The 54,105-nt window shown below is 60.8% G+C and carries 58 protein-coding genes and 4 tRNA genes (1 of these 62 running past the window's edge); 33 read left to right on the forward strand and 29 right to left on the reverse strand.

All coding sequences use genetic code 11. The features are described from left to right. The 3 genes from ATO7_RS15850 to ATO7_RS15860 all read right to left on the reverse strand — a co-directional run. Positions 1–88, reverse strand: partial view of a phosphoadenylyl-sulfate reductase gene (locus ATO7_RS15850; protein WP_083563391.1) — the beginning only. 680 nt of this gene lie to the left of the window's left edge; the window shows 88 of its 768 coding nt (coding positions 1–88); it begins with the start codon at positions 86–88; its stop codon lies beyond the left edge, outside the window. A gap of 142 nt (positions 89–230) precedes the next feature. Next, on the reverse strand, positions 231–866 hold the full coding sequence (gene pyrE / locus ATO7_RS15855) for an orotate phosphoribosyltransferase (protein ID WP_083563392.1): 636 nt from the start codon (positions 864–866) through the stop codon (positions 231–233). Between the two features lie 59 nt (positions 867–925). Then, positions 926–2,269 (reverse strand): cryptochrome/photolyase family protein, encoded by a 1,344-nt coding sequence (locus tag ATO7_RS15860; RefSeq protein WP_083563393.1) that lies wholly within the window; start codon positions 2,267–2,269, stop codon positions 926–928. 59 nt (positions 2,270–2,328) lie between these two features. Here ATO7_RS15860 and ATO7_RS15865 point away from each other — a divergent pair, with 59 nt between their 5' ends. Both ATO7_RS15865 and ATO7_RS15870 read left to right on the forward strand, forming a co-directional pair. Then, positions 2,329–3,108 (forward strand): exodeoxyribonuclease III, encoded by a 780-nt coding sequence (locus ATO7_RS15865; RefSeq protein WP_083563394.1) that lies wholly within the window; start codon positions 2,329–2,331, stop codon positions 3,106–3,108. Continuing rightward, positions 3,098–4,435, forward strand: a complete 1,338-nt coding sequence (locus ATO7_RS15870; protein ID WP_083563395.1) for an AmpG family muropeptide MFS transporter — start codon at positions 3,098–3,100, stop codon at positions 4,433–4,435. Before ATO7_RS15865 ends, ATO7_RS15870 begins: the two co-directional genes overlap by 11 nt. Before the next feature lies 1 nt (position 4,436). Here ATO7_RS15870 and ATO7_RS15875 read toward each other — a convergent pair whose 3' ends face one another. From ATO7_RS15875 to thiS, 6 genes are all read right to left on the reverse strand, one after another. Beyond that, positions 4,437–4,763 carry a DUF6763 family protein gene (locus ATO7_RS15875; protein WP_240499504.1) on the reverse strand — a complete coding sequence of 109 codons (327 nt, stop codon included), beginning with the start codon at positions 4,761–4,763 and terminating at the stop codon, positions 4,437–4,439. A gap of 326 nt (positions 4,764–5,089) precedes the next feature. Beyond that, positions 5,090–6,124, reverse strand: coding sequence for an NADP(H)-dependent aldo-keto reductase (locus tag ATO7_RS15880; RefSeq protein ID WP_083563397.1), 1,035 nt, complete (start codon positions 6,122–6,124; stop codon positions 5,090–5,092). Continuing rightward, positions 6,121–7,014 carry a phosphoribulokinase gene (locus ATO7_RS15885; RefSeq protein WP_083563398.1) on the reverse strand — a complete coding sequence of 298 codons (894 nt, stop codon included), beginning with the start codon at positions 7,012–7,014 and terminating at the stop codon, positions 6,121–6,123. Before ATO7_RS15885 ends, ATO7_RS15880 begins: the two co-directional genes overlap by 4 nt. Position 7,015: 1 nt before the next feature. Next, on the reverse strand, positions 7,016–7,708 hold the full coding sequence (gene trmB / locus ATO7_RS15890; RefSeq protein WP_083563399.1) for a tRNA (guanosine(46)-N7)-methyltransferase TrmB: 693 nt from the start codon (positions 7,706–7,708) through the stop codon (positions 7,016–7,018). Further along, positions 7,708–8,490, reverse strand: a complete 783-nt coding sequence (locus tag ATO7_RS15895; protein WP_083563400.1) for a thiazole synthase — start codon at positions 8,488–8,490, stop codon at positions 7,708–7,710. Before ATO7_RS15895 ends, trmB begins: the two co-directional genes overlap by 1 nt. 26 nt (positions 8,491–8,516) lie before the next feature. Beyond that, on the reverse strand, positions 8,517–8,729 hold the full coding sequence (thiS, locus tag ATO7_RS15900) for a sulfur carrier protein ThiS (RefSeq protein ID WP_083563401.1): 213 nt from the start codon (positions 8,727–8,729) through the stop codon (positions 8,517–8,519). Between the two features lie 149 nt (positions 8,730–8,878). Here thiS and ATO7_RS15905 point away from each other — a divergent pair. From ATO7_RS15905 to ATO7_RS15940, 8 genes are all read left to right on the forward strand, one after another. Beyond that, positions 8,879–8,952 (forward strand) — tRNA-Gly (locus tag ATO7_RS15905). A 201-nt stretch (positions 8,953–9,153) separates the two neighbouring features. Then, positions 9,154–11,571 (forward strand): AsmA family protein, encoded by a 2,418-nt coding sequence (locus ATO7_RS15910; protein WP_083563402.1) that lies wholly within the window; start codon positions 9,154–9,156, stop codon positions 11,569–11,571. Positions 11,572–11,590: 19 nt separating this feature from the next. Then, entirely contained in the window at positions 11,591–12,091 is a 501-nt protein-coding gene (locus ATO7_RS15915; protein ID WP_146680403.1) for an SRPBCC family protein, read from the forward strand. Then, the gene (gene mutY, locus ATO7_RS15920; protein ID WP_083563404.1) at positions 12,081–13,094 is read left to right on the forward strand and encodes an A/G-specific adenine glycosylase; all 1,014 of its coding nucleotides are present in this window, start codon (positions 12,081–12,083) and stop codon (positions 13,092–13,094) included. The genes ATO7_RS15915 and mutY overlap by 11 nt, the downstream gene beginning before the upstream one ends. Further along, positions 13,091–13,363: an oxidative damage protection protein gene (locus ATO7_RS15925; RefSeq protein WP_083563405.1), complete on the forward strand. Its 273-nt coding sequence runs from the start codon at positions 13,091–13,093 to the stop codon at positions 13,361–13,363. Before mutY ends, ATO7_RS15925 begins: the two co-directional genes overlap by 4 nt. A 109-nt stretch (positions 13,364–13,472) precedes the next feature. Then, positions 13,473–13,548, forward strand: a tRNA-Phe gene (locus tag ATO7_RS15930). 81 nt (positions 13,549–13,629) lie between these two features. Then, positions 13,630–13,926 carry a DUF3817 domain-containing protein gene (locus ATO7_RS15935; RefSeq protein WP_083563453.1) on the forward strand — a complete coding sequence of 99 codons (297 nt, stop codon included), beginning with the start codon at positions 13,630–13,632 and terminating at the stop codon, positions 13,924–13,926. Positions 13,927–13,967: 41 nt separating this feature from the next. After that, the gene (locus ATO7_RS15940) at positions 13,968–14,396 is read left to right on the forward strand and encodes a hypothetical protein (protein WP_146680404.1); all 429 of its coding nucleotides are present in this window, start codon (positions 13,968–13,970) and stop codon (positions 14,394–14,396) included. Between the two features lie 12 nt (positions 14,397–14,408). Here the strand turns inward: ATO7_RS15940 and ATO7_RS15945 are convergent, their stop codons facing one another. The 3 genes from ATO7_RS15945 to purU all read right to left on the reverse strand — a co-directional run bounded on the left by ATO7_RS15945 (position 14,409) and on the right by purU (position 17,601). Further along, the gene (locus ATO7_RS15945) at positions 14,409–14,654 is read right to left on the reverse strand and encodes a hypothetical protein (RefSeq protein ID WP_083563407.1); all 246 of its coding nucleotides are present in this window, start codon (positions 14,652–14,654) and stop codon (positions 14,409–14,411) included. 135 nt (positions 14,655–14,789) lie between these two features. Beyond that, a complete protein-coding gene (locus ATO7_RS15950) occupies positions 14,790–16,595 on the reverse strand; it encodes a hypothetical protein (RefSeq protein WP_083563408.1) in 1,806 nt (601 codons plus the stop codon). A gap of 148 nt (positions 16,596–16,743) precedes the next feature. Continuing rightward, entirely contained in the window at positions 16,744–17,601 is an 858-nt protein-coding gene (purU, locus tag ATO7_RS15955) for a formyltetrahydrofolate deformylase (RefSeq protein WP_083563409.1), read from the reverse strand. Between the two features lie 184 nt (positions 17,602–17,785). Here purU and ATO7_RS15960 point away from each other — a divergent pair, with 184 nt between their 5' ends. The 6 genes from ATO7_RS15960 (at position 17,786) to ATO7_RS15985 (ending at position 24,437) form a co-directional block, all read left to right on the forward strand. Next, entirely contained in the window at positions 17,786–18,358 is a 573-nt protein-coding gene (locus tag ATO7_RS15960) for a bactofilin family protein (protein ID WP_158523242.1), read from the forward strand. 132 nt (positions 18,359–18,490) lie between these two features. Next, entirely contained in the window at positions 18,491–19,051 is a 561-nt protein-coding gene (locus ATO7_RS15965; protein WP_083563411.1) for a hypothetical protein, read from the forward strand. A gap of 116 nt (positions 19,052–19,167) precedes the next feature. Then, positions 19,168–20,178, forward strand: a complete 1,011-nt coding sequence (locus tag ATO7_RS15970; RefSeq protein WP_206044960.1) for an efflux RND transporter periplasmic adaptor subunit — start codon at positions 19,168–19,170, stop codon at positions 20,176–20,178. Next, on the forward strand, positions 20,175–23,291 hold the full coding sequence (locus ATO7_RS15975; protein WP_083563413.1) for an efflux RND transporter permease subunit: 3,117 nt from the start codon (positions 20,175–20,177) through the stop codon (positions 23,289–23,291). Before ATO7_RS15970 ends, ATO7_RS15975 begins: the two co-directional genes overlap by 4 nt. Positions 23,292–23,391: 100 nt before the next feature. Beyond that, positions 23,392–23,820 carry a ProQ/FINO family protein gene (locus ATO7_RS15980; RefSeq protein WP_083563414.1) on the forward strand — a complete coding sequence of 143 codons (429 nt, stop codon included), beginning with the start codon at positions 23,392–23,394 and terminating at the stop codon, positions 23,818–23,820. Then, a complete protein-coding gene (locus tag ATO7_RS15985; protein ID WP_083563415.1) occupies positions 23,820–24,437 on the forward strand; it encodes a carbonic anhydrase in 618 nt (205 codons plus the stop codon). Before ATO7_RS15980 ends, ATO7_RS15985 begins: the two co-directional genes overlap by 1 nt. A gap of 7 nt (positions 24,438–24,444) precedes the next feature. Here the strand turns inward: ATO7_RS15985 and ATO7_RS15990 are convergent, their stop codons facing one another. Then, positions 24,445–26,073 (reverse strand): phytoene desaturase family protein, encoded by a 1,629-nt coding sequence (locus ATO7_RS15990; protein ID WP_083563416.1) that lies wholly within the window; start codon positions 26,071–26,073, stop codon positions 24,445–24,447. A gap of 156 nt (positions 26,074–26,229) precedes the next feature. On the opposite strand from ATO7_RS15990, the gene ATO7_RS15995 reads away from it, so the two are divergent. Then, the gene (locus tag ATO7_RS15995) at positions 26,230–27,237 is read left to right on the forward strand and encodes a 3-oxoacyl-ACP synthase III family protein (protein ID WP_083563417.1); all 1,008 of its coding nucleotides are present in this window, start codon (positions 26,230–26,232) and stop codon (positions 27,235–27,237) included. 69 nt (positions 27,238–27,306) lie between these two features. Here ATO7_RS15995 and ATO7_RS16000 read toward each other — a convergent pair whose 3' ends face one another. Beyond that, positions 27,307–29,061: an acyl-CoA dehydrogenase C-terminal domain-containing protein gene (locus tag ATO7_RS16000; protein WP_083563418.1), complete on the reverse strand. Its 1,755-nt coding sequence runs from the start codon at positions 29,059–29,061 to the stop codon at positions 27,307–27,309. Positions 29,062–29,190: 129 nt separating this feature from the next. Here ATO7_RS16000 and ATO7_RS16005 point away from each other — a divergent pair, with 129 nt between their 5' ends. After that, positions 29,191–29,451: a hypothetical protein gene (locus ATO7_RS16005; protein ID WP_083563419.1), complete on the forward strand. Its 261-nt coding sequence runs from the start codon at positions 29,191–29,193 to the stop codon at positions 29,449–29,451. A 51-nt stretch (positions 29,452–29,502) separates the two neighbouring features. On the opposite strand, the gene ATO7_RS16010 is transcribed toward ATO7_RS16005, so the two are convergent. Further along, positions 29,503–31,548: a protein-disulfide reductase DsbD family protein gene (locus ATO7_RS16010; RefSeq protein ID WP_158523244.1), complete on the reverse strand. Its 2,046-nt coding sequence runs from the start codon at positions 31,546–31,548 to the stop codon at positions 29,503–29,505. A 143-nt stretch (positions 31,549–31,691) separates the two neighbouring features. Between ATO7_RS16010 and ATO7_RS16015 the strand changes: the two genes are divergently transcribed. From ATO7_RS16015 to truD, 4 genes are all read left to right on the forward strand, one after another. Further along, positions 31,692–32,480 (forward strand): M48 family metallopeptidase, encoded by a 789-nt coding sequence (locus ATO7_RS16015; protein ID WP_240499505.1) that lies wholly within the window; start codon positions 31,692–31,694, stop codon positions 32,478–32,480. A gap of 99 nt (positions 32,481–32,579) precedes the next feature. Beyond that, positions 32,580–32,655: transfer RNA gene (locus ATO7_RS16020), tRNA-Ala, on the forward strand. Positions 32,656–32,682: 27 nt separating this feature from the next. Continuing rightward, positions 32,683–32,758: transfer RNA gene (locus ATO7_RS16025), tRNA-Glu, on the forward strand. Positions 32,759–32,809: 51 nt separating this feature from the next. Next, positions 32,810–33,817: a tRNA pseudouridine(13) synthase TruD gene (truD, locus tag ATO7_RS16030; protein WP_083563421.1), complete on the forward strand. Its 1,008-nt coding sequence runs from the start codon at positions 32,810–32,812 to the stop codon at positions 33,815–33,817. On the opposite strand, the gene ATO7_RS16035 is transcribed toward truD, so the two are convergent. The 3 genes from ATO7_RS16035 to ATO7_RS16045 are packed head-to-tail and all read right to left on the reverse strand — an operon-like array spanning position 33,818 to position 36,947. Beyond that, entirely contained in the window at positions 33,818–35,431 is a 1,614-nt protein-coding gene (locus ATO7_RS16035) for a long-chain-fatty-acid--CoA ligase (RefSeq protein ID WP_083563422.1), read from the reverse strand. Between the two features lie 43 nt (positions 35,432–35,474). Further along, positions 35,475–36,122, reverse strand: coding sequence for a 2-hydroxychromene-2-carboxylate isomerase (locus ATO7_RS16040; protein WP_083563423.1), 648 nt, complete (start codon positions 36,120–36,122; stop codon positions 35,475–35,477). Between the two features lie 27 nt (positions 36,123–36,149). Beyond that, positions 36,150–36,947 carry a PhzF family phenazine biosynthesis protein gene (locus ATO7_RS16045; RefSeq protein ID WP_083563424.1) on the reverse strand — a complete coding sequence of 266 codons (798 nt, stop codon included), beginning with the start codon at positions 36,945–36,947 and terminating at the stop codon, positions 36,150–36,152. A 94-nt stretch (positions 36,948–37,041) separates the two neighbouring features. Between ATO7_RS16045 and ATO7_RS16050 the strand changes: the two genes are divergently transcribed. After that, the gene (locus tag ATO7_RS16050) at positions 37,042–37,377 is read left to right on the forward strand and encodes a PhoD-like phosphatase N-terminal domain-containing protein (RefSeq protein ID WP_083563425.1); all 336 of its coding nucleotides are present in this window, start codon (positions 37,042–37,044) and stop codon (positions 37,375–37,377) included. A gap of 37 nt (positions 37,378–37,414) precedes the next feature. Here the strand turns inward: ATO7_RS16050 and fdxA are convergent, their stop codons facing one another. After that, positions 37,415–37,738, reverse strand: a complete 324-nt coding sequence (fdxA, locus tag ATO7_RS16055; protein WP_083563426.1) for a ferredoxin FdxA — start codon at positions 37,736–37,738, stop codon at positions 37,415–37,417. Positions 37,739–37,795: 57 nt separating this feature from the next. Continuing rightward, positions 37,796–38,356 carry an NUDIX hydrolase gene (locus ATO7_RS16060; RefSeq protein ID WP_083563427.1) on the reverse strand — a complete coding sequence of 187 codons (561 nt, stop codon included), beginning with the start codon at positions 38,354–38,356 and terminating at the stop codon, positions 37,796–37,798. 151 nt (positions 38,357–38,507) lie between these two features. Between ATO7_RS16060 and ATO7_RS16065 the strand changes: the two genes are divergently transcribed. Then, positions 38,508–39,134, forward strand: a complete 627-nt coding sequence (locus tag ATO7_RS16065; RefSeq protein ID WP_083563428.1) for a hypothetical protein — start codon at positions 38,508–38,510, stop codon at positions 39,132–39,134. A 98-nt stretch (positions 39,135–39,232) separates the two neighbouring features. Continuing rightward, entirely contained in the window at positions 39,233–40,075 is an 843-nt protein-coding gene (locus ATO7_RS16070) for a DNA/RNA non-specific endonuclease (protein WP_158523245.1), read from the forward strand. Between the two features lie 3 nt (positions 40,076–40,078). Here ATO7_RS16070 and ATO7_RS16075 read toward each other — a convergent pair whose 3' ends face one another. The 5 genes from ATO7_RS16075 to ATO7_RS16095 all read right to left on the reverse strand — a co-directional run bounded on the left by ATO7_RS16075 (position 40,079) and on the right by ATO7_RS16095 (position 44,520). Continuing rightward, positions 40,079–40,528: an RDD family protein gene (locus tag ATO7_RS16075; protein WP_083563430.1), complete on the reverse strand. Its 450-nt coding sequence runs from the start codon at positions 40,526–40,528 to the stop codon at positions 40,079–40,081. A 10-nt stretch (positions 40,529–40,538) separates the two neighbouring features. Then, on the reverse strand, positions 40,539–40,955 hold the full coding sequence (locus ATO7_RS16080; protein WP_083563431.1) for a GNAT family N-acetyltransferase: 417 nt from the start codon (positions 40,953–40,955) through the stop codon (positions 40,539–40,541). After that, on the reverse strand, positions 40,934–42,601 hold the full coding sequence (locus ATO7_RS16085) for a trypsin-like serine peptidase (RefSeq protein WP_083563432.1): 1,668 nt from the start codon (positions 42,599–42,601) through the stop codon (positions 40,934–40,936). The genes ATO7_RS16080 and ATO7_RS16085 overlap by 22 nt, the downstream gene beginning before the upstream one ends. Before the next feature lie 84 nt (positions 42,602–42,685). Beyond that, positions 42,686–43,588: a bile acid:sodium symporter family protein gene (locus ATO7_RS16090; RefSeq protein ID WP_083563433.1), complete on the reverse strand. Its 903-nt coding sequence runs from the start codon at positions 43,586–43,588 to the stop codon at positions 42,686–42,688. Further along, positions 43,588–44,520, reverse strand: coding sequence for an ArsR/SmtB family transcription factor (locus tag ATO7_RS16095; RefSeq protein WP_206044961.1), 933 nt, complete (start codon positions 44,518–44,520; stop codon positions 43,588–43,590). The genes ATO7_RS16090 and ATO7_RS16095 overlap by 1 nt, the downstream gene beginning before the upstream one ends. Positions 44,521–44,585: 65 nt before the next feature. Between ATO7_RS16095 and ATO7_RS16100 the strand changes: the two genes are divergently transcribed. Next, positions 44,586–45,173: a histidine phosphatase family protein gene (locus ATO7_RS16100; protein ID WP_146680406.1), complete on the forward strand. Its 588-nt coding sequence runs from the start codon at positions 44,586–44,588 to the stop codon at positions 45,171–45,173. Between the two features lie 53 nt (positions 45,174–45,226). Continuing rightward, on the forward strand, positions 45,227–46,006 hold the full coding sequence (locus ATO7_RS16105) for an inositol monophosphatase family protein (protein WP_083563435.1): 780 nt from the start codon (positions 45,227–45,229) through the stop codon (positions 46,004–46,006). 2 nt (positions 46,007–46,008) lie between these two features. Here the strand turns inward: ATO7_RS16105 and ATO7_RS16110 are convergent, their stop codons facing one another. Beyond that, on the reverse strand, positions 46,009–46,659 hold the full coding sequence (locus ATO7_RS16110; RefSeq protein ID WP_083563456.1) for a histidinol-phosphatase: 651 nt from the start codon (positions 46,657–46,659) through the stop codon (positions 46,009–46,011). A 131-nt stretch (positions 46,660–46,790) separates the two neighbouring features. Here ATO7_RS16110 and ATO7_RS16115 point away from each other — a divergent pair, with 131 nt between their 5' ends. The 3 genes from ATO7_RS16115 to bfr all read left to right on the forward strand — a co-directional run bounded on the left by ATO7_RS16115 (position 46,791) and on the right by bfr (position 48,163). Further along, positions 46,791–47,276, forward strand: a complete 486-nt coding sequence (locus ATO7_RS16115; RefSeq protein ID WP_083563436.1) for an RNA pyrophosphohydrolase — start codon at positions 46,791–46,793, stop codon at positions 47,274–47,276. A 98-nt stretch (positions 47,277–47,374) separates the two neighbouring features. After that, positions 47,375–47,578, forward strand: coding sequence for a (2Fe-2S)-binding protein (locus ATO7_RS16120; RefSeq protein ID WP_083563437.1), 204 nt, complete (start codon positions 47,375–47,377; stop codon positions 47,576–47,578). A 120-nt stretch (positions 47,579–47,698) separates the two neighbouring features. Next, complete coding sequence (gene bfr / locus ATO7_RS16125) at positions 47,699–48,163, forward strand: bacterioferritin (protein ID WP_083563438.1); 465 nt, start codon at positions 47,699–47,701, stop codon at positions 48,161–48,163. Positions 48,164–48,228: 65 nt separating this feature from the next. Here bfr and hemJ read toward each other — a convergent pair whose 3' ends face one another. Beyond that, positions 48,229–48,651, reverse strand: a complete 423-nt coding sequence (hemJ, locus tag ATO7_RS16130; protein WP_083563439.1) for a protoporphyrinogen oxidase HemJ — start codon at positions 48,649–48,651, stop codon at positions 48,229–48,231. A 4-nt stretch (positions 48,652–48,655) separates the two neighbouring features. Beyond that, positions 48,656–50,374, reverse strand: a complete 1,719-nt coding sequence (locus ATO7_RS16135; protein WP_158523246.1) for a chloride channel protein — start codon at positions 50,372–50,374, stop codon at positions 48,656–48,658. A gap of 79 nt (positions 50,375–50,453) precedes the next feature. Here ATO7_RS16135 and argC point away from each other — a divergent pair, with 79 nt between their 5' ends. From argC to erpA, 3 genes are read left to right on the forward strand one after another with little or no spacing between them, the layout of a single operon-like run. Beyond that, positions 50,454–51,491, forward strand: coding sequence for an N-acetyl-gamma-glutamyl-phosphate reductase (gene argC / locus ATO7_RS16140; protein WP_083563441.1), 1,038 nt, complete (start codon positions 50,454–50,456; stop codon positions 51,489–51,491). Further along, positions 51,488–52,216, forward strand: coding sequence for a DUF6776 family protein (locus ATO7_RS16145; RefSeq protein ID WP_083563442.1), 729 nt, complete (start codon positions 51,488–51,490; stop codon positions 52,214–52,216). Before argC ends, ATO7_RS16145 begins: the two co-directional genes overlap by 4 nt. Then, positions 52,213–52,548, forward strand: coding sequence for an iron-sulfur cluster insertion protein ErpA (gene erpA, locus ATO7_RS16150; protein ID WP_083563443.1), 336 nt, complete (start codon positions 52,213–52,215; stop codon positions 52,546–52,548). Before ATO7_RS16145 ends, erpA begins: the two co-directional genes overlap by 4 nt. Here the strand turns inward: erpA and ATO7_RS16155 are convergent. Further along, complete coding sequence (locus tag ATO7_RS16155) at positions 52,545–54,044, reverse strand: OapA family protein (protein WP_158523247.1); 1,500 nt, start codon at positions 54,042–54,044, stop codon at positions 52,545–52,547. The genes erpA and ATO7_RS16155 overlap by 4 nt on opposite strands. Positions 54,045–54,105 lie beyond the last annotated feature (61 nt).

Genomic DNA, 54,105 nt, shown 5'->3' on the forward strand with positions numbered 1-54,105 from the left:
GGCGCGGAGGCTCCGGTTCCAGCACGTGACTCAGCTCGACGGTCTCGTCGCGGCTGGTGTTGTTGATGGCTTCTGCGGTGGCACTCATGGGGCTTCCGGGGTGTGGAGACTCGGACAGTTCCGAATTCCGATGGATGTACGACGGTGCGCAAATTATCGTATCGGAATATAAATCGCGAGTTTGCATCCAAAATGGAATAACAAAATAGCGCGGCCCCGAATTGTCGTGCTCAGACCCCGTACTGTTCGCGGTAGCGTGCGATTTGAGCATGTTTGTCCGCATCGCCGCTGGCGCGCAGCCAAGCTTCGAGGTCGGAAAGGCCGACCAGCGCGGCGACGGCAAGCTGCTGCTCTTTGGCCAGTTCCTGCGTTGCCGACTGCGTGCCCTGGCCCTTTTCCTGGCGGTCAAACGCCAGCATCGCGGCTACGGGCTCGGCGCCGGCATTGCGTATCAAGGTAATGGCCTCACGGGCTGCGGTGCCAGCGGTGAGTACATCATCCAGAATCAGCACACGGCCTTGCAGTGGCGCACCCACGATGTTGCCACCCTCACCGTGGTCTTTGGCCTCTTTGCGGTTGAAGGCAAACGGGTAGTCATGGCCGCGTTGGGCCAATGCCAGGGCGACGGCGGTGACCAGTGGAATGCCTTTGTAAGCGGGGCCGAACAGCATGTCGAACTCAAGCTTGGCAGCGAGGATGGCCTCAGCGTAGGCATCAGCCAGAGCCTGCATCGCGGCGCCCGAGTTGATATTGCCGAGGTTGAAGAAGTAGGGGCTCTGGCGGCCGGATTTGAGCGTGAAATCGCCGAAACGAAGAACGCCGCATTGCTCGGCAAGTTCAAGGAAGCGGGTTTGGTAGTCGTGCATAGCGGATTTCAGCGTGTGACGGGTCGCGGACAGTACTTAAATATGACAACGCCGCCAACTCAGGCGGAATCCTCTTTGAGGCGCGCATAGCGATCCAGGGCCGCCTGGCGCGAGGTTTTGAGATCAATAATCGGTTCGGCGAGTGGCTGGCTCAGCCAGCGGTCGCGATAGCGCCGGTCGGGGTCGAAACGTTCGGCCTGAGTGTCCGGGTTGAATATGCGGAAGTAGGGGGCAGCGTCAGCCCCGCAGCCGGCGATCCATTGCCAGCCCAGCGTGTTGTTGGCCAGATCAGCATCGACCAGCGTGTCCCAGAACCAGGCCGCGCCGGCGCGCCAGTCTATGCCAAGGTTCTTGGTCAGCAGACTGCCCACGATCATGCGCACCCGGTTGTGCATCCAGCCGGTGGCCCACAGCTCGCGCATGCCGGCATCGACCAGCTCGATGCCGGTCTGGCCGCGCTGCCAGGCTTTCAGGTCTGCTTCTGCCGCCTCGCCGCTGCGCCATTCAAACGCCTCGAATTTGGGGTTGAATTCGCGTTGCGGGGTATCGGCAAAGTGATACAGCAAATGATGGGCGAACTCGCGCCAGCCCAGCTCAGCGAGATATTTTTCGGCTGCCGGGGCGTCGGGGCCGAGGAGTGCGGCGCGAATCTGGCGCGGGCCGATTTCACCGAAATGCAGATGTGGCGACAGGCGTGAGGTGCCGGCGACGGCGGGCACATCCCGCGTGCTCGGGTAATCGGCAGCTGCGTGTTCGACAAAGTGATCGAGCTGGTCGAGCGCGCCGGCCTCGCCGGGCCGCCAGTGGGCGGCCAGCTTATCGCCCCACGGGTGCTGCGGGCGCAAGCCCAGTGCGTCGATACTCAGGCCTTCAATGTCCGCGCCGGGTGGCCAGCTGTCTGGCGGTTCGGCGATGTTGAATTCACCGGGCAGGGTGTTTTTGGCGGCTTTCCAGAACGGCGTGAACACCCGGTAAGGGCGGCCGGCGCCGGTTTCTATGGTCCAGGGTTCCAGCAGCAGCGCGGCATTGTGTGAGCGTGTGGTGTAACCGGCCTCGCTCAGGCGGGTTTTAATGTCGCGATCGCGGGCGATAATCGCCGGCTCGTAGAGGCGGTTCCAGCTCACCGCATCGGCGTTGAAGGCATCCGCGATCTGCTGCAGTTCTTGCAGGCTTGAGCCGTGGCGGATGATCAATCGGTGGCCGCGTTGTGCCAGTGATTCGCTCAGCGCGTGCAGCGCGTGGTGCAGCCACCAGCAGCTGGCCGCACCGGCGGCCCAGGGTGATTCTTCGTCGGGTGCGTGGATGTAGACCAGGCACAGGGCGTCGGCGTGCTGGCAGGCCCATTCCAGTGACGGGTTGTCGGTCAGGCGGAGGTCGCGGCGAAACCAGTGAATGATGCGCATGGTCGGCAGTGTAGCGGTGGTATGGGTATCATGCCTGCTGATTTGCCAACCGCTTGATCATGCGCATCATCAGCCTGAATGCCAATGGCATTCGTTCTGCCGGCCGTAAGGGCTTTTTCGACTGGTTACCGCAACAGGATGCGGATGTCGTGTGCATTCAGGAAACCAAGGCGCAGGAGCATCAGCTCAAAGATGACGAGCTGTATTACCCCGCCGGTTACCACTGCGCCTACGAGGACGCGACCAGCAAAAAGGGCTACAGCGGCGTGGCGATTTACAGCCGGCGCGAGCCCGACGAGTGGGTGCGCGGGCTGGGCTTTGACGAGTTTGATGTCGAGGGGCGCTATCTTGAGGCGCGTTACGGTGATCTGTCGGTCGCCTCGCTGTACCTGCCCTCAGGCTCCTCCGGTGATGAGCGTCAGCAGGCCAAGTTCCGCTTTCTCGACCTCTATTACCCCTACCTTCAGGCCTGCCTCGACAGCGGGCGCCGTTTCATCCTGTGTGGTGACTGGAATATTGCCCAGACCGAGCGCGACCTGAAGAATTGGAAGTCCAATCAGAAGAACTCCGGGTTTCTGCCCGAAGAGCGCGCCTGGATGACCCGGGTCAAGGACGAGCAGGGCTGGCTGGATGCCTTCCGAGAGTTGCACCCCGAGGCGGAGGGTGAGGCCTATACCTGGTGGTCCAACCGTGGGCGCGCACGCGAGAACAACGTGGGCTGGCGCATCGACTATCAGTTGGCCACGCCGCATTACAAAGATGCGATCAAGGCTGCCTGGGTCTACAAGGACGAGTTTTTCTCCGATCATGCCCCGCTGATCGTTGACTATGACGACTGAGGTCGCACCGCGGCGCAGCTGGCTCCAGGCCCTGGCCACCTATCGGCGGCCGCACATCTTCGCCATGTTGTGTCTGGGGTTTTCCGCCGGGCTGCCGTTCCTGCTTGTTTTCGCAACGCTGTCCGCCTGGCTTGCCCAGGTGGATGTGTCGCGCACCATGATCGGACTGTTCTCCTGGATCGGTATCACCTACTCGATCAAGGTGTTCTGGGCGCCGGTGGTGGATCGCCTGCCGATTCCGCTGCTCACGCGCTGGCTGGGGCGGCGACGCAGTTGGATGTTGCTGGCCCAGTTCGGTGTGGCCACCGGCCTGCTCGGTTTGGCCACATCTGATCCCGGCGTGGCGCTGGAGCTGGTGGCGTGGCTGGCGCTGCTGGTGGCATTTTCCTCGGCAACCCAGGACATCGCAGTCGATGCCTGGCGTATCGAGGCGGCCCCGCGTGATGAGCAGGGTGCCATGGCGGCGGCGTATCAGATGGGCTACCGCATCGCCTTGCTGGTGGCTGGCGCTGGAGCCCTGTTCCTGGCGGCGGAATACAGCTGGATGGTGGCGTACACGGTGATGGCGGCCTGCATGGGTGTAGGGGTGCTGACCAGCCTGGTGATTCGCGAGCCGGCCGCGCAGGCCAGCGTGGCCTTGAACGAGCCGATGGATGGTTCCGCCCTGCAGCGCTTTGCGCGTTGGTTCTACACCGCTGTGGCTGGACCTTTCGTCGATTTCTTTGCCCGCAACGGGGTGCGCCTGGGGATTATCATTCTGGCCTTCATCGGCCTGTTCCGCGTGACCGACATCACCATGGGGGTGATGGCCAATCCGTTCTATCTGGACATGGGCTACACACTCAAGGAAATTGCCGCCGTGGCCAAAGGTTTCGGCGTGCTGATGACCATCTTCGGCACGATCGTGGGCGGTGTGGTGGTGGCGCGCATCGGGGCGGAGCGCTCGCTGGTGCTGGGTGGCATCTTCGTGATCCTGACCAATCTGAGCTTTGCTCTGCTGGCGGTGCTGCCGGATCCGGGGGTCGCCGGTTTGACCATGGTCATCAGCGCCGACAATTTCTCTGGTGGCTTTGCCGGCACAGCCTTCATCGCTTACCTGTCCGGTCTGACCAATGTGGCCTACACCGCGACCCAGTACGCTTTGTTCTCGTCACTGTTCACCTTGCCCGGTAAGTTGATCGCTGGGGGCTCGGGCTGGGTGGTCGACAGCTTCAGTTACCCGGTGTTTTTCCTCTACACCTCGGCGCTGGGGATTCCGGCCTTGCTGATTATCAGCTACCTGATTCGTCACCCGCGGGTCAGCCCGCAGGGCGACGAGAAGGCCTGAGTCAGCGCCAGTCCAGTTGGTCTAGCGGGTTGAGACGGTCACCAGGCTGGTTGGTGTCGAAGTCCATGCTCAAATCGCCGTAGTCACCGCGGTTCAGATCGAGTGCGCCAGCAGCATCATTGGGGGCGCTGGTCGGCTGTGCCGCCAGTTCCAGCCAGCTGTCAAAATCGAGTTCCTCGATGGCGCCGTCGTAGTACTGAATTTCGATGCTTTCGGATTCCAGATCCAGGGCTACAACCTCGAAACTTGCGCCGCCGGGGATGCGGTACCAGCTGCCGATCTCGATGCCTTCGAACACGCCGATCATATCGTCTCCTTCCGCTTTCACGGGATCTGCGATCGGTCCGTCTGTGCCCGACCCTGCGCCGAGGCAGGCGGGCCGATCCGTGGCCCTTTATAGGCCGCAAAAATGGCCTGTTTCAAGCCGTAACTACAAGTGCATGAATCCAGGTGAAAATTTTGTGAACCTGCAGGATTCGACTGCGCTGTGTGAGCTAGGTTTCTGATTTTTCGATGATTATTTATTTCTCTCGCGCGCAGACGAATAGCCCGGCGCTATGGCGTCGGCTGTCTAAGCCACTGGATTGACGACGGTTTCGCCGTTCGTCGATTTGTTGCCGCCGTGCTGCTTGGTTGGCGTCGTTTGCGCGTCGTTCAGGGGGCCGGATTGGGCTGGCTGCAGTGCACCGCTTCTATGGCGTTAAGCACGTCGTCCGTGAGCTCAAGAGAGACCGAGGCGATGTTGCTGCGCAGTTGCGTCATGCTGGTGGCGCCAATCAGGTTGCTGGCCGTGAACGGGCGCGCGTTGATGTAGGCCAACGCCATCTGCGCCGGGTCCAGCCCCGCATCGCGGGCAATCTCAACATAAGCGCGTGTGGCCGCGATGGATTCGGGGTTGGTATAGCGCCCGAAGCGGGGGAACAGGGTGATGCGTGCGTCGGCTGGCGTAGCATCCAGGTATTTGCCGGAGAGCACCCCAAAGCCCAGCGGTGAATAGGCCAGCAAGCCCACCGCTTCGCGGTCGGCAAACTCGGCCAGGCCGATCTCGTAACTGCGGTTGAGCAGGCTGTAAGGGTTCTGGATGCTGGCGATACGGGGTTTGTTGTTGTCGCGCGCCAGGCGCAGGTACTCGGCCACGCCCCAGGGGGTTTCGTTGGAGACTCCGATGTGGCGGACCTTGCCTGCTTTGACCAGGCTGTCCAGCGCATCCAGGGTCTCCTCGATGGGAACGCTGTTGTCGGTGGTGGGCGCGGTGTATCCGAGCTTGCCAAAGAAGTTGGTTTCCCGGTCCGGCCAGTGCACCTGATAGAGGTCGATCACATCGGTTTGCAGGCGGCGCAGGCTGTCATCGCAGGCGGCCAGCACGCTGGCCCGGTCAAGCGTCGGGCCGCCGCGGACCCAGGGCAGCCAGTCGGCGCGACCCAGCACCTTGGTGGCGAGGATGACGTCGTCCCTTTTGCCGCGGGCTTTGAGCCAGTTGCCGAGGATGCGTTCGGTAGCACCCTGGGTTTCGGCCTTGGGCGGCACCGGATACATCTCGGCGGCATCGATGAAGTTGATGCCCTGATCAATCGCGTAGTCGAGCTGCTCGAAGGCTTGGTCCTGGGTGTTCTGTTCGCCCCAGGTCATGGTGCCCAGGCCGATCAGGCTCACATCAAGGCCGGTGCGGCCCAGCGGACGGTATTTCAAGAGGCGTTTCCTTGGACCAGCTCGCGGCGTTTGCGCGCCATGTCTTCGATGATGGGGCGCAGAATGATTTCCATGGCCAGCGCGGCCTTGGCGCCCGGCACCACCAGCGTATTGGGCCGCGACATGAACGAGCCGTGGATCATCGACAGCGCGTACGGGAAGTCGATTTTCAGGCGCGCCGGGCGGGCTACGCGTACCACCGTCAGACTTTCATCCGGCGAGGGGATTTCCGGCGCGGCAAAGGGGTTTGAGGTGTCGACCAGCGGCACACGCTGGAAATTGATGTGCGTGCGCGAGAACTGAGGGGTGATGTAGTTCACGTAATCCGGCATGCGCCGCAAAATGGTTTTGGTGATGTCTTCCGGGGTGTGGCCGCGCTCTTCGATGTCGCGGCGGATTTTCTGCGTCCACTCCAGATTGATGGTCGGTGTCATGCCGATCAGCAGGTCGACATGCTGGGCCACATCGACTTCTTCGGTCACCGCACCGCCGTGCAGGCCTTCGTAAAACAGAAAATCGGTGTCGTCAGGCAGGTCGCGCCATTCGGTGAAAGTGCCGACTGGCTGATTGTGAACCTTGGCTTCGTCCTCGGTGTGCAGATACTTGCGGTGAAAACCGGTACCGGTTTCGGCGTACTGCCTGAACAGCTCTTCCAGCTTGTCGAGGTGATTGGCCCCGGGGCCGAAGTGGCTGAAATTCTCACCGCGAATCTTGGCCCGCTGAATACCGGCGAGCATCTGCTCGCGGTCGTAGGAATGAAAGCTGTCACCTTCGATATACGCCGGCTTTTGATGCAGAACCCGGAAGATCTGCTCAAACGCTCGCCGCGCAGTGCTGGTGCCTGCGCCTGACGAACCGGTGACGGCGATGATGGGGTGACGCTGCGACATTTTACCTTCGGGAGAAAGCCAGATCGTGGATTGTATGCCCCAAGCGGTGGGCGCGTCGCTCGAAGCGGGTCACGATACGCTCAGCGCGCGGCGCAAACTGTGCATCACCATGGCAGTTTTCAAATGCCGGGTGGGCGCTGAGGACCTCCATCATCTGCTCGGCGTAGTTGTCCCAGTCCGTGGCCAGGGCGAGGACTGCACCGGGCTTCATCACGCGGGCGATTTTGTCCAGCGCATCCGGGCGCACGATGCGGCGCTTGTGGTGGCGTTTTTTCGGCCATGGGTCGGGAAAGAACACCTGCACGCGATCAATGCTCGCCTGTGGCAGGGCCTGATCCAGGAACAACAGTGCATCGCTGCTGCTGACCCTGACATTGCTCAGTTTGTCGGCCTCAACCGCCTGCAGCAGGTAGCCAACCCCGGGGCGGTGCACCTCCAGGCCGATGAAATCCTGATCGCGGTGCTTGCCTGCCTGTGCAGCCAGGCTTTCACCATTGCCGAAGCCGATTTCCAGCACGCGCGGGGCCTCGCGGCCGAACACCTCGCCCGGGGCGCGGCCATCTTCGGGGTAGGTGAATTGCGGCAGCAGCTCGCTGAGCGCGCGCTTCTGGCCATCGGTCAGGCGGCCTTCGCGGCGCACATAGGTGCGCGGCGGGCCGGGCTGGTGGACCGGTTTGTCAGCGAATACGCTCATCAGTCAATCAGGCCGCTTAAGGGCGATGAGGCCGAGGCGAAACGGCGCCGCGGCATGCGTCCGGCGAGAAATGCGTGGCGCCCGGCGATGATGCCGTGTTTCATCGCCTGAGCCATGAGGATCGGGTCCTTGGCTTCGGCGATGGCGGTGTTCATCAGCACACCGTCGCAGCCCAGCTCCATCGCCAGTGCGGCATCTGATGCGGTGCCGACCCCGGCATCGACCAGAATCGGTACATTGGCGTTCTCGATGATGGTCAGAATGTTGTACTTGTTCTGAATGCCCAGCCCGGAGCCGATCGGTGCGGCCAGCGGCATGACTGCGACGCAACCCATCTCTTCCAGGCGCTTGGCAATGATCGGGTCGTCGCTGGTATAGACCATCACCTCAAAACCGTCCTTGACCAGAATCTCGGCGGCTTCCAGCGTGGCGGGCACATCCGGGTACAGGGTTTTCTGATCGCCCAGCACTTCCAGCTTGACCAGGCGGTGGTCATCCAGCAGTTCACGCGCCAGGCGGCACGTGCGCACGGCATCTTCGGTGGTGTAGCAGCCAGCCGTGTTGGGCAGGATGGTGTACTGCTCGGGCGGGATCACATCCAGCAGATTGGGCTCATCCGGATTCTGGCCCAGGTTGGTACGCCGCAAGGCGACGGTGACGATCTCGGCGCCGCTGGCGGCAATGGCCCGGCCGGTTTCGTCAAAGTCCTTGTATTTTCCGGTTCCGACCAGCAGGCGCGAGGCGTACTGCCGGCCGGCGATGGTGAGCGTGTCCTGACTCATGTTGTCCTAATCTTTGATGTGTGGCCTCAGCCGCCGCCGATGGCCTGAATGATCTCGATCCGGTCACCCGCGACCAGCGCGTGCTGCGCATGGCGGGCCCGCGGAATGATGTCCTGGTTGACCTCCACGGCGATGCGCTTGCCGCTCAATCCGAGCTTTTCGATCAGGCTGGCCAAGGTTTCGCCATCCTGCCAGGGCTGCGGATCGCCGTTGACCACGATGTGCGGAGTGTGACTCATGACACCTCTGGAGATTGCAGAAGACAGCAAGCGAGCGCACCGGCGCCACCGGTGTGCCGCGTGTGAACCCATCATTCTAACCAATCGGCTGGCGTGCTTCGTGGGCCACACGCTGTTGCCGCGAATTTTGAGCTAAACTTCGCGTCGATGCGGGTGTAGTTCAATGGTAGAACGGAAGCTTCCCAAGCTTTTAATGTGGGTTCGATTCCCATCACCCGCTCCATCTATCTTGGCGTTGGTGCCGCGTGCAGGGTTGCTCCGGGCATCCTGCCCTGCGTTCTTCGGACTCGTACCTGCCGCTGCCCTGTGCTTCGGCCCACGGCCGCCAGCGCTGGCAATGAATAAAGTGCTGGGCACTGTCATCGCGGGGCGTCGCGCCCTCCGGTAAGCTGTTGGTCTGAACTCAACCAGCCCTGACGGGTCGATGAGTTCCGTTCCATTTGCGCTGCTGGGATTGTGCATGAGCCCGTTTCTGAAAAAGCTTCTTTTTGTCCTGCTCGCGCTGGTTGTGCTCCTGGGTGGAGCGCTGGCGGTTGTGGCGTTCACCTTTGATCCCAACGATTACAAGGACGATATCCAGGCGCAGGTCAAAAAACACACCGGGCGCGATCTGACCCTCAGCGGCCCGCTGGAACTCAGCGTTTTCCCCTGGCTGGGGGTTGAGGCCAACGCCCTGGCCCTGTCCAATGCTGCCGGTTTTGATGACCCCGAGTTCGCCCGCATCGAACATCTGGAGGCGCGGTTGCGTCTGCTCCCGCTGCTCAAGGGGCAGGTCGAGCTGGGTAAGATCGCTCTGCATGGGCTGGTGCTCAATCTGCAGCGCAAGGCAGATGGGTCCAGCAACTGGGATGACCTGGCGGGCGCAGATGAAGCCGAGCCGACCGAGCCGGATGATCCGGTTGAGGTGCGTGGCGAGGTGGATGTGCAGGATTTGAGCATCGCCGGGCTTGAACTGTTCGATGCACGCCTGCAGTGGCGTGACGGGGATCAGGTCACCGTGGTCGAGGGGCTGAATCTGGAAACAGGCCCGATCAGGCTGGGCGAGCCATCGACGCTGGCCTTGTCGGTGATGCTGACGCTGGCCGACAAGACCCAACTCGAACTCAAGGCACAAACGGACTGGCAGTTTGAGCTGGACGGCCCGTTTGCACGTGTCGACCAGTTCAGCGCCACCGCCAGTGCGCGCGGAGATGCCGTGCCCGGTGGCGAACAGCAGATCGCATTGGCGCTGAGCGCCGCGTACAACGGCAAAACGCAGACGGCTGCGGTGTCCGACGGCGAGCTGCGTTTTGTGGATCAGCTGGTCACATTCAGCGCCCAGCTTGATGAGCTGTCATCAGCGCAGAAGGCCAAGTTTGATCTCAAGGGTTCAAATGTGGATGTGCGGCGCATGGCCAAGGCCTTGGACGTCGCGCTGCCGGAGGAATCAGGGCACTGGCCGAACCTGAACTTTGCCCTGCAGGCGGATGCTTCGCTGGGCAACGATCGGGTCGAGGCGACCACGCTGGACATCGGCTTTGGCGAGCTCAAGCTCACCGCCAAGGCGGCGCTGGCCAGCATCGCCAACCAGACCGGCAGTGGCAGCATCAGCCTGAAGCCGCTGGACCTGCACGCCTATCTGGCTGCGTTGGGCTATCCCGTCGGTGCTCCCAAGTCGGCCGGCCCGACCCGTTTGGACATGACCTACGCCATCGCGCCGGATCGTATTTCGATTGAAAAGATCAGCGGTCAACTGGCTGGCGAAGCACTCTCTGGCAAGGCATCCGTAGCCCAGTTCGACAAGCCTCAGCTGCGCGCCAACCTTGATCTTGCGGGCCTCACGGTGAGCGACTGGGTTGGCGGTGAGGACGCAAGCGAAAAGGACTCCGGCGCGTCGTCGTCCTCGGCCGGGGATCTCAACAGCATGGAAGTGCCGATGGACTGGGCGCGTGATCTGAACCTGACCGCGCGTGTGCAGATCAGTCGGCTCAACGCCTACGGTGTGAAATTCCGCGATGTGCGGTGGACTGCGGATGCGCGCCCGGGCACGCCGGTCAAGCAGCAGCTGGTGGCCAATGCCTATGGTGGGCAGCTCGCGCTCAACAACAGTATTGACGCATCCAAGCCCAAGCCCGTACTCGGTGTGGATCTGTCGGCCAAGGCCATCGGCTTGGGTGATTTCCTGCAGGATGGCTGGGGCAGCCGCTGGATTACCGGGACCACCGAGCTGGGTCTGAATCTGCAATCGCAGGGCGCCACCGTGGGTGCCATGCGTTCAAGCGCCAGCGGTGAGGCCAACTACAAGCTCAAGGATGGCGAGGTGCAGGGCATCAGCCTGGTTGATCTGGTGCGCAAAGCCAGTGCCCTGGCCGGCGGCAGCAAGGCCCAGGCGGCGCAAAGTGGTGAGGCCACCGGATTCAGCGAACTGGTCGGGCGCTTTTTGATCCAGTCCGGCAAGCTCAAGGTGCAGGATCTGGGCGGCAACAACCCCTGGTTCAAGTTCGGCGGTGACGGTTTCATCGACGTGCTGGCCGGTCAATTTGACCTCAAGCTCGCGCCGACCCTGCTGGAGAACCCCACCACCCGCAATGACAAGACCCTGTCCAAGCTGATCGGGCTGGCGATTCCGGTCGAAATCAGCGGGCCTTTGACCAAGCCTCAGTTCAAAGTCAATCTTGAAGATGTGCTTAAAGAGAAGGCGCGGGCGGAGTTGCGGGACAAAGTGGACGAGAAGAAAGACGAGTTGAAAGACAAGCTCAACGACAAGCTCACGGACTTTTTCCGCAAACAGCAGCAGCCCAAGAGTGAGCCGCAGCAGCAGCCCAAAACCACCCCGCAACCCGCGCAGCAGCAACAGCAATAAAATCGAGGCGTTCGAAAACATGGCATCACGTCTCGAGCATCTCGAGGTGACGCACGTGGGCAAGCGCTATCAGGTGGTCATGCATGCGGTGATGCAGACCTCAGCAGACAGGGCTTACGCGGTGTTCACGGATTACGCGCGCCTGGTGCAGATCAATCCGGCAATCATCCAGGCCGTGCCGATTGATGGCGCGCTGGCGCCGGCCCAGCGGGTCCACACTCAGGTGCGGGTGTGCGTGATGGGTATCTGTCGCGTCTTCGATCAGGTTCAGGACATGTACAAGGAGCCTCCGCAGCATCTGCGCGCCGAAGTGATTCCGGAAATGAGCAACCTGAAATTTGGCCGGGCTTCGTGGCGTATCTGGGATGAAGGTGAGGAGGCGCGGCTGATCTTTGAGGCTGTGGTGGAGCCGGATTTCTGGGTGCCTCCGATCATTGGTCCGTGGCTGATCGAGCGCAAACTGGCCAGCGAGGCCGTACACACCGCCGAAGGTATAGAGCGTCTGGCCAATGCACGCTGAGCACTGGGCAGCACGGGTGCTCGCCTGGTTCGATGTAAATGGGCGTCACGATCTGCCGTGGCAAAACCCGCGCAGCCCCTACCGTGTGTGGGTTTCGGAGATCATGCTTCAACAGACCACGGTGAGCGCGGTCATGCCTTACTTCCAGGCCTTCATGGCGCGCCTGCCCGATGTTCAGGCGCTGGCGCGGTGTGATCAGGATGAGCTGATGAGCCTGTGGTCCGGGTTGGGCTATTACGCCCGCGCACGCAACCTGCACCGCGCGGCGCGCATGCTGGTGGACGATTTTGACGGGGTGTTTCCCCAGGACGTTGAAACGTTGCAGCAACTGCCCGGGATCGGGCGTTCCACGGCTGGCGCAATTGCCGCGCAGGCATTCGGGCAGCGCGCGGCGATACTCGATGGCAACGTCAAGCGGGTGCTGGCGCGGCATGCCGGGGTCGAGGGCTGGCCCGGTCAGAGCGCGGTACTCAAGCGCTTGTGGGCGGTGGCTGAGGCGCGCCTGCCAGACACGCGTCAGGCGGACTACGCGCAAGCCATGATGGACCTGGGGGCGACGCTTTGCGTGCGCCGCAACCCAGGTTGTGCAGAGTGCCCGGTGGATGCGGATTGCCAGGCTCGCGCGCAGGGAAAGACCGCCACCATTCCTGCGCCCAAGCCGCGCAAGGCGCGCCCGGTTCGGGAAGAGAAATTTCTCATTGTGCGTGATGCGCAGGATCGTATCCTGCTGCAGCGGCGGCCACCCAGCGGCATCTGGGGCGGGCTGTGGTCGCTGCCGGAATACAGCGACCACGCGGACGACGTGAGCCAGCTCAGCAGTTTGGGCCCGGCATTGCGTCATGAGTTCAGCCATTTTTCCCTGTGGCTGGAGCCGGTCAGTGCGCAGCTGGCATCTAACCGGCTGGCTGAGCGCGACGGCCACGACTGGCATACTGTAGAGGCGGCGCTGTCTCTGGGGCTGCCGCAACCTGTACGACGACTGATAGAGACTTATTGCGCATGAGCCGCATCGTGAAGTGCATCAAACTGGGCATTCCTTCCGAAGGGCTGGATCGTCCGCCGTACCCGGGTGATCTCGGGCAACGCATTTTCGAGCAGGTGTCCAAGGCGGCCTGGCAGGAATGGCTGGCCCATCAGACGCGCTTGATCAACGAATACCGGCTGGTTCTGGCCGATCCCAAAGCGCGCAGCTTCCTGGCCGAGGAAATGGAAAAGTATTTCTTCGGTGGCGGTGAGCTCGCCCAGACCAGCTACACGCCGCCTTCGGAATAGGGCAATAGCGGCTTTCGCTTGACGTGCCGCTGGACTAACGGTTTAATACGCGCCCTTCGCCTTGTGCCGCCGTGCAACACGGTTGGCGCGAAGATAAGCTGCAAGATCTGGCCAAGTAGCTCAGTTGGTAGAGCAGCGGATTGAAAATCCGCGTGTCGGTGGTTCGATTCCGCCCTTGGCCACCATCTTTTCCCGTGTTCGCACTGTTGGCAGATCAGCTGATGCTGGCATGCTATGCGTATCCCGTTGCATTCAAGGAACTCAACATGCTTGTCGCATTTCGCGCCATCAGCATCAGCGAAGGCTTGTCTTACCTCACTATTCTGGCCGTGACGCTGGGCCTGATCAGTCGCGAGTTCGTCTATGTGATCGGCATGACGCACGGTGTGTTGTTCATGCTCTATCTGGTGGCTTCGCTGCTGGTGTCCAGTCAGCGTGGATGGTCGCTTGTGACTTGGCTGGGATTGCTGGTCGCAGCCATCGTGCCGTTTGCCTTTGTGCTGGTGGAGTGGTTTTTGCGGCGCGCACAGGCACAGAACAGTTCGGCTGAAGCGACGGGTTAGGCGTCTGCTATGGTCTTGACTCCTTAACGCGGGAGTCAGGGGTGGAGACAAAAATTCAGGGTTGGGCCGCAGTGGCGATTGCTGTGGTGCTGATCGGTGTGCGTCTGATGACCATTGGCCCCAGCGACGATCCGCGCCTGCATGCGGCGGTCAAAGCCGAGCTGGCCAATGACCTGGGCAATCAGTTGGGCAAGACGCTGGATGCGCATGATGGCGCTTGGGGCGAGCAGGATATGCAGCGCCTAGTCGATCTGGCCGACCGCAATGCGATCATGGTGCTGTCGACCAAGGTCAGCAAGCCGCTGCTGTCTTTGGGGGATTCGGACAAGGTTGTCGTGCAGGTCCGCTACAGCCTGCCGGAGCAGGCTGCACGGCAGGAATACTGGCGCTTTTCTCACAGTCTGCTGAGCGGCTGGCGGGTGCGCAGCCGGCACAGCAGTGCACTGAGTTATTACCTCAATTTTCTGTGAGGCAAACGCTGTCTAAAGGGCGCTGAAAGCTACGTCGAAGTCTTTTGCGGCCGCGTCGGTGAATTCGAAGTGTTTCCGAATATAGGCCAGTGTGGCTTTTTCGGTATCTGTGACGGCAACGCCGTCGCGCGCCGATGTGAATAAATCGGCCACCTCGTCTTTGGACAGCTTGCCTTCTCCCTGGCCTGTGGTGTGATGCTTAGCCAGCTCCAGCAGTTCCTTTTCCAGCTTCTGTCCGTCTATCGTCACGTATGCCATTGCCTGCTCCTTGATGGATGGTGTTTGCGGGCGGCGTGATGCGCCCGCGCCTGACCATAAGCGTTATGGCATGGCAACAAGTCAGGCGCGTGACCAATATCAGGGCATCATGCGTGGGATGCCCAAGCAATGAAATTAACGTGAGAAGTACAGTGGCACCGAACTGCTGTAGTTCGTGGTCGAGGCGCCTTGGATCACCCGATGCTTTACGTTGAAGCCGATCATGGGTAACCCAGGCGTGCTTCCGGCGAGGTTTTGCGTGCGCGCGCCCTTGTTGGTCAGGTCAATTTCGGCCCAGCCGGCAACGTCGCTGGCGTATGAACTGGTGTCGATATTCTGCTCATGCGTCTTGAAGGCGCTTGCGCCGTTGAAGCTTACAAGCGTGGCTGCGGTGCATAAGTGGACTTGGCCCTTGTACGGGTCTTCGGGCAGGCCTGTGCCGAAATCGGGGCTTGGTGCTTCGCTGGGTACGATCTTTTCACCAGCTCTGTTCACGAAGCTGTACAGCGCTACTGCGCACTCAGGCTCATTTTCAGCGAGTGCTTGATCAAAGGGCGGGTAGGGCGCTGCTTCGCAATCGCTGACACCGTTACCGTCAAAGTCAACATCCCAGCTGCCATCATTATCGTAGTCCTGGGTAATGCAGCTGGTGCTGCGCCCTTGCGAGTGGCCGACGAATGAGTCGAGCGCGATGGCGGCGGCAGCATTGGCCGCCTGGTCGACATAAAACGGCCGGGTTGGCATCGTCAGTATCCAGTCGGTTGTGACGCCCGCTGCTAAGTTTTGCGACCACTCGCCAAGAACTGAGCGAGCTTGAATTGTTGCGCTGACCGCATCGATGCCCCGTGGGCGACCGGCAAAGGAGTTGACGGTGGCGTTGATGGTGACCAGCGATTCGCTGTCATCATCGAATTTGCGCGCAACGGCAGGCCAGGCATCGTTGAGGCTGGGTTCCAGGTTGGCATGGCCGGTGGCTGCAGTGACCAGGTTCTGGCAGGAGGCGCTGGATTGTGGGCTCCAGTTGGCACCCAGGGTGCGTTCATCGCCACGGGTGATGGTGCAGTTGGCATTTTCCAGGGGTTTCACCACGCCATCAGAATCTGAATCATTGGCGCCAGGGTTGAAGAAGTTGGCCCAGGCCAGCGGGTACTGTTCCACTTCGGTGCCGCGCTCAAGGTGGATCATGCGGAAGTCGGCCCGCAGGACTTTTGTGGGCTCGCCGAATTGGCGCGCGGTATCCAGGATGTGGCGATCGCCAGTTTCGCTGTTGATGTCTTCGGTCAGTGCCGTTTTGAAGTTTGCGCAGTCGAACTGTGCAATGGCGCGCGCCATATTGATGGCGCCGGCCAAGGGGGCGCTGGGGGCATCGCCAGGGCCAAAGCGTTCCGGGCCTTGGATCAGCGAGCTGTCTGCGTGCCCAAGCACAAACATCTCGATGTAGCCCTCGCGCATACGATCTTTGGCTGCGTCAGACATATTGTCAGAGGGTGAATCACTGCCGGGCCTGCCGTCACTATTTGCCGCAGTGAAGTTTTGCTGGCTGAACATGGCGTATTCGAGCGTGCCTGAGCCGGAGTTCACACGCGTTAAAGTGTTACAGCTGTGCTGTCCTTGGTCGTTAGGGCTATCCGCTGAACGAAGAATCAAGTTGCCATTCGAGTCTTCCAGCATGACGGCAACGAAACTGTCGTGAGCGGCCAGCCCCACCACGGTATCGGCGACACCGCGGCCGTTGTAAGCCTCGCGCACACGGATCTTCACCAGTATTGGGTCGCTGCTGGTGTTGTTGATGTTGAGCAGTGTTATCCAGCCGTCGCGCACGGAGTAATACGGTGCAACGATGGCCTCGCCCAGGCCATTGTTCGAGATATTGACGGCGCCGGCGATGGGCATAAAACCCATGCTGATCATCAGCACGAGCGCTTGGAATGCTTTGGTCATGACTACCCCTGTGGACTGACCTTGAGGTCAGGCATGGCACCTCTCGGCATGCCTGATGTTGTGTTTCAAGCATGCCATGTGCATGCCCGCAGCGGCAGTTGGCGTTTCCGATAGGTGCGGTCCCGCGCTGTGGCTGGCAAGTATTGGGCTAAGGAAACACGATGGTTTTCTGTCCATTGAGCATGATGCGGTGTTCCACATACCAGCCCACCGCATTGGCCAGCACGCGGGCTTCCACCTCACGGCCCATATTCACCATATCTTCGGCGGAGTGGGTGTGGTTTACCCGCACCACGTCTTGCTCAATGATCGGACCTTCGTCCAGATCGGGGGTGACGAAGTGCGCGGTGGCGCCGATCAGCTTGACGCCGCGCTCGTGGGCGCGGTGGTAAGGCTTGGCGCCTTTGAAGCTGGGCAGGAAGGAGTGATGGATATTGATGCAAGCCCCTTGCAGCTTTTCGCACAGGTCCTCCGATAGCACTTGCATGTAGCGCGCCAGCACCAGCAGGTCGACATTGTCCTTCTCGATCAGCTCCAGAAGCTTCTGCTCTTGCCGCGCTTTGCCACCGTCATTCATGGGCAGGTAGTGAAAGGGCAAGCCGTACCATTCGGTCAGGCGGCGGAAGTCCTCATGATTGGACACGACGCCAGCGATGTCGGTGTGCAGCAGGCCACAATGCCAGCGGTGCAACAAATCGTTCAGACAGTGGCCCTGGCGTGACACTGCAATCAGGGTGCGCATCCGCCGTTGCATGTCGTGCAGGGTGTAGTCCAGTTGCTGGCTTTGCACTAATGGCTGGATGCGTGCATCCAGTTCGGCGCAATCGAGTTCGGCGGGCGCCGCCAGCTGGATGCGGACAAAAAAGTTGCAGGTGTCCGGGTCGCCGTACTGCGCCGCATCACGGATGTCGCAGCCTTGCTCAAACAGAAACGAGGAAACGGCGGCGATGATGCCGGGCTTGTCCGGGCAGCGAAAACACAAAACGAAATGCTGGGTGCGCGACATGCGAGGAATCCGCAAAAGGGGCTGATGATACCGGTTGCCAGCTCGAACTTTGCATCGCATGCTCGGTCTGCTGGAGTGATTTCTGTTCTTCACGGAAATTTCTCACCGACCCTTTATGTTCGCGTCGGGGAAGCGCACAGTATGTGGCTCGACTTCCCGACTTCATCAGCAACAGGACGTTCGTATGTCAGCGGAAAACAATCAGGCAGCAAGCAACCCGTATCCTCAACCGTCGCAGACGGCCATGCGCCGGGATGGCGCCTCCATTGGCCCTAAGACGCATATCAAAGGTGATTTGCACGCCGAGGAAGACTTGCTGATCGAAGGCAAGATCACGGGCATGGTTGTGCTTAAAAGCAACCAGCTGGCGGTGGGCTCGCAAGGGCGGATCGTGGGTACCGCGTTTGCCAATGTTGTGGTCGTCGATGGCACGATTGAGGGCGACATCTACGCTTCAGAGCGCATCGCGATCAAGAAAAGCGCACGCATTCAGGGTGCTGTGATGGCGCCGAGAGTGTCGCTGGAGGATGGCGCTCATTTGCGTGGTTCGGTTGAGATGGATCCGGACGCGATCAAGGAAGCCGTGCAGGCTAAGTTTGGCGACGTGTTGCAGCCCGCCAAGCCCGAGGTCAAACCCTCAGCGCCGGTGGCTGCGGCTCCGCGCCCGGTTGCGGTAGAGCGCAAGGATGAGCCTGCCAAGACCGCTGTTGGCGACAAAGACGCGAACAAACCCGACTCGGCCGCTGCCGCCAAGTAAGCACGGATCGCCAATGTGCAAGGCGCCCGACTGAGACGCTTCCCATTCACAGGCGGAGGACGGAACGCGCGCCCACAAGCGCCCGCTCCGGTTGAGGCTCCGGTTACTGAACGCCTGCCGCTGTTCGCCGAAATGATCGAGCGGGCAGCGTCGGGCGGTCGTTGCGTGGTGCTTGATTTCGCGCCTCCCAGTCAGGCGGGGATCGCGCTGTTCAATGATATGCAGTGCCGGGTGGATATCGTCAATTTTCCGCAAGCGCTGGCCAGCCTCAAGCAGGCCAGCAGCGCGGAGGATTTGATCGATCGAATTGGGCAGGCGATGCCTCATGACCCGGCGCATCGCCCCAACGTCGTGCTGTGCTGGGATTTTCTGAATTACCTGCCGCGCAATGTCATCAGTGTGGTGATGGATCAGGTTGCGCTGCTGTGTGCCCCAGAGGCGCAGGTGCATGCGCTGATGGCTTACACCTCGACGGAAATGCCCGCGCAACCGTGCCGCTATACCCCGGCGGGACGTGATGCGGTGCAGATCAGGCCCAAGCCTGAACAGATGCGCGAGTCCCCGCGCATGGCACCCAAGGAGCTGGAGCGTTGTTTGCCACGCTATGCGATAGACCGCGTAATGATGCTGCGCAATGGTTTCCAGGAATACATCCTGCGCGTGGCTGAACGGGAACCAATCTCAACAAGCTGAGGTCCACTGTTTTCGCTTGGGAGACACTGCGTATTGGGGAGCAGTGTCGCGAACAGGGATCCATCGTTGTGAAATCCGTATGCGTGAGGCTTTTTGCAGCCTCGTTTTTGCTGGCTGTGAGCGCCGTTCAGGCGCAAGCTGTGGTCGAGTATGTGACGCCGGAGCTGGCCACTGTCGGGCAGGAGTTGGCATTGACCGGCACCGTGACAACGGCACGTGATGCCGCACTGTCCACCCAGTTGCAGGGCCTGGTGGCTGATGTCCAGGTTGATGCCGGTGACCGGGTTGAGAACGATCAAACACTCCTGACCCTGGACGCGACCCTGGCTGCATTGAGCCTGCAACGTGAGGCGGCGGCGTTGGAAGAGGCCCGAACCCGCCTGGCTGAGGCACGCAGACTGCGCGACGAAGCGCAGCCGCTGGCTGAACGCGGCAGCTTGCCGCAATCTGAGTATGCCACGCGTCGTGCAGAGGCCGACCTGGCCGCGGCGGCCCTGGCGCGGCTCAAGGCACAGCATGCCGAGCAAGCAGAGATTGTCGCTCGCCATCAAGTCAGAGCGCCGTTTGATGGCGTCATCCGGCGGCGTCTGGTGGCGCCGGGTGAGTGGGTCACGCCTGGACAGGCAGTGCTTGAGCTGGTGGCGTTGGATGACTTGCGGGTTGATGTGCAAGTTCCTCAACAGCGCTATCGCGAATTGCAGACAACACAGGCGGCCAGCGTGCTGATTGATGCCTTGCCGGGGCAGTCTCTGAACGGGCGCATTGACGCCCGGGTTGAGGCTCTTGACGCTCAGGCGCGTAGTTTTCTGGTGCGGGTCGCGATCGATGCGTCGCCCGATACGGTCGTACCCGGCATGTCGGCCCGCGTGCGTTTTGCATTGCCGGGGGCTGAGCAGGCGGTGGTCATACCGCGGGACGCATTGCTGCGGTTTCCTGATGGTTCCAGCATGGTATGGGTGCTGGACGAGAAGAACTCAGTGCGGCGCCAGCCTGTGACTTTAGGTGCGCAACGTGGTGAACGCGTGGTAGTGCTTGAGGGTTTGACAGCAGATGATCGGGTGATCGTCCGAGGCAACGAAACGCTGCGTTCGGGGCAGGCAGTCCAGGCGCGAGTGTTCGCGCCATGATGGAAGGTCTGATCCGGCGCGGTACATTGCTCACTGTCATTGCGCTGGTGATCTGTGTGCTCGGGGTACTGGCAGCGTTTCGCGTGCCAGTGCAGATGATTCCAGACCTTGAAGTGCGTCGCATCTCGGTTGAGACCAGTTGGGCCGGTGCGACTCCGCAGGATATCGAAAAGGAAATCCTGATCGAGCAGGAAGACTACCTGCGCACGATCCCGGGGCTGGCGCGGCTCAAATCACAAGCCACCACAGGCCTGGCTCAAATTGAGTTGGAGTTTCCATTCGGCGTTGATATCACGCGGGCCTTGCTGGACGTAAACAACGCGCTGTCGCAGGTTCCGGCCTATCCGGAGAATGTTGATCAACCGACCGTTTCGGCCACCTCGTTTTCGCAGAATTCCTTCATGTACTTCAGGGTCACGGCGGAGCCCGGTAATCCGTTAGGCCTGGACCTTGACCTGATGCAGGACTTTATCGAGGACAATGTCCGGCCGCGCATGGAGCGTGTTCCGGGGGTTGCGCAGGTTCAGGTCGGCGGTGGTGCTGCGCGTCAGGTGCAAATTGAAGTGGATGCTGCGGCGCTGGCTGAGCGTGGGCTGAGTCTGAGCGAATTGCGTGATGCGGTTCGGGCGCGCAATCGTGACCGATCAGCGGGTGACATCGACAGTGGCAAGCGGCGTTATTTGCTGCGTACGGTCGGGCGCTTCGAAGAGCTTGAGGACCTGCGCGAGATGGTTGTTGCTCAGCGTGGAGACACGTTGGTGCGTCTGCGTGATGTGGCCACTGTGCGTCTGGATCATTTCGAGCCGCGGAGCCTGTCTTTTACCGATGGCGAACCGACCCTGGGTATGTCAGTGAGGCGACTCTCGGGCTCCAATGTGGTGCAGATCAAGCGCGACCTGATGCCGGTGATCGACGACATCAATCAACGTGTACTGGAGCCGGCGGGCTTACGCATGCGTTTGATCAGTGATGACGTGCGCTACGTTGAAGCCTCGGTAGCCAATGTTTGGCAGAACCTGGTTCTCGGTGCATGTCTGGCCACGCTTGTGATGTTTGTGTTTCTGCGCTCATTGCCGGCGACGTTGGTCGGGGTGCTTGGCATACCGATCTGTACGATCGCGGCGTTCATGGGCTTGCTTGCGTTTGGCCGCACAATAAACGTGATTTCGCTGGCTGGCGTGGCGTTTTCCATCGGTATGACGTTGGATAACAGCATTGTTGTGCTGGAAGCCATCGAGCGGGAGCGTCGTCGCGGGCTTGAGCGTATGGCGGCTGCGGTGGCGGGCGTGCGCCGCGTTTGGCCGGCCGTGCTGGCCTCAACGATGACCACGGTGCTTGTATTTGCGCCAATCCTGTTTATTCGTGAAGAGGCCGGCCAGCTCTATTCGGACGTGGCCGTTGCCATTTCCTCGGCCATTCTGGTGTCCATGCTGGTGGCTACAACATTGGTGCCCGCCGCCAGTGTGCATATGCGCTTCGGTGACACGGCCGGGCGACACGAGCCAGCAGGTCGATTCAAGCGTGTCGTGATTCAGCTTGTGGATGCTTTGATCGCTTCTGCGGCCAGGCGCTGGATGTATCTGGCGGGCGTGGTTGTTGTTACGGCGGGTGTGATTGTCGGGCTCACCCCGCCAGCTGAGTACTTGCCGGAAGGTGAGGAGCCCAAGACCTTTGCGCGCATGATTGCCCCGCCGGGTTACAACCTGTCTGAAATGAGCGAGGTGGCGCAGCGTGTTCAGACCGACCTGCAGCCCTATGTGGGCGACGATCCGGCCCGTTTTGAGCGTGGTGAGACTGATGTGCCCGCCATGGCCTACATGAACTTGTCTGTCGACCCGGCCGGGTTACGGATCATTGCTGAAACCGTGAATCCTGCACATATTGATGCCTTGATGGCGGCACTGACTGCGCGTTATCGCGAGGAGCCCGGGATGCGGGCGTTCGCGGCACGGGGGTCGATCATCTCAAGCAATGATGGGGGCACGCGCAGCGTCAATGTCGACATCTCCGGTGCTCAGCTGGTCGATTTGTTCGTGGCTGCTCGCGCGGTATATGACCGAGCGGGAGAGGCGCTAAACAATCCGCAGATCGGTTCAGAGCCATCGTCTTTGTCTCTGACTCAGCCATTGATTCAGATTCGTCCGGATTGGGCACGTCTGGCCGAGCTGGGATTGACGGCGGAGGCTTTCGGCTACGCAGTGGCGGTGTTGTCAGATGGCGCTTTCGTCGACGAGTTCTTCATCGGCGATGACAAGGTCGACATGTTCCTGTACGGCGCGCAAGGCTATCGTCAGTCACTGGGAGAATTGCAGGATTTGCCGCTGCACACACCGCGTGGTGTTGTGCCCTTATCTGCTGTGGCCGATTTTGTGGAAGTGGCCGATACCGATCAAATCCGGCGTATTAACGGGCGCCGCACTGTGACCCTGAATATCATTGCGCCACGCGAGATTCCTTTGGAGCAGGCGGTCAGGATCGTGCAGGGCGATGTGCTTGACGCTCTGCAGTCCGAAGGCAAGATTCCACCAGGCGTGCTGCTCGACATCTCCGGTGCGGCTGATCAGTTGGATGCTACCCGTGAGGCCCTTTCAGGCAACTTTGTCGTCGCGGTGATGCTGTGCTTTCTGCTGCTGGTAGCGATATTTACGCACTGGGGCTATCCGCTGATTATTTTGACCACTGTGCCGTTGGGCATTGCCGGGGGGATTGCGGGACTGGCGCTGATGAACGTTTTCGTGGCCCAGCCGTTCGATATGATTTCCATGCTGGGCTTTTTGATCTTGCTGGGAACTGTGGTGAACAACCCGATCCTGATCGTTGACCAGGCTCGGCATAACCTGAAAGAGCGCGGGATGGCGGTTAAGCAGGCCGTATCCAGTGCGGTGGAATCCAGGCTGCGGCCAATCCTCATGTCTACGATTACCACGCTTTGCGGCTTGTCACCGCTGGTCTTTGTGCCCGGGGCGGGCACTGAGTTGTATCGCGGCGTGGGCGCGATCGTATTGTTTGGTTTGCTGTTTTCCACCGCAGTCACGCTGACCTTTCTACCTGTGTTGCTCACTCAGATATTGGGCATTGCCCAGCGGCGTGCTGTGCGCCAGGCTGGCCTTTAATGGCGGTGTCCGATATGCGGTTAGGGCGCTTTTGCGTGTCCCAAGGTAGAATTAGGGGCACGACCGTCATACGGCCCCCTGTTCTCGGCTGATTCAGGCCATGTCCGATTCTCAAACGCGTAAAAAAAACCAGCAGCGCAGCCGCCGTGCCCGTGAAGAATGGCTACCGGCGCTGATCGACCGCTATCCCGAAACTTTTTTTGAAGACCCCAAGGCGAGAAAACCGCTCAAAGTCGGGATTCATAAAGATATCTTGGCGGATGAAGGGAACCAGCTGGCCAGTTATCAGTTGACCAGTGCCTTGCGCTGGTACACCGGTGCATTGGGTTACCAACTCTCGATCAAGGCTGAGGCAGAGCGCATTGATCTGGCCGGCCAGAGCGCGGGTCAGGTCAGTGCAGAAGACGCCAAAGCGGCAGCTGAAAAGGTGGCTGCGATCCGCGAGCGCATGAAAGGCGCGCGCGAACGCAAAGAGCAGGACCAGCGCTCAGACCGCTGGATGAAGAAACTGTCCAAGATTACGACCTGATGCCAGCAATTACCGAAGCGCTTAACCGACTGCGTGAAGGCAACCGGCGGTTTGTAGAGCGTCTGCTCAAGTTGCCGGATCGTCTACCCAGCGAACTCTCTTCCGGGCAGTCACCTTTCGCTGTGATCCTGGGGTGTTCGGATTCCCGCGTGCCTGCGGAACTGGTTTTTGATCAGGGCTTGGGTGATCTCTTCGTGATTCGTGTGGCCGGCAACATTGTGGCGCCGACCCAGATTGGCAGCGTTGAATTTGCCGCCACCCAATTCGGCACACCGCTGGTTGTGGTGCTTGGGCATGGATCGTGCGGCGCCGTGACGGCGACGTTGAGCGAGATGACTACCCCCACGGACGGAGCGTCCCGCAATCTTCGGTCGATTGTGAGCCGTATTGAACCGGCCTTGAAGCCGCTGATGGAGCGTGGCGCCTGGGACGATCAGGACAAACTCATGGGGGCGGCTGTGCGGGCCAACGTGCGCGCCTCTGTGCAGCAGCTCAAAGCGGGTTCGCAAATCCTTGAGGGTCTGATCAACGAGCGCAAACTGATGATCGTGGGCGCCGAATACAACATGCAAAGCGGGGAGGTCACTTTCCTCGACCTCCCCGAAGAGCTCGCCTGAACGGCCTCTAGCTGGCGGCCTGCCCTGCCGGTTGCCAGTTTTTGATCAGCTTCATCACATCCTGAAACTTGCGCGGGCCGAGCATGGCGCCGGTGGTCATCAAGCCGCCGATGAGCGCGCCGCCGACCCCGGCGGTGACGACATCCTGACCAGTCAGATAGAGATTCTTGATCGGTGAAACCGGGTGCAGCCAATCCTGCTTGAAGCGCTCGGGGTCGTGGTCCAGGCCATAGATCTCGCCGCGGTCGTTGAGCTGGAACCATTGCGTTGAGAGCGGCGTGGACAGCTCGTAGTAATCCAGCGCTGGCTTGAGTTGCGGCATGCGTTGAAACAGCTCATCCAGCAGGCGTTGCGAGAAACGCTCCTTAAAGGCGTCATAGTCTTCGCCGCGCTGGTTCCAGGTCTTGTCCTGCCACTGTTCAAACCATTCATAGGGGCCCAGGGTCAGTACCTCGACGGTGCTCTTTCCGGGGTAATTTTCAGGCCATGCAGGATCCTTGGCCGAGGGGAAGCTGATGTACAGCAAGGGGAAAGGCTGGCTGGCATCATTCTCGAACCGTTGGATGTTTCCTTCGTGATCCGCTGAAGGGTATATCCACAGGTTGGTTTTGGGGATGTCGAGTTCCTCGGCGCTACCCTTGAGGCCGACATACAGGCACAGATGCGCGCTGGAGGGTTTGACCGTTTGCATCTTGCGCTCAACGCCGAGTTTGTTTTGCGCCTCAGAGGGCAAGAGTTTTTCGTAAGTGATGCGCGCGCCCGCTGCGCTGACGATGTTGTCTGCGCGGATGATGTCGCCGGTGTCCATGCGCACGCCCACAGCGTGGCCGTTCTCCAGATGGATCCCATCAACCCGGGCGTAGGTAAAGACTTCGCCGCCGCTGGCGCGAATGGTGGGTGCGATGGTTTCGGCAATCTTCCACGAGCCTCCGACCGGGTAACTGCCGCCTCCGAAGTAGTGTTTCACCACTGAGGCATGCATGAAGAACGTGGCTTCCGCCGGGACCATGCCATAGTCGCCCCATTGCCCGGTCAAGACCGCGATCAGTTCTTGGTTGCTGGTCAGTGATTCCAGCACATCACGCGTTTTCATCAGCGTTTGCTTGGGAATCTGCATGCCACGCGTGATGTTGTAGGCCTTGGCCAGCCACGGCGGCATGGCCTGACCTGCGAACAGTTTGCGTGCGGCCCGCGCCACGTTGTCGACCAACTCCACATAGGCGTCGATGGCGTCCGCTTCGTCCGGGAAGTAGCCTTTCATGGCGGCAACGAAGTTTTCGCGCCCAGCCGGGAAATCGTAACTGCGCCCATCGACGATGATGCGATCGTAGATCTCATCCATTGGTGCCCATTCAAGCCGCCCGTCGCTGATAACGTCGAAGATACGACGCAGTGGCGAGTGGGGTTTGTGCACCTCGCCAACATAATGCACGCCCACGTCCCATTCGTAGCCTTCGCGTTCGTAGGAATGGGTAAAGCCGCCCGCGGTGTAGTGCTGCTCAAACACCGCCACTTTCTGCCCCAGTTTTGACAGCAGTGCGGCATTGCACAGTCCGCCGATACCTGAACCAATCACGATGGTGTCGTAATGGGGGGCGGCTCGACCACTGCGATAGCGTTTGCCGATGCGTTTCATCTGGGGATCTCCTCAATGCGTGGCGGCGTGGTTGCCGCATTTTTATAGAATCAAGCTGCTTATATTCCGGGTTTGGGTTGAAGATTCAATCCTTTTGGACGGGCCCGCGGCGTTCGCCACCTGTTAATATCGCCGAGTCAATCACCGGAGCGAGCAATGGCAGAAGTGCGCAGTCGCATTTTGGGTCTGGGCAGGTATTTGCCACCCAAGGTCGTCACCAATCATGATCTGGCCGAGGTCATGGACACCAGCCACGACTGGATCGTGGAGCGATCAGGCATTGAAGAGCGACGCTGGGTGGAGCCTGAAGAAGGCAACTACACCATGGGAGTCAAGGCCGCACAGGCTGCGCTGGACAATGCCGGTGTGGAGCCGGGTGAGATCGATTGCATCATTTACGCCACCTTGTCGCCGGATTACTACTTCCCGGGCTGCGGTGTGTTGGTGCAACGTGAACTGGGTATCGGGCCTGTCCCGGCCTTTGATATTCGGGAGCAATGCTCAGGGTTCGTGTATGGCCTGCAGATGGCCGATGCCTTTATCCGTGCCGGTCAGTACAAGAAGATTCTTTTGATTGGCGGCGAGGTGCATTCCAAGGCCCTGGACAAATCCACCCGCGGGCGTACGGTAACAGTGCTGTTCGGCGATGCGGCCGGTGCGGCCGTGCTGGGTGTGAGCGACGATCCGGAGCGCGGCATTCTGACCAGCCGTATGCACTCCGAAGGCGCCGATGCCGAATGCCTGGCCATGCAATATCCCGGCATGGCGCCCGGGCGGACCGACTTCATCACCCACGACAATCTTGAGGCGGCGGTTCAGTACCCGAATATGGAAGGCCAGAAGGTCTTCAAAACAGCCGTCAAGCGGATGCCGGAAGTGGTGATGGAAGTGCTCGAGGCCGAAGGCTTGGGCATCGCCGATCTGGATATGCTGATTCCGCACCAGGCCAATCTGCGTATCAATGAGATGGTGGGCAAGCTGTTGCGTCTGGATGCATCAAAGGTCCACAACAACATTCAGAAGCTGGGGAACACCACCGCGGCCACCATACCCCTGTGTCTGATGGATGCCTTGGAGCTGGGCAAAGTCAAACCCGGTGATCTGGTTTGCGCAGCTGCATTCGGTGCGGGGTTTACCTGGGGTGCGGTTTTGATGCGTTGGTAGCCGACGCTAAGGCATAAAAAAGGCGGGTTCGAGACCCGCCTTTTTTGTGCTCGCAAATGGCCAGGAACCTTACAGCGCGTCCAGAGCCAGATCCATCATGCCGTTGTCGCCGGCTTCCACCGCCTCGAGCAGGCTGTGCACTTCCGGTAGCAGGCGCGTGGCGAAGAAGCGTGCGGTGGCCAGCTTGGCGGCTTTGAAGTCCGCATCGTCGGTATAGGCCAGGGCGGCATCCGCCATGCGCAGCCAGTTGTAGCCGAGCATGGTCAGGGCAAAGGCACGCTGATACTGCACGGCGCCGGCACCGGCGTCGTTGGGGTTGTCGTTGAAGCGGTCACGCAGCCACTGGGTGGTGGCTTCCAGAGCGGTCAGGGCGCGGTCCAGCGGGGCACTGATGAAGTCCAGCTCGGATTCAGCGTCATTAATCGCCACGCGCACGCGGTCGAAGAAGCGCTGGGCCAGGCGACCGCCATGCAGTTGCAGTTTGCGGCGCACCAGATCCATGGCCTGAATGCCGTTGGTGCCTTCGTACAGGCACAGGATTTTGGAGTCGCGCACGATCTGCTCGATGCCGTGCTCTTTGATAAAGCCGTGCCCGCCGTAAACCTGGATCGCGCTGCTACCGTTCTCCACTGCGAGATCGGTGCAGAAAGCCTTGACCAGCGGAGTAGTCAGTTCGACCCAGTCGTTGGCGTCTTCGCGTACGGAGGCGTCCGGGTGCTGATGCGCCAGATCGACGTGAATGGCCGTTTCGTAGGCCATCACGCGGGCGGCTTCGGTGTAGGCCTTCATGGTCATGAGCATGCGCCGCACATCCGGGTGATCGGCGATGGGGCCGTCGCCACCGGTCAGGGTTTTGCCCTGGATGCGTTCCTTGGCGTAGCGGATGGCGTTCTGGGTGGCCAGTTCGGCCTGGCCCAGGCCCTGGTAGCCGACCATGATGCGGGCCAGATTCATCATCGTGAACATGTTCATGATGCCGCGGTTCTGATCGCCGACCAGATAGCCGATCGCCTCTTCGAACACCATCACGCAGGTTACCGAGGCGTTGATGCCCATCTTGTGCTCGATGGCCTGGCATTTGACCGGGTTGCGTTCGCCCAGACTGCCGTCGCTGTTGACCAGATATTTGGGCACGATGAAGGTCGACAGACCCTTGATGCCTTCAGGCGAGTCATCACAGCGGGCCAGCACGTAATGCACGATGTTGTCGGTCATTTCGTGTTCGCCGGAAGTGATGAAGATCTTCATTCCGGAGATGCGGTAGCTGCCGTCGGCCTGCTTAACCGCCTTGGTGCGCACTGCGGCCAGATCGGAGCCGGCCTGAGGCTCAGTGATGCACATGGTGCCGGTCCACTCACCGGTGCCCAATTTGGGCAGGTAGGTGGCTTTTTGTTCGTCGCTGGCGTGAGCTTGCAGCGCTTCAAAGCAGCCGTTGGTCAGGCTTGGGTACAGGTCAAACGCGACGTTGGCCGCGCAGGTCATTTCCTCGACCACCTTGGACAGCGTGTAGGGCAGGCCCTGGCCGCCCCATTGCGGATCGTTGCACAGCCCAACCCAGCCGGATTCGACAAAATCACGGTAGGCCTCAGCATAGCCATCGGGGACCGTCACCACATTGTCGGCGACCTTGCAGCCTTGGGCATCACCGGATTCGCGCAGCGGCAGCAGGCGCGCTTCGATGAATTTGGCTGCTTCGTCGATGACCCCGTCGATGATGTCGGGGGTGGCATCGGCGAAGACGTCCAGCTCAGCCAGTTGGTCAACGTTGAGCACGTTGCGCAGGGCAAATTTAATGTCTCGTTCCGGGGCTTTGTACTCGGCCATCGTGCTGTCTATTTATGTAAAGGGGGCGCGAATATTATCACGCGGGTTTTCTCTCCCTTTTCTACGCGCTTCCGTGGGGCATTGGATGCATTACAATCCGGGCTCGGAGACCCAAAGCGTAGATTGTTCATGATGAAGCCAAGCTCGCCTTTCCTGCTCGCCGCCCTGTGCCTTGCTCTGGTCGGATGTGACCGTCTGAGCGCTGAGAATTACGACAAGCTCGAGGTCGGCATGCCCTACGATGAAGTGGTCGCCATACTTGGTGAGCCCACCGAGTGCACCGCGGTGGTCAACACCAAGTCGTGTCGCTGGGGCAAGGATGACAAGTACGTGGATGCCAAGATCGTCGGCGAGAGCGTGATCTTTCTCTCGGCCAAGGGCATCGACTAGGCGCGCAAGCGCTCGAGCCTGCGCGTGGCGCAGGCTCATCGTGCCGTGGGTTTACGACGCCGGTGCATCGGCATCGGCCGCGCGTTGCAGTGCGCTGCGTACAACCCCGCGGGTCAGCAATTGCGGGAGCACTTCGGCTGCGCCGCCGCTGGGCGGATAGACCAGATACAGCGGGACTCCGTTGCGGCCGAACTCCGCCAGTGCGGCTGTGATCGCCGGGTCGTACTGAGTCCAGTCAGCCTTGAGGAGCAAGGTGTCGTGTTGCTTGAACAGTGTTTGTACTTCGTTGCTGGCCAGCACGGTACGTTCATTAGCCAGGCAGGACAGGCACCAGTCGGCAGTGAAGTCGACGAACACCATGCGTCCTTGTGACTGCGCCTCGAGCACGCGCTGAGCCGACCAGCTCTGCCAGTTGCCGCTGATTTCGCGAGCCTCGGGTGGGGGCGTCCACAGTGGTGCTGCGGCCAGCATCAAGCCGCCTATGATGGCGATGCGTTTGCCGGCGGTACGGCTTTCTCCGGGTTTCTGGCGCAGGCCGTACGCCAGCGTGATAGCGCCGAGCAATCCTAGAGCTAGGCCTGGGCTGCCGGCCTGGCGCCACAGCACCCAGTACAGCCAGGCGGCGGTCAGCAACAGAGGAATGGCCATCCAGTGCTTGAGTGTTTCCATCCACGGCCCGGGCTTGGGCAGGCGGTGAGCCAGTGCCGGCACCCATGGCAGCAATGCGAAGGGGGCAGCAAGACCCAGTCCCAAAGCCGCGAAGATGCCCAGGGCCACTGGCGCAGGCTGCAGGACGGCATAACCCAGGGCGCCGCCCATGAATGGCGCCGTGCAAGGGCTGGCGACAACCACGGCCAACACGCCGGTAAAGAACGCGCCGCGCAGGCCGGATTGTTGCGTCAGGCTTTGCCCTGCGCCCATCCAGCTCATGCCCAGTTGGCTCCAGCCCAGCAAGGCCAGTCCGAGTATTACCATCAGCGCGGCCAGCAGGCTGACCACAACCGGGTTTTGCAGCTGAAACCCCCAGCCCAGCGCGGCGCCACCGGCGCGCAGTGCAAGCAGGGCCGCTGCGATAACCAGAAACGACAGCACGACGCCTACGGTGTACGCAATGCTTTCCATGCGCTTGTCGGCCAGGGATTCGGCTCGCGCCAGATTCATGGCTTTGAGCGTCAGTACCGGGAAAACGCAGGGCATCAGGTTCAGGATCAGTCCGCCTGCAAAGGCCATCAGCAGGATGGTCCACAGTGGGGTTGAGGGGCTTTGTGGTGCCGCGCTCCAATCGGCCAGATCGGTCGGGACGTCGCCCGGCGTCAGCGTGAGTTCAATGGCGTGGCGCTGGCCCTGCAAGTCCACAGTTAGAACGCCACGGACGGCTTGCTCGGGCTGACGGAAATCGGAGTGCTGCGGATTACTGACCACGATGCCGGCGTTGCCGCGTTGCCATTGCACATCCCCGGCATGGGCGATGAATTTGGCTTGTGCCGGGAACCATTGCGGATTGCTGGCGCCGGCCAGCGCATCCGCGGGCAGCGGGATGAGGGTGTAAACACGTCCATCACGCAGGTCGAAGTGACCGCGACTCTGCAATGTCTCGGGTAGGGCTTGCAGGGCCTCGGCAAGAAGGTCCTGCATGCCGCCAGCACGAATTTCGGCCACGCTGATCTGGTGGTCGGCTGATTCCGGTATGCAGATGTCTTTGCACACCAGCCAGCGCGCCTTAAGGCTGATCAGGGCGCTATCAGGTGTTTCGGGCGCAATGCTTACCCGAGTCAGCAGGGTATGAGCCTCACCGTAGCCGTAGGTTTGCAGGTCACCTTCGAGATAGGCTTTGGGTGCCGGCCACAGTACCGGGCCGGCACTGACGCCGTCTGGCAGGGTCCAGCGGAGCCGTGTGCCCAGGCCGGCATCGCCGGGATTGTCCCAGTAGGTATGCCAGCCAACATTGGGGGCAAGCTCCAGGGCGAGCAGAAAGTCGCGCCCATCGGGTGCTGGGCCGCCATAAAACTGGGTGCTTACCTGGGCGTTGCCCGCACCAAAAGCAGCGCCGCTGAGCATACTCAGCGCCAAGCTGATCAGGAACAGAATGTTTTTCATGCAGACAAAGACCCATGCGGGCGATAAATGTTCATCGCCGCCATAAGCTGAATTGAGTGAAGTAAGACGGACTTTAACGCCGCGCGGGTTCAGGTGTGGGACACTTTTACCTTGCCGCATCAAGCAGAACGTTGGAGAGAGTGGTGAATTCGAAGATTAAATATTGGCTCGTCGCCTGTGTGGCTGTCGTCGTGGTGGTGGGTTGCGCAACCTCACCAACAGGGCGCAAAACCATCAAGCTGATGGGGGCTGAGCAAATGAACGCGATGGGCGCGGAGGCCTATGCGCAGATCAAGCAGGAACAGACGATCAGCAAAAATGCCCAGGCAACCCGCTACGTTGCATGCGTGGCGCGATCCATTACCAGCGTGGTTGGTGGTGAGTGGGAGGTGACCCTGTTCGAGGATGAATCAGCCAACGCCTTCGCTCTGCCCGGTGGCAAGATTGGGGTGCATACCGGCCTGCTTGATGTGGCCAAGAACCAGAGTCAGCTGGCTGCAGTGATCGGTCATGAAGTTGGGCACGTACTCGCAGAGCACAGCAACGAACGGGCATCGGCCAGCACCTTGACCAATCTGGGTATGACCGTGGTTGACGCGGTAGCCGGTGCTTATGGCCCGGCTACGCAACAGACTGCGATGTCGCTGCTTGGCCTGGGTACCCAGGTGGGATTGTTGCTGCCGTTCTCCCGCGCGCATGAATCCGAGGCGGACATCATGGGCTTGGCAATCATGGCCAAAGGTGGATTTGACCCGCGCGAGAGCGTGAGCTTGTGGCAGAACATGGCCAGTCAGGGGGGCGGTGCGCCGCCAGAGTTCATGTCCACACATCCATCCCATGCCACACGCATTGCGGACCTGCAGGCGCACATTCCTGAGGTGATGCCGGAGTACCAGGCGGCGCAGCGTGCCGGGCGCAAGCCGAGCTGCTGATCCTGGTCATGCTTGGGGTTCTGATCGGCGTGGTTAAAAAAACTCGAAAAGGACTTGCGCAGTGTGGGAGAACTCCCTAAAATGCGCCGCTCTTTAGCCGGGGCTATAGCTCAGCTGGGAGAGCGCCTGCATGGCATGCAGGAGGTCGGCGGTTCGATCCCGCCTAGCTCCACCAAATACCGGCCAAGGTAAAAAGTCCTGTGTCCCCTTCGTCTAGAGGCCTAGGACACCGCCCTTTCACGGCGGCGACAGGGGTTCGAATCCCCTAGGGGACGCCATTTGATTTCGCCCGCATTTTGCGGGCGTTTTCATTTCTGCGGTGTGTGCGCATGAATGCATTGCCCTACGCTCATGGTGGTCCCGTCTTGCGAGGCGTGCTGCGCCAGCAGGCGTCTGACTTCGTGGTTGATGAAAACCTCGGTTTTGAGCCTGCGGGCCACGGCGAACATGTCTGGTTGGTGGTTCGCAAGCAATCCAACAACACCGAATGGCTGGCCCGTCAGCTGGCCCGTTTTGCGGGTGTTGCGCCGATGGCCGTTGGTTACGCCGGGCTCAAGGATCGCCATGCGGTGACCACTCAGGTGTTCACCGTACAGATGCCGGGGCGTGATGCGCCGGACTGGACGCAGCTCGGGATTGACGGCGTAGAGGTTGTGGCTGAGTCGCGGCACGATCGCAAACTGCGTCGCGGCGCGCTGCGCGGCAACCGTTTTGGCATCACCCTGCGTGGGGTTGAGGGCGAGCGCGCTGCGGCTGAGCAGCGGTTGCAGTCTTTACTCACGCACGGCGTACCCAACTATTTCGGTGAACAGCGCTTCGGTCGCGATGGCGACAATCTGGACAAGGCGCGGGCCATGTTTGCGGGTGCACGCGTGCCGCGCCACCTGCGCAGTGTGCTGACCTCGGCGGCACGCTCTCATCTGTTCAACGCGGTGCTCGCCCAACGGGTGGCGGGTGGCAACTGGTGCCAGGCTCTGGATGGTGAAGTTTACTGCCTGGATGCCTCGCACAGCTGGTTTGTGGCTGATGGCGAGGATCAGAGCGCCCGACTTGCTCAGGGTGATGTGCATCCGTCAGGGCCGTTGTGGGGGCGCGGGGCCCTGCCCAGCACAGGCGGGGCGGCGCAGCTGGAGCAGCGTATTGCTGATGCCGATAAAGCCTTGTGCGACGGCCTGGAGCGTGCAGGGCTGAAACAGGATCGCAGGCCTTTGCGGGTCAAACCTTCAGGTTTGGCTTGGCAATGGCTGGAAGATGACAGCCTGCGGGTCAGTTTCGAGCTGCCCGCAGGCTGTTACGCCACGACACTGCTGCGTGAAGTGGCTGTTTGGGAAGGTTGATCAGCCGAAGCTGAAGTCGGCAAATTGCTCGCGCAGGGTTAGCTTCTGGATCTTGCCCGTGGCGGTTTTGGGGATTTCGTCCACAAAGGCAATGTCATCCGGTAGCCACCACTTGGCGACTTTGTCTGACAGGTATTCCAGCACATCGTCTTTGCTGGGGGCTTGATCCTTGGCCACGATGATCAGCAGCGGGCGCTCGTCCCACTTGGGATGGGCGATGCCGATAACCGCCGCTTCGGCTACGGCGGGGTGGCCCAGCGCGGCATTCTCCAGCTCGATCGAGCTGATCCACTCGCCGCCGGATTTGATCACGTCCTTGGTCCGGTCGGTGATTTGCATGAAGCCATCGGCATCGATCGAGGCCACATCGCCGGTCGAGAACCAGCCGTCCGCATCGTGTGCGTCGTTGCCGGGAAGCTTGTAGTACTCAGAGCAGATCCACGGGCCGCGCACCTTGAGGTTGCCGACCGATTTACCATCCCAGGGTTGTTCGACGCCGTCGTCGTTGACGATTTTCATTTCAACGCCGTAGACCGCGCGGCCTTGCTTGGCTTTGAGTTTCCAGTAATCGTCGCGGCTGAGGTTGTCGGCATCGCGTTTGGGCACGTTAACGGTGCCCACTGGGCTCATTTCGGTCATGCCCCAGGCGTGCAGGGTGTCGACGTCGTACTTGTCTTTGAAGGCCTGCATGATGGAGATCGGGCAGGCCGAACCGCCGACCACGGTGCGCTCCAATGACGGCAGAGATTTGCCGGATTTTTCCAGATACTGCAGCAGGCCCAGCCACACTGTGGGAACCCCGGCGGCCAGCGTGACGTTTTCCGACTCGATCAGGTCCTGCAGGGTTTCGCCGTCGCCCATTTTGGGGCCGGGGAAGACCAGCTTGCAGCCGCACATGGCTGCGGCATAGGGGATGCCCCAGGCATTGACGTGGAACATCGGTACGACCGGCAGGACCGCATCGCGCACCGACAAAGCCAGTGCATCGGCGGCGACCGCCGCCATTGCGTGCAGCACGGTTGAGCGGTGCGAATAGACCACCCCTTTGGGGTTGCCGGTGGTGCCGGAGGTGTAACAGATGGAGCTGGCGGCGTTCTCGTCGAGTTGCGGCCAATCGAATGTGCTTGGCTGGCCCTGCAGCAGGGCGTCATAACTGACGAGGCCATCATCCAGTGAGGAGTCGGCCGGCGCCAGCACGACAATTTTTTCCAGCGTTTTGAGTTCGCCGCGGATCGCAGCGATCAATGGCATAAACATCGGGTCAATCATCAGCACGCGATCTTCGGCATGATTGATGATGTAGGCAATCTGCTCCGGGAACAGGCGCGGGTTGATGGTGTGCAGCACGGCGCCCATTCCGGATACACCGAAGTAAGCCTCGAAGTGCCGGTAATCATTCCAGGCCAGAGTTGCCACCCGATCGCCGGGCTTGATGCCCAAGCCGACCAGCGCATTGGCAAGCTGGGCAGAGCGCTGCAGGGCATCGCCCATGGTGGTGCGATGGCGCGGGTTGTCGCCGGTCACCGACACGATCTCCGCATGCGGATGATTGCGTGCGGCGTGGCGAATCAGGGTGCTGATGGTCAACGGTACATTCATCATCTGACCGAGCATGGTGTCTCCTCCGATTTAACTATTGTGAGTTTGGGGTCTGGTCTCAGCGCCGGGCCGATGGCCGCACACGTTGCCATTGCTGCAAATCGTTGGTGTCCAGCGGATCGCTGCCTTCAAGGTGCTGGCGCATGAAGACCAGATCATCGTAGCCCCAGAACAATTCGTCACCTATCAAAATACTGGGTACGCCAAACACCTTGCGGCGTATCGCCTCACGCGTTTGATTGTGAAGTGCATCCTTGATGTCCGGGTCATTGGCCTGGGCCAGAATGTGTTCACCGTCGCAGCCGGCCTGCGTGGCGCAGTCGTTGATGGTTTGAGCGGCGCTTGGGTCGCGGCTTTCTGCCCACACCGCATGGAACATGCTGTCGATGAAACGCGTGCGCGTAGCGACATCGTCGATCGCCAACGTGGCGCGCAGGCTGAGCAAAGGGTTGAACGGATGGCTGGCCGGTGGGCGCAGCGTGAGGTCGAGCTGGCGTGCTTTGCGCAGCACGTTCTTGAGCATCCATTGCGACTTGGCCGGCAGTTCGGCCGGGCCCTTGCCGCCATAGTGATTCAGCAGCCCGGCGAAGACCACGGGTTGCGGGATGATCGCCAGATTGTGGGCATCGGCGATGGGTTTCAGCCCATGCCAAGCCAGATAAGCATTGTGCGAAATGTAGTCGAACCAGAAATCAACGCTGGCCATATGGTGTGCTCCCCGCGCGGTACCAAATTAGGGCAGCAGTATTTCACCGCGAAGAAACAATCGGCAATCACCGCGTAACTTCACGCGCTGCGCGTCGAAATGCAGTTCGAGTTCACCGCCGCGTGCCGACAGTTGGCGCGCGCTGAGCTGGTCTTTGTTCAGTCGTGCGCTCCAGTAGGGTGCGAGATCGGCATGTGCTGATCCGGTGACCGGGTCTTCGTCGATACCGAATGACGGCGCGAAATAACGTGACACGATATCGACCTGCTCGCCTGGTGCGGTCACGATAACGCCCAACGGGTGCAATGCCGCCAGTGCGCGAAAGTCGGGGTTGAGGGTGCGTACGCTGCTTTCATCGTCAAACACGGCAATCCAGTTGGCGCCGCGCCGCACTTCAGTGGGGGCGCAACCGAGTGCAGCGGCGAGTTCGTCACGTGCGCTCATATCCGGTTCGGACGGGCGGCTGGGTAGGTCAATCTCGACTTGTGAGCCATAACGTTGCGCGCTCAGTACGCCGCTTTGTGTGTCGAAAGTCACGCTTTCTGCGGCCCAGCCTCCGTGATGAAATAACCACCACGCACTGGCCAGTGTGGCATGTCCACACAGTTCCACTTCATGGGTCGGGGTGAACCAGCGCATCGCGAAATCGGCATCGGTACCTTCGCTGCGCACCAAGAACACCGTCTCTGACAAGTTGTTTTCTGCTGAGATGCTTTGCAGTTGAGCGTCCGGTAGCCAGGATTCAAGGGGCACCAGGGCGGCCGGATTGCCGCCAAATACACGCTGAGTGAAAGCGTCGATCTGATAGATAGGAACTGGCGTCATTGTTGCTTGTCCGATATGACATCAAACGTTCACACGTCGGGGACAAAATCCACGGCGCATATAAAAGACGAGAGAAAGTGAAACGATGAAAACTATGGATCAATTACAAGTCGCCGCCAATGCGCCTGCGGCCTTGGAACTCAGCGTACCTTATGTAAGCCAGGATGCAGCGCTGATTGCAGCGCGCTTCGACGATGGCGCGCTCACGGGGCGCAGCCTGATTTGGGAAGTCTTCGAACAGGATGCGGTTGATCCGGTTCGCTATGGCCTGTGTCTGGTCAAGGCCGATGGTGAGCCGGAAGTGCGAATTCCGGTGATGGGGCTGACCCCGGGGCGGGCTTACCGCTATCGTTTCCTCGATGGCGTGAACAGTTCCCCGGAAGGGCGCTTCATCACGGCCATGCAGCGCGATACACACCGCGCCGCCTAAAGCATAACGCCGGGCACGAGGCCCGGCGCTGTTGTGCTTACTGCTCGAGCAGTTCCAGCTTGCCGGGCTTGCCATCCCATTCAGCGGCATCAGCAGGCGGATCTTTCTGCTCGCGAATCACCGGCCAGGCCTTGGACAGCGCCTCGTTGAGTTCCAGGAAGTGAGCCTGATCTTCGGGCAGGTCGTCCTCGGCAAAAATGGCCTCGGCCGGACATTCGGGTTCGCACAGCGTGCAGTCGATGCACTCTTCGGGATCAATCACCAAAAAGTTCGGGCCTTCGTGGAAGCAGTCCACAGGACAAACTTCGACGCAGTCGGTGTATTTGCACTTGATGCAGTTTTCGGTGACGACAAAAGCCATGTGCGCTCCGGCGTGAATTCTGAAATCGGGAAATTTTACTGAACTGCCGTCGCGCCGTCAGCCTTTAGACTTTCCGGGGCGCCACGGCGGCGTCGTGAGATCATGCGTATGCAGCCTATACTGACCTGTTTTCCGGTCCGAGAAATAGTCCTGTAGGCTGAGTTTCACGGTCGGGAAGGCGAGGTTGTCCCACGGTATCTGGTCTTCGCTCATGAGTTCGACCTCCAGGCTCTCAGGGCCTGGGCCGAAGTCCAGATCCAGCAGCTCGGCCAGATACAGCGTGTAAATCTGCCCGATGTAGGTCACATTGATAAAGCTGAACAGCTGTCTGACCTCGACCCGTGCGCGCGCTTCCTCCATGGTTTCACGGGCGGCACCCTGAGCCACCGTCTCGCCGATTTCGAGAAAACCGGCCGGCAAGGTCCAGTAGCCGTAGCGTGGCTCAATCGCGCGTTTGCACATCAACACCTTGTCTTGCCAGATGGGCAGACAACCGGTGATCACGCGCGGGTTTTGGTAGTGAATTGTGTGGCACGACGGGCAGATGAACCGGGGCAGGTGATCGCCCTCTGGAATACGGTGTTCCACCGTGCCGCCGCACTCGGCGCAATACTTCATGATTTGGTGCCTGTGTTGCGTGCCGGGGGTGGCATAGCGCGCGATTTTCAGTAATGATTCACGTATCTGCGCACTCGCGGGACGATGCGTTGATGCGAGTTTAGCAGCCCGACGGGGCCAGCTCGCAAGGCAAATAAATTGAGGGGAGCCAATGATTAAACAAAGTGCCGCCGTGGTGGCTGCAAGCATGCTGGGATTTGCTGCGCAGGCGCAGGATGGAGCGTGGTCGGTGTATGCCGGCGCTGATTACGTCATGCATGAAGTCTCGATCACTCGAGTGATTCCGCCGGCCAATCCGGAGCCGATTCCGGGTAACAACGGGCGGACCGTGCGCGAAGATGGGGATGGCAACAGCGTCCGTGTCCGCGCCGGCATGTGGCTGAGCGAAGATTTCTCGATCGAAGTTCAGGGCAGCGTCGATAGCGATGGTCTGGAAGGCAACGAGAGTGCTGAGATCGACAGTTACTACGGGGTTTTCGTGAATGTCCGGGCACAGCCGTTTGACTGGCTTGATGTGCTCTTTCCGGTGGGCTTCGCGGCTGTTGATGCCAACGTCGCCTATCTCGATGACAACGGTGATTTTCAGGTTGCCAGCATGTCTGAGGAGCGTGCCGCGTTTGGTATGAATCTGCAGCTGCGTCTGGGAGAGATGTTGACCGATCCTGATTCGCTCATTGCGGGGCTGGGTGTGGGCTTGGGCTTCATGGTTTACAGCCCGTCCGGCGATGCCAACGTGCGCGGCTATAACGCTGGTATTCAATTCGGTTTGGATTTTTAAAGGGAAGCCGGTCTGTGGCCGGCTCTTCCACGTAAAAAAGGCGGCCTCGGGCCGCCTTTTTTATGATGCAAGTTAGGCAGATACGGCCGGGAATTTTAATGCGACAACTGCTACGCGTACTGCCGTTGCCCTTGCTGGCGTTGCCGATGCTGTGGGTGGGCTGGACCCTGTTCAATGGTGTGCGTGAACATCCCGACAGCTTTGCCGGCTTGCCGCGCTCCCAGGATATGGCCTTGCTGCCTTGGATGCCGCATGGCTTTCAGGTGCTTGACCCGCCGGGGTTTGTGCTCGGTTATTCGGAGTATTGGCGCAATCCATTGTGGGTGGCCTACCGCTTGACCCAGCGGGTTGATGGGCCCTACGCCGACCGGCCCGGGCGGTTTGCTGTTGATGCCCGAACGTTCAGCCGCGTCAATGCGGAAGATTACAGTCACAGTGGCTTTAACCGCGGGCATATGGCGCCGAACTATGCAATGTCCCGCTTTCATGGTCGTGACGCCCAGCGGGCGAGTTTTCGCATGAGCAACATCGTGCCTCAGCGCGGTGCGCTGAATCAGAAGCTGTGGCAGCGCCTGGAGGAGCTCGAAGCCGATGTATACGCCGCTTCGGAAGTGCCGCTGTACGTTGTGATGGGGCCGGTGTTTACGGCCGAGGATGAGCGCTTGCCCAGCGGTGTGGCCATTCCCGACGGCTTCTTCCGCATCTGGTTGCGGCGTGATCGCGATGGCCGGTTGCGGGTGTTGGCCTTTCTGGTTCCGCAAACGGTCAGCGGTTATGAGCCGCTGGACGGTTTTCTGGTCAGCGTGGATGCGATTGAGCAGGCCACCGGCCTGGATTTTTTCCACCGCCTGGATGATGAGCAGGAAGCGGTTCTGGAAGCGGGCGTGAATGCCCAGGCCTGGGATTTCTCACGTCATGCCCGCCGGGCGCCACGCTACTGAGTCTCAGTCCGGGATTTTCTGATCCGGCCGGGGTGCAGGCAGCAGCACGGTTTCGGTGCCGCTCAAGAGGTCCTGCCAGGTTTTGTTCTGTGGATGGGGGATGGCCCAGAACACGCCGAGGCCGCACAGGCCCCAGGCTGGAATGGCGAACAGAAAGCGTAGGCCAGCACGCGGCCAGCTCACCGTACCGCCGTCTTCCTTGCGCACCTGCAGGCGCCATGCGCGCATGCCCAGGGTTTGTCCGCCGTGGGTCCAGAACCAGCTGTTGAAGAGTATGGAAATGGCTAGCAATACGCTCTGAAATGCGCGACTTCCAGCCGGCTCGGCGGCGCCGTCATGGATGAGTACGGCAATGAAGCCGGCGCAGATCCAAAGCGCCAGCAGCAGTAAGAAGTCATACACAGCTGCGCCCAGGCGACGCATGAAGGGCGCGGGTTGAATCAGTTCGGCCATGGCTTGGGCGCTACAGGGTCAATGTCATATCGAGGTGGGGAATGCCCGCTTCCAGGTACATATCGCCGTGTGCGACAAAACCCAGGCGACGATAAAAGTCGATGGCGGACTCTTGCGAAGCCAAGTGTACCGCTGACTCGCCGCGTAGGCGGGCTTCTTCGGTCAAGGCTGCCATTAGCAGGCGGCCCACGCCATGGCCGCGCCAAGGTGCAAGTACGGCAACGCGGCCGATGTGGGCATCCGGCAACATCCGCGCAGTGCCGATGGCCTGATCGTGATGCTGGGCCAAGACGTGGATACAGTCCGGGTCACGCCCATCAAACTCCACGGCGGGCGCGATGCCTTGCTCCTGCACGAACACCTGCCGGCGTACTGCCAGGCAGGCATTGCCGTGTGTGGCCCAGTCTATGCGCTGCGCTGTAAGCATCGCCGACGACGCCAGGTCGCCAACACACCGAGCAGCATCAGTGCGCCGCCGTCGACAAGTCCGCCGCGTAGAGGCGTGAGGGCCTTGCTCTGACGTTCCAGAGTGACATTTGCGCTGTCGATCTCGCCCCAACGGTTGATCACCTGGTATTCGACCTGATCTGCGTTATGGCCGGGGCCAAAGTCGTAAAGTAGTTGCTGGCCCTGGACGCGGACCTGGCCGTTTGCGGCGCGTGCGCTGAGCAAACGCAGTGGCTGTTGGCCTGCATCGTTGCTGAGGACGTCGAGCAGCAGTTGTGCGCTGTCGTCTGGCACGCTGGTGAAGCTGTCATTGGCCGCACGCAGTGTATTGGTGCTTGGGTCCAGTCCGTCCAATGTGAGCTGGCCGGTGCCTGCGGGGTCGAGCCAGGCGCGCAGCTGCCGAGCTGCAGCGCTGTTGTTGTCCCATGAGACGTCGAGTCGGCCGTAGACGTCAGCGCCATCCGGGCTGGAGCAGGATGAGTTGCCGCCTGAAAGCTGGCCGACTACGCGATGCTGTGCATCCCACAGGCCGGCGCCCGACGAGCCGGGTTCGGTGACGCCCTGACTCCAGAACACCTGCCAACTCTGCACTGACTGCCCATCAACATTGGCGTTGCGTGGTGCGGCAGCCTGATTGAACAGGCTGATGCGTTTTTCGTCACCGCCCGGATGATGCACGCTTGCGCCGCTGGTCGGGGCCAGTCCGCGTGCATCCCAGCCGGCGTAATAGACCTGATAGTTGGTTGCCGGTTGCTGGTTGAGACGCAGCAGGGTGAAGTCGGTTGCGGCATCGTCGGCCAGCAGGCTGGCGCCGGTCTGGTTCTGGCGCAGGTTGCCATCTGGCGAGCCGCCGCAGCGGCTGGTTTCGAAGTTCCAGTACACCACCACCGAGCTGGGGGCGAACTCACCATTCGCGCTAACCCCACAATGACGCGCGGTGAGCAGCAGCGGGTCGCCGTTTTGTTGGGTGTTGTTAAGCAGCACGGCGCTGCACAGACGCTGGCCGCCCAGCGTAATGCGCGCGCTGGCCCGCACGGCATCGGTCCAGCTGTCGGCCTGACTGCAGGCCACGTCGATGTTGCAGCTGCCGGACTTGCTGAGCAATGTGAAATCACGAAAGCCATGCTGAACCTGGCTCACGCGCAGCTGCGTGTTGGGCTGTTCCGAAGCCGCAACGCGCAGCTCCAGGATCAGTGCGTTGCGTGGCACCAGGGGCGACCAGAAGCGCGCATGGCGGGTCAGAACGTCGGTGCTTAGCGGGCCGTGCCAGCGCTGGCCGTCGCCATCGTAGAGGTTCAGCGTGGCCCCCGCCGGCAACTGCATATCGCTCAGTGTGACGCTCAGGCTGAGGGCGTCTTCGCTGCGCAGTTTGAGTCGCCAGACAGCCTCGCCGGCCTCCTGCTGCCACTGCCCATGCTGCGTGCTGTTCAGGTCGACATCGCCAGCTCGGGCATAGTCCAGCGCGCTGGATGGTGCCGCGGCGTGGGTCGGTCCGGGGCTGGTGAGATCCAGCGTGGACAGTGTGTTCAGCAGCAGGCGCGAGAGCCACGGGCTGTCGGCGGCCTGGCTGGCCGGTGTGGCCAGCAGCAGCGCGCTCAGAATCAGGTGGCGAACAGGCAGGTTCATCCGGTCAATCTCCAATGATTGATTGGCGATACTGATTCAACACGTTTGGCGCGGTTGAAAGTATCCGGAATCACCCAGTGTGCCTCAGGTGTGCGTGCCGTGTAGAGGTCGGCGTGACCAAAAGCTGGCCAGCACGCTGCCGGCAATGATGTGCCAGATGCCCCAGCACGCTGCGATCAAGGCCATGCCGCCGAGCCCGCCAAAGAAGTTGAAGATGAGAATCAGGCCCAGCCCCGAATTCTGGATGCCGACCTCCACCGTCACGGCGCGGGTGTCTGCATCCGGCAGGCGGACCAGGCGGGCCAGCAGGTAGCCGCAGCCAAAAGCGATCAGGTTGTGCAGAACCACCAGGCCCAGGACCAGGCTGAGGTATTGGCGGAAGGCATCCAGATTGTTGGCGGCGGCGGCCAGCACGAAACCGAAGAAGGCGGCAAACGAGAACCAGCGCAAGGGCGTGCGCAGATAGGCGGTGAAGCCTGGGTAGCGCGCAGCCAGCCACATGCCCAGTGCCAGTGGGGCGCCGAGCATGATGCAGACCATGATCAGCATGTCGCTGAACTGCAGGGACACGCTTTGAAGCAGCGGCGCGAGCTGGCTGTCCAGCTGCCCCCAGAATGCAAAATTCAGCGGCGTCATGACGATGGCAGCGAGCGACGAGACCGCCGTCATGGTCACGGACAGGGCCGAGTTGCCGCGCGAGATATGGGTGACGAAGTTGGAGATATTGCCGCCAGGGCAGCTCGACACCAGCAGCATGCCGAGGGCGAATTCCGGTGCCGGGCGCAGGATCTGGATAAGCACAAAGGTTGCCGCTGGCAAGGCCAGAAATTGCGCACACAGCCCGGCAAAGACAGCCCGTGGTAACTGCAGCACGCGCTTAAAATCAGCCACGCGCAGATCAATTGCAATCCCGAACATGACCACGCCAAGCACAACGTTGAGCAGCGTCAGGCTCTGTGGCGAGAAGTTGAGCGTGATCTCCTGCATCACTGCGGTTTGCTTGCAACGGCGGTGATCACGCCGAAATACGGCGGTTGCGATTCGCGCAGGCTGACATCGCACTGCTCGCTGATGAGCCCGGCCTCTTCGATCAGCTGGCTAAGCGCAGCCGGCTCGAAGCCCAGATTGACGTGATCGAACGCCGCCACGGTGGCTTCGTGGGTATGCCGGGCCAGCGTTGAAATGATCGCGCGCGCCCCCGGGCGCATCACCCGGGCCAGTTCGCTCAGCACCTGGGCAGGTTGTGCGCTGTAGGTCAGGGCGTGGAGCAGAAAGACGGTGTCGAAACCGTTGTCCGGCAGAGGCAGGTTGTGCATGTCGCCTTGCAGATAGCGCGCCTGGGCAAAATCCTGCAGGCGCTGGGTGCCGGCTTCAACCAGCGTTGCGCTGAAATCCACGCAGGTGATTGAGCGGCTGCGCGGTGCCAGCAGGGCGGCCAGCATGCCGTCGCCAGCGGCAATGTCCAGCACATCGCCAAAGGCCAGCAGCGGCAGCAAGGCATGCGCGGTGGCCTGCCAGGTGCGCCCCGGGGAGTAATGCAGCTCCATGTGGCCGGCAACCGACTCAGCCCAGGTCAGGCCTGGGTTGCGCCGACGCAGCACTTCGGCCATGCGCTCGCGGTCGCTGTTGATCTGTTCGCTGGAAATGTCCTGGCGCAGGGCTTGCCACAGGCGTCCGATGGTGCCGCTGTGCGCGGTGGCCGAATAGAACACGGTGGTGCCCTGGCGCCGATCCTGCACCATCCCGGTATCGCGCAGCTTGCCCAGATGAGTCGACACGCGGCTCTGCGCCAGTCCGGTGATGTCGGTGAGTTCGGCTACGCTGAGTTCTTCAGCCTCCAGCAGCAGGAGCAGGCGCTGGCGTGTCGCATCGGCCAGAATGCGGCAGACTGCGGCGCTTTCGGTGATGTCCATGCTCATGCGGGTATGTTGCCGACTCAAAAAACAGCAGTCTGCCACACGCACGAGCGGCACAGGACAAGACCTTGATTCGACTGGATGTATTGCGTCATGGCGAATGCCAGGGCGGGGAGATTTTTCGCGGCGCCACCGATGTGGCGCTGAGCGATGCTGGTTGGCAGCAGATGCGCGCTTCGGCGGAGCGCGCGGCGGCGCCCTGGCAGCGTATCGTCAGTTCGCCTTTGCAGCGTTGCCGGGCTTTTGCCGAGGAGCTGAGCGTGCGTCTTGAGATTCCGCTGAGCGTTGATCCGGACTGGCGGGAAATGAGTTTTGGCCAGTGGGAAGGGCAGTTGCGTGAAGAGGTCTTCGCGCGTGAGGCGCAGGCGATCAGTGCGTTTTATCGCGACCCGGTCAACTGCGCGCCGCCGCAAGGTGAGGCGGGTGATGTCTTGCAAGCGCGGGTTGTCGAGGCCTATCAGCGCGTGCTGGCAGAGGCGTCCGGGCAGCATGTGCTGATCGTGACGCACGGCGGTGTCATCCGTGCGCTGCTGGCGCATGTGCTGGGCATGCCGCTGCAGCGCATGTTCACGCTGGATGTGCCGTATGCCTGCTTGAGTGGATTGCACCACGTCGAGCGGGCCGGTTTCAGTCGCTTGCTCAGCCATAACACCTGAGCGCTAGTGCCGCGCCTTGTTATGATGCGCGCCGCTCCACAGGAAACAGCCCCGTGCACAGCAAGGAACTGACAGCCGCTCTGGATGCGGCACGCGCCGCCGGCGAGATCATTCGCGGTGCCTACCGCAAGAACTTCGACGTCACCATCAAAGCCGACGCTAGCCCCGTCACCGAGGTGGATGTGGCGTGCGAGCACCGGATCCGCGAAATTCTGGATGCGGCTTGCCCCAGCTACGGCTTTTTCGGCGAGGAAACGGGTCAGTACGACATGGATGCCGAAGCCATCTGGCTGATCGATCCACTGGACGGCACCAAGAGCTTCGTGCGCGGCTACCCGTTCATTTCCACCCAGATCGCCCTGATGCGTGACGGTGAGCTGGTGCTGGGGGTGTCTTCAGCGCCGCTGTTTGATGAGCTGGCCTGGGCCGAGAAGGGGCGTGGTGCGTTTCTCAATGATGAGGCGCTCAAGGTCAGTGCTATCGACAACTGGCCCAAGGCCACCCTGTCGACCGGCAACATCGCCAGTCTGACACGCGAGCCGGCGGCATGGTCGGCACTGGGTGAGCTGATTGGCCAGGTGCACAGGATTCGTGGCTACGGCGATTTCTATCACTACCACCTGCTCTCGGCCGGGCGCATTGATGCGGTGGTCGAGTCAGACGTCAATATTCTCGATATTGCCGCCAATACCGTGATTTTGCGCGAGGCCGGCGGCGTGATCTGCGATCTGCGCGGTCAGGATGTGGGGCTGGAAACCACTTCGGTGGTCGCTGCCAACGCGGCCCTGCACGCGGACTTGCTGGGCCGTTTCAGTGGTTGCGGAGTCGGCTGAATTCAGCGCAGGCTGATCTCTGGCCAGCCCTGGCGTTTGGCCAGTGCGCTGAGTTTGGGGCAGGGGTCGACAGCAAAAGCATGATCGGCCCATTCCAGCAGCGGCGCATCGTTGATTGAATCGCTGTAGAACCAGGTCTCGCTGGGGGCAGGGCGTTGCTGCAGCCAGACCTGCAGCTTTTCGATTTTGCCGCCCTGGAAGCAGGGGATGCCGTCGATCTCACCGGTGAAGCGCCCGGCGACAATTTCCCCATCGGTGCCGAGCAGGTGCTCAACCCCGAGCACATCGGCGATCGGGCGCGTGATGAAGCTGTTGGTGGCGGTGATGATGACCAGTTCGCGGCCGACCTGGCGATGCTGGTCGAGAAGAGCGCGCGCGCCCGGGGCAATCATCGGCTCAACCACAGCGCTGACGAATTCGGCGCGCCAGGCCTCGAGCTGCGCCATCTCGAACTGGCCCAGGCGGCCGAGGCTGAAACGGGCGAATGCGCGAATATCCAGCTCGCCGGCCTTGTAGTCCTCGTAGAACTGCTGGTTCTGCGCGTCGTAGGTGGCGCCATCGACCACCCCCTTGTCGACCAGAAAACGGCCCCAGCTGTAGTCGCTGTCGCCTGCCAGCAAGGTGTTGTCGAGGTCGAAAAGTGCCAGTTCCATGATCTGCGCTGCAGCAAATGAGCGGGCTATTCTGCCTTGGCTTTGTGACATCTGCATCGCCTGTTCGCGCCGGTTTGGACTTGTGCCGGGCTTGTGGAAGAATGGACCCAGTTCAAAATATTTTTCCACCGATGATCGACGCTGATGGTTTTCGTCCTAACGTCGGCATCGTGGTGCTCGGGCCCAACAAGCAGGTGTTGTGGGCCAAACGTGTGGGTCAGGATGCCTGGCAGTTTCCGCAAGGTGGCATTCAACGCGGCGAAAGCCCCGAAGACGCCCTGTACCGGGAGCTGCACGAAGAGCTTGGCCTGAAGCAACACGATGTTGAGGTGATGGGCTGTACTCAAGGCTGGCTGCGCTACCGTTTGCCGCTGCGCTATATCCGCCGAAACAAGAAACCCTTGTGCATAGGCCAGAAACAGAAATGGTTTTTGCTGCGCATGGTGTGTGATGAATCCAGCGTGCACTTTGCGGCTTGCGACAAGCCGGAATTCGATTCCTGGCGCTGGGTTGACTACTGGTATCCGCCCAACGATGTGATCTTCTTCAAGCGTTCGGTTTATCGCCGTGCCTTGCGCCAGCTGGAGCCCCTGCTGGGAGATCAGGCCTGTGCCTGAGTCCGCGAGGTCCCGGCGGGGAAGCGATTGATAATCGCAATGAGAATATTTGTCGAACGCTATTGACAACGATTCGCATTTGGGGTGTTATACGCCCCATGTATATCTGTGTTTGCCATGCCGTGAATGAGCGGCGCATCGAACAGGCGGTCGCCGAGGATGGCGTGCGCAGTATCAAGGGCTTGTGCATGGCCACCCGTGCCGGCACCTGCTGCGGCAAATGTCTGCCTGAAGCCAAGTCCCGCCTGAACGAGGCGCTGGCCCGTCATGTGCCTATGGCGAGCGCTGAACGCGTTGCCTGATGCGAATCGATCTGATTTGCGCTACTAATAAAAATCACCCTAAAATCAGTTATTTACATTGATATCGTGGGGCTGGTCTGCTAGCCTTGCGGCCTGTTCAATTGCAGGGTGGGTTGAGTCATGAAAGGCGACGCCAAGGTTATCGAGCACCTGAACAAGGCGCTTAAAGCGGAGCTGACCGCGATCAATCAGTATTTTCTTCATGCGCGGATGTACAAGAACTGGGGTTTCGAGACCCTGGCCAAGCATGAATACGAAGAATCCATCGATGAGATGAAGCATGCGGATGCGCTGATCGAGCGCATCCTGATGCTGGATGGCCTGCCCAACCTTCAGGATCTGGGGCGCCTGCGCATCGGTGAAGATGTGGAGGAGTGCCTACGTGCCGATCTGGCGCTGGAGCTGGATGCACACCCGATGTACAAGGAAGCGATTGGCTATTGCGAGTCGGTGGGTGACTACGTCACGCGCGAGATTTTTGTGCGCATTCAGGAAAGTGAAGAAGAGCACATCGACTGGCTGGAAACTCAGCTTGATGTGCTGGGCAAGGTCGGGATCCAGAATTACCTGCAAAGCCAGATGTAATTCAGCCCAGAGGGCTGCAAGCCGCGCCAGTGCTGAACTCGCGCGGCTTTTTTATGCCCGCTCTGCTAGAACGGCTTGACCACCGCCAGCAGCACGATGGCAATGAGCAGAACCGATGGCGCTTCGTTGAACAGGCGGTAGAACTTTGCGCTGCGGGTGTTGCGGTTGTCGCGGAAGGTTTTGACGAAGCGGCTGCACAGGTGGTGATAAACCAACAGCAGCGCCACTAAGGTCAGCTTGGCATGAAACCAGCCGCTGCCGGTCAGCAGGCCCATGCGCCAGCCGGCCAGCAGCCAGATTCCGAACAGCAGGCTCAGCGCGCCGCCGATGTGGGTCATGATCATGAGTCTGCGTTCCATGATCTTGAAGCGCTCATCGCTGAGCGTGTCCTGGGTATCCGCGTGGTACACAAACAGACGCGGCAGATAAAACAGGCCGGCAAACCAGGTGACGACAAAGATGATGTGAAAGGCTTTGATCCAGAGCATGGGGTCAGGTCCTGTAGGCCTTGTCGATGGCCTTGCGGGTGAGAATGCCGTAAATCACGGTCGGGTCGTTGCGTGTGGTGCGTTCGACATACAGGGCTTCCACCCCGCTGCTGTCAAAGGTTTCGCTGGCCTCCTGCAGCGAGGCGCGCAGCGGCACCGGGGCGCATTGGCGGCGATCGCCGGGAATCTTGGCCAGGTTGATCAGGCGCGGCTCCTCGTTATCGTCGTCCTCCTCGCTGGCCACCGTCACGGCGTATTGAACATCGGCTGCACCAATGACAAAAGCGGGTGATTTTTCGGGCCGTACCAATAGCCAATCCGGTTTTCCGCGCAGAAGATCGCGGGCCTGATCCAGTGTCAGGCTTTCTTCGCTGACCGCAAAATTGCGGTTCATCGTGGGTATCACACTGAGCCGGCGCAAAGAGCGTGACACCGGGTCGTTGCGGTAATCGAGCCCGCGGTTCTTGAGCAGCAGCGAGACGATCGATTCGCCGTGGTTGGTCTCGCGGCAGACCAGCACGGCCGTAATGACGGTGATCATGGCGGCGAAGACCATGTCGGTGCGGCCGGACAGTTCCAGAATCACGATCAGCGCGGTCAGCGGTGCTTGCAGTACGGCGCCGAACATCGCACCTAGGCCGAGCAGGGCAAACAGAGCGACCTGCTCGGCAGGCAGGCCGGTGGCCTGGGCGCTGAGGTGCCCCAGCGCGCTGCCCAGGCAGGCACCCACCAGCATGCAGGGCATGATGATGCCGCCCGGAATTGCGGTGGCAATGGCCAGGCTGGAGCAGATCAGGACGATGCCGCCGAGTATCAGTGAGGTCGACAGCGGCATGTCGCCGGCCAGCGCCTGATTGATGTTGATGAAACCATCCACGCTGGTCAGCGGTAAAGCCATGGCAAAAAGCGCCGTGATCAGGCCTGTCGCGCTCATATTGATCCAGGTCGGGATGTCCCTGGCGCGGACTGTCAGCCAGGCAATGGCGCGTTGATAGTAGGTTGCGATCAGGCCCAGCGTGGCGCCGACGGCGAGCAGGATGGGCAGCTGGCTGAGCGATTCGATCTCGGCCACGCTGACACTGAGTGTGGGGTGTGCGGTGAGCCACAGATGAGCCACGGCATTGGCGCTGACCGCGGCGACAATGGTCGGTGCCAGGCCCAGCACCGAGTATTCCATGATGATCACTTCCATGGTGAAAATCACGCCGGCCAGAGGGGTGTTGAACGATGCCGAAATGCCGGCAGCGGCGCCGCAGCCGACCAGCGCGCGCACCGTGCTGTGGGGTAGCTCCAGGTATTTGCCGATCATGCTCCCGCCCGAGGCGCCCAGATGCATGGCCGCCCCTTCTCGACCAACCACTTGACCGGAGCCGGCTGCGATTACGGTGCCCAGAAAATTGGCCCAGGCGTTGCGAGTGGGCAGCTGTCCCTGGTGGTGCATGAGGCGTTCAACAATATGTACCAGGCCGGTGTGGCGATGGCGCGCCTTGACGAACTGGAAAATCAGCCCGACCAGCAGCGCGCCGAGTATGCTGGCCCAGAATTGCGTCGGCAGCTGCGGCAGGCTTTGCATGCTGAATACGCCGGGCTGCTCAAACAGCCAGCGGGCGAAGTCGATCAGGTGGTGCAATGCGGAAATCGCCAGCCCGGCCAGCAGGCCGCAGACGCAGCCCAGCAAGGACAGCGCGAGAATGCCCGGTTGCGCGGTGACGGGGAACATCATTCGCAGGGGAGAGGTCCAACGCCATCCTTTCATCCCTGTACCCATGCTAATCTGACGAGTTTTCCCGACCTTGAAGTTTATGTCTGACCAATTGCGTGTCGCGATCGTGGGTGGAACCGGTTACACCGGTGCCGAGTTGCTGCGTCTGCTTGCGGTGCATCCGCAAGCCGAAGTGGTGGCCGTGACCTCGCGACAAGAATCCGGTCGACCGGTTGCAGACGTGTTCCCCAATCTGCGGGGACATTATGCACTGTCCTTCAGCGAGCCTGACATGGAAGCGCTGGCGCAACAGTCCGATGTGGTGTTTTTCGCCACCCCGCATGGCGCGGCGATGTCCGGTGTGGCCGAGTTGCTGCGTCGTGACGCGCGCGTTATCGACCTGTCGGCAGACTTTCGCTTGCGTGATCAGGCGGTGTGGGAGCAGTGGTACGGTCAAACTCATACAGCGCCCGAGTACCTCGATGAAGCGGTGTATGGTTTGCCTGAGCTCAATGCCGCATCGCTGGCTCAGGCGCGCCTGGTGGCCTGCCCGGGGTGTTACCCGACTGCGGTTGAGCTGGCCCTGATGCCGCTGCTTAAAGCCGGTGTTGTTGCATCTCGCGGGATCATTGCTGACGCCAAGTCGGGTGTCTCCGGTGCCGGTCGGCAGGCCAAGTTGGGGATGCTGTTCTGTGAGACGGCGGACAGTTTTGCGCCGTACGCCAGTGCCGGGCATCGCCATCAGCCGGAGATCGACCAGATCTTGAGCGAGATGGCCGGGACGCCAGTGCAGTGCCTGTTCCAGCCGCATCTGACCCCGCAGGTGCGCGGCATTGAGGCCAGCATTTATGCGCCGCTGGTGGATCAACAGGCCGACCTTCAGGCGCTGTTTGAGGCGGCTTATGCAGACGCTCCGTTTGTCGACGTGATGCCGCCCGGTAGCCATCCGCAGACGCGCAGCGTGCGTGGTTCCAACATGGCACGTCTTGCGGTAACACAGCGCGGCGATACTGCCGTGGTGTTCAGCGTTATCGACAATTTGGCACGCGGTTCCTCGGCTCAAGCCATCCAGTGCATGAACATCATGTTTGGTCTGGATCAGGCCGTTGGCCTCAACGCGCCGGCGATGCTGCCGTGACGGTATCCAGTCCCGGGCGTCGCGCACGTCTGCTGCGTTACGCGACCGTCGCGCTGGCCGGGGCGGTCGCGGGTGGTTTGCTCACCTACGGCGTCATGCCGGAATCATTTGATGATGCCGTGCCTGAAGAGTTGGTTGGTGCCGACTGCCCGGCTCAGCTCAGCGCATTGCAGCGTCAGCGCCGTCAGCTCAGCGAAGAGCTGGCCTACGTGAAGCAGTCGGTTATCGTCGAGCAGGAAGCCTGTTTCGAGTTGCGCGACAGTCTCAGCGAGCAGGTTGCCGAGGTTGGCAAGCTGAATGAACAGCTCGCGTTTTACCGCGGTATCGTGGCACCCGAACAAAATCTGGCGGGTGTGCGTATACACAAGGCAGAGATCATGCCGCTGTATGGGCGCGACTATCAGTTTCGTCTGACCTTGCTGCAGCCAGTACGGCAGTCATCAGATGCCAAGGGCATGCTGAAGTTGCATCTGGAAGGGCTGAAGAAAGACGTGATGCTGGCTTTGCCGCTGCGTGACATCGCGCTCGGTGAGAAAACGCCGGCTTTGTATGAGTTTCGCTATTATGTCGAGGTATTTGGCCAGTTTCGCCTCCCGTCTGATTATCGGCCCTTGAGATTGGTCGCCGAGGCCATACCTGAAGAGCGAGGGCTGAAACCGGTCAGCCAAACCTTTGTCTGGGCGGAAATTCTCAAGCCCGAGGCCGCTGAAGAGAGCAACCCATGAGCGAAAATCTTCTCGTATTCACAGATTCCGCCGCGCTGAAAGTCAAAGCCTTGATGGAAGATGAGGGAAACCCCAATCTGAAGCTGCGTGTCTTCGTTTCTGGTGGGGGCTGTTCAGGCTTTCAGTACGGTTTCACCTTCGATGAAAATCAGGGCGAAGGCGATACGCGGGTCGAAAAGCAGGGGGTTTCTCTGCTGATTGACCCCATGAGCTACCAGTATCTTGAAGGTGCTGAAATTGACTACAAGGATGACGTCAACGGGGCGCAGTTTGTGATCCGCAACCCCAATGCGACAACCACCTGCGGCTGCGGCTCGTCTTTCTCTGTCTAAGGCTGAGAGACGTTCTCGCTGGCGCTGGCCACCAATGCGCTGTTGGTTGGCGCAAAGTCATCAAGCTTGGCTAGCAGTGTTGCAGTTTGGCCCTGAAAGCGCTCCATTTCGGCTTTGGCAATCGGTGGTGCGCTGGGCAGTTTGACCCGCAGCGGGTCGACGTGTTTGCCGCCAACCAGAAATTCGTAATGCAAATGCGGTCCGGTCGCCAGTCCGGACATGCCGACATAGGCGATCGTGTCACCCTGGCTGACGCTAACTCCTTTACGAATGCCTCGGCGGAACGCGTTGAGGTGTGCGTATAGCGTTTGGTACTTGCCAGCGTGCTGCAGGATGACAACGCGTCCGTAGCCGCCTTTGTTGCCTGCGAAGACGACTTTACCGGCGCCTGCGGCTTTGATCGGGGTGCCGCGTGGGGCCGCATAGTCCACGCCCTTGTGGGCGCGAATCGTGTTGAGGATCGGGTGTTTGCGCCCCATTGAGAAGCGCGAGCTGATGCGGGTGAAATCAACCGGTGAGCGCAGAAACGCTTTTTTCATCGGTTTGCCATCCGGGGCGTAGTAGGCGGCGCGCTCATCGCTGTCGATGTAACGCACGGCACGCAAGGCCTGCCCGCGGTTGGTGAATTCAGCCGCAAGTATGTTGCCCTCTTTGAGCAGCTTGCCGTCGCGGTAAAGCTCTTCGTAAATCACGCGAAACCGATCGCCGGCGCGGATATCCAGGGCGAAGTCGACATCCCAGGCAAAAATATCGGTCAGCTCCATGGTGAGCCGATCAGACAGCCCCGCAGATTTGGCCGAGAGGAACAATGAGTTTTCGATAACCCCTTCGACGGCGACCTCGCGGACACTGAGATCATCAACCAGCAGAGATTGCTCGTATTGGCCGTCTTCATCACGGCGAATGCGCAAGGTTTTGGTGTCATTGATGCGCATGTCCAGTGCGGCCACGCGCTGCTCATCATCCAGCCCCAGCATTAGCTTATCGCCAGGGCGCAAGCGCAACAGACGTTTGGCATCACCGTCTAGCTTGGCGAGCGCCATCCAGTCGATGGGTTTGAGCCCGTTGCGGTCAAATAATATCGACAGTGAATCGCCGTTTCGCACGACCAGTTCGCGGCTTTCAAGCCGAACAAGCTGCGCTTCGTCCTGGGGCTCTAGTGGGGCGGCGGGTGGTTGCGCTGCGAGATCCAGGAGTGCGGCGTTGCTGCGTTCGGTGTCTTCAAGGGCTGCGCTAGGGGGCGCGATTGCGGCCTGCGCACTTGAGATGGGGGCGATATCGTCGAGCAGCGAACGTGCTTCATGAGTGCGCGGGACGAGGGCGATGTCATCCTGGGCGGATGTTGCGCTCGCAAGCGCTTCTGGCGCGGGCTCGTCGTTGCGATCGCCAGCCAGATAGAATGCTAAAGCAAAAAGACCTGCGCCGATGGCCAGCTTGGGCGCGAGTCGCGCCGAGGCCGGAGTGTCGGGCTCCGTTACAATATAGTCAGATTTCATTACTGCTCGCCCCCAATACCCATGTGTACCCATATGCAGGTATTGGGACTGCAGCATACTT

This window comes from Oceanococcus atlanticus (assembly GCF_002088235.1).
GTDB classification, from domain to species: Bacteria; Pseudomonadota; Gammaproteobacteria; order Nevskiales; family Oceanococcaceae; genus Oceanococcus; species Oceanococcus atlanticus.

What these genes read in the sequence shown, in the direction of transcription:
- pyrE (WP_083563392.1), bottom strand. Translation starts at nt 866, where the DNA reads ATGCACGACTACCAAACCCGCTTCCTTGAACTTGCCGAGCAATGCGGC.
- ATO7_RS15860 (WP_083563393.1), bottom strand. Translation starts at nt 2,269, where the DNA reads ATGCGCATCATTCACTGGTTTCGCCGCGACCTCCGCCTGACCGACAAC.
- ATO7_RS15865 (WP_083563394.1), top strand. Translation starts at nt 2,329, where the DNA reads ATGCGCATCATCAGCCTGAATGCCAATGGCATTCGTTCTGCCGGCCGT.
- ATO7_RS15870 (WP_083563395.1), top strand. Translation starts at nt 3,098, where the DNA reads ATGACGACTGAGGTCGCACCGCGGCGCAGCTGGCTCCAGGCCCTGGCC.
- ATO7_RS15885 (WP_083563398.1), bottom strand. Translation starts at nt 7,014, where the DNA reads ATGTCGCAGCGTCACCCCATCATCGCCGTCACCGGTTCGTCAGGCGCA.
- trmB (WP_083563399.1), bottom strand. Translation starts at nt 7,708, where the DNA reads ATGAGCGTATTCGCTGACAAACCGGTCCACCAGCCCGGCCCGCCGCGC.
- ATO7_RS15895 (WP_083563400.1), bottom strand. Translation starts at nt 8,490, where the DNA reads ATGAGTCAGGACACGCTCACCATCGCCGGCCGGCAGTACGCCTCGCGC.
- thiS (WP_083563401.1), bottom strand. Translation starts at nt 8,729, where the DNA reads ATGAGTCACACTCCGCACATCGTGGTCAACGGCGATCCGCAGCCCTGG.
- ATO7_RS15910 (WP_083563402.1), top strand. Translation starts at nt 9,154, where the DNA reads ATGAGTTCCGTTCCATTTGCGCTGCTGGGATTGTGCATGAGCCCGTTT.
- ATO7_RS15915 (WP_146680403.1), top strand. Translation starts at nt 11,591, where the DNA reads ATGGCATCACGTCTCGAGCATCTCGAGGTGACGCACGTGGGCAAGCGC.
- mutY (WP_083563404.1), top strand. Translation starts at nt 12,081, where the DNA reads ATGCACGCTGAGCACTGGGCAGCACGGGTGCTCGCCTGGTTCGATGTA.
- ATO7_RS15925 (WP_083563405.1), top strand. Translation starts at nt 13,091, where the DNA reads ATGAGCCGCATCGTGAAGTGCATCAAACTGGGCATTCCTTCCGAAGGG.
- ATO7_RS15935 (WP_083563453.1), top strand. Translation starts at nt 13,630, where the DNA reads ATGCTTGTCGCATTTCGCGCCATCAGCATCAGCGAAGGCTTGTCTTAC.
- ATO7_RS15945 (WP_083563407.1), bottom strand. Translation starts at nt 14,654, where the DNA reads ATGGCATACGTGACGATAGACGGACAGAAGCTGGAAAAGGAACTGCTG.
- ATO7_RS15950 (WP_083563408.1), bottom strand. Translation starts at nt 16,595, where the DNA reads ATGACCAAAGCATTCCAAGCGCTCGTGCTGATGATCAGCATGGGTTTT.
- purU (WP_083563409.1), bottom strand. Translation starts at nt 17,601, where the DNA reads ATGTCGCGCACCCAGCATTTCGTTTTGTGTTTTCGCTGCCCGGACAAG.
- ATO7_RS15960 (WP_158523242.1), top strand. Translation starts at nt 17,786, where the DNA reads ATGTCAGCGGAAAACAATCAGGCAGCAAGCAACCCGTATCCTCAACCG.
- ATO7_RS15965 (WP_083563411.1), top strand. Translation starts at nt 18,491, where the DNA reads ATGATCGAGCGGGCAGCGTCGGGCGGTCGTTGCGTGGTGCTTGATTTC.
- ATO7_RS15975 (WP_083563413.1), top strand. Translation starts at nt 20,175, where the DNA reads ATGATGGAAGGTCTGATCCGGCGCGGTACATTGCTCACTGTCATTGCG.
- ATO7_RS15980 (WP_083563414.1), top strand. Translation starts at nt 23,392, where the DNA reads ATGTCCGATTCTCAAACGCGTAAAAAAAACCAGCAGCGCAGCCGCCGT.
- ATO7_RS15985 (WP_083563415.1), top strand. Translation starts at nt 23,820, where the DNA reads ATGCCAGCAATTACCGAAGCGCTTAACCGACTGCGTGAAGGCAACCGG.
- ATO7_RS15990 (WP_083563416.1), bottom strand. Translation starts at nt 26,073, where the DNA reads ATGAAACGCATCGGCAAACGCTATCGCAGTGGTCGAGCCGCCCCCCAT.
- ATO7_RS15995 (WP_083563417.1), top strand. Translation starts at nt 26,230, where the DNA reads ATGGCAGAAGTGCGCAGTCGCATTTTGGGTCTGGGCAGGTATTTGCCA.
- ATO7_RS16000 (WP_083563418.1), bottom strand. Translation starts at nt 29,061, where the DNA reads ATGGCCGAGTACAAAGCCCCGGAACGAGACATTAAATTTGCCCTGCGC.
- ATO7_RS16005 (WP_083563419.1), top strand. Translation starts at nt 29,191, where the DNA reads ATGATGAAGCCAAGCTCGCCTTTCCTGCTCGCCGCCCTGTGCCTTGCT.
- ATO7_RS16010 (WP_158523244.1), bottom strand. Translation starts at nt 31,548, where the DNA reads ATGAAAAACATTCTGTTCCTGATCAGCTTGGCGCTGAGTATGCTCAGC.
- truD (WP_083563421.1), top strand. Translation starts at nt 32,810, where the DNA reads ATGAATGCATTGCCCTACGCTCATGGTGGTCCCGTCTTGCGAGGCGTG.
- ATO7_RS16035 (WP_083563422.1), bottom strand. Translation starts at nt 35,431, where the DNA reads ATGCTCGGTCAGATGATGAATGTACCGTTGACCATCAGCACCCTGATT.
- ATO7_RS16040 (WP_083563423.1), bottom strand. Translation starts at nt 36,122, where the DNA reads ATGGCCAGCGTTGATTTCTGGTTCGACTACATTTCGCACAATGCTTAT.
- ATO7_RS16045 (WP_083563424.1), bottom strand. Translation starts at nt 36,947, where the DNA reads ATGACGCCAGTTCCTATCTATCAGATCGACGCTTTCACTCAGCGTGTA.
- ATO7_RS16050 (WP_083563425.1), top strand. Translation starts at nt 37,042, where the DNA reads ATGGATCAATTACAAGTCGCCGCCAATGCGCCTGCGGCCTTGGAACTC.
- fdxA (WP_083563426.1), bottom strand. Translation starts at nt 37,738, where the DNA reads ATGGCTTTTGTCGTCACCGAAAACTGCATCAAGTGCAAATACACCGAC.
- ATO7_RS16060 (WP_083563427.1), bottom strand. Translation starts at nt 38,356, where the DNA reads ATGAAGTATTGCGCCGAGTGCGGCGGCACGGTGGAACACCGTATTCCA.
- ATO7_RS16065 (WP_083563428.1), top strand. Translation starts at nt 38,508, where the DNA reads ATGATTAAACAAAGTGCCGCCGTGGTGGCTGCAAGCATGCTGGGATTT.
- ATO7_RS16070 (WP_158523245.1), top strand. Translation starts at nt 39,233, where the DNA reads ATGCGACAACTGCTACGCGTACTGCCGTTGCCCTTGCTGGCGTTGCCG.
- ATO7_RS16075 (WP_083563430.1), bottom strand. Translation starts at nt 40,528, where the DNA reads ATGGCCGAACTGATTCAACCCGCGCCCTTCATGCGTCGCCTGGGCGCA.
- ATO7_RS16080 (WP_083563431.1), bottom strand. Translation starts at nt 40,955, where the DNA reads ATGCTTACAGCGCAGCGCATAGACTGGGCCACACACGGCAATGCCTGC.
- ATO7_RS16085 (WP_083563432.1), bottom strand. Translation starts at nt 42,601, where the DNA reads ATGAACCTGCCTGTTCGCCACCTGATTCTGAGCGCGCTGCTGCTGGCC.
- ATO7_RS16090 (WP_083563433.1), bottom strand. Translation starts at nt 43,588, where the DNA reads ATGCAGGAGATCACGCTCAACTTCTCGCCACAGAGCCTGACGCTGCTC.
- ATO7_RS16095 (WP_206044961.1), bottom strand. Translation starts at nt 44,520, where the DNA reads ATGAGCATGGACATCACCGAAAGCGCCGCAGTCTGCCGCATTCTGGCC.
- ATO7_RS16110 (WP_083563456.1), bottom strand. Translation starts at nt 46,659, where the DNA reads ATGGAACTGGCACTTTTCGACCTCGACAACACCTTGCTGGCAGGCGAC.
- ATO7_RS16115 (WP_083563436.1), top strand. Translation starts at nt 46,791, where the DNA reads ATGATCGACGCTGATGGTTTTCGTCCTAACGTCGGCATCGTGGTGCTC.
- ATO7_RS16120 (WP_083563437.1), top strand. Translation starts at nt 47,375, where the DNA reads ATGTATATCTGTGTTTGCCATGCCGTGAATGAGCGGCGCATCGAACAG.
- bfr (WP_083563438.1), top strand. Translation starts at nt 47,699, where the DNA reads ATGAAAGGCGACGCCAAGGTTATCGAGCACCTGAACAAGGCGCTTAAA.
- hemJ (WP_083563439.1), bottom strand. Translation starts at nt 48,651, where the DNA reads ATGCTCTGGATCAAAGCCTTTCACATCATCTTTGTCGTCACCTGGTTT.
- ATO7_RS16135 (WP_158523246.1), bottom strand. Translation starts at nt 50,374, where the DNA reads ATGATGTTCCCCGTCACCGCGCAACCGGGCATTCTCGCGCTGTCCTTG.
- argC (WP_083563441.1), top strand. Translation starts at nt 50,454, where the DNA reads ATGTCTGACCAATTGCGTGTCGCGATCGTGGGTGGAACCGGTTACACC.
- erpA (WP_083563443.1), top strand. Translation starts at nt 52,213, where the DNA reads ATGAGCGAAAATCTTCTCGTATTCACAGATTCCGCCGCGCTGAAAGTC.
- ATO7_RS16155 (WP_158523247.1), bottom strand. Translation starts at nt 54,044, where the DNA reads ATGAAATCTGACTATATTGTAACGGAGCCCGACACTCCGGCCTCGGCG.